We start from the raw sequence: 57,671 nt of genomic DNA, 5'->3' as shown, positions 1-57,671 counted from the left end.
ATAGCATAACATATGAAAGTAAAAAACGATAAAAAAGATATAGAAGAGAGTAAAGGAAAGACCTTTACTACTAATATGATATTAATTTTAAATTATTTCTGCGACCTTGAATATCACAATTCCTGCAAAAGCTAACAGCAAGGGGAATATGCTCATATTAAGAGAAGCACATAATGATTTTTTCCAGTACTTTGAAGCAGATAAAATCTCTTTTGCAGACAATAGGAATATAAGAGCGATAACTGCAAGTACACCATATTCTGGTAATCCTATACCGGTTGTCATTGATACTGCGGCAGATGATGCAGCGCTTGAAGCCGCGGATGATACAGCGCTAGTAGTTGAAATTATGCTAGTCAGCATTTTACACACATTCTCCATTTATTATTTTAAGCAATGTTAGTCTAATATAAAAACGTTATTAATTACACATTTACTTTTCGAAGTATGACCATCAATCAAAGCAGAACTGATATTGAAAATCGGTCAAAGGAAATATTTTCCTTTGACTTATTTATTCCTCCTCAGTTCAGCAATTCCGATCAAACCTATCGATAAGATCAAAAAGATCAAAGCAAGAATCACTTTGCCTGTTATTTTACCATCTGTAGATAAAGCCTGATCATCCAATTCCGGTGCACCCTCATGAATTATTTCCACAGGTCGATCATCAGAGAGGGTTTCAGAAATAACTTCAACCTCATCTTCAAACGTTTCAACCTCATCAGAAACACCCACAATTGCGAAAGGTGAGAAACTGGAAGTTTTTGCAATGAAGTAAACAAAATCGTCATCTTCACTTACCTGATTTGTTTCAAGTTCCACCCATTCTGTTGTATAGTGTAATAACCTTACATCAGCAACATCTACATTGTTACTTTCAAGCCATTCTTTTTCTACAGCAAACCCCACAGTTGCATCCTTGACCGTTCTTTCATTGGCCCAACCAGAACCCACTGCAATATTGACATTCTTATAAACAAGACCAAATGGTTCATCGGCTGCCAAACTAGAAGTTTCCTTTAGAACTTCCACTACATATTTCATAGAACCTGCATTCAATAATGGTGTAAATCTTACGAACTTGATCGGATTTTGATCGTCGATAAAGGAACATTCTACATTCGTATCCTTGTACATATACATTGAAAGAACATTCTTCAAGATGATATTCTCATAGCTCTCACCACTGGAAACAGAACCACCGCCTCCACCGCCACTGCTCTTTTTCTTAGCAGGTGGCTTAACAGCCTAAGTTGCCAACTGGAACTGACCATTGGAAACAGAACCTTTCTTTTCATCAAAAGCCACCATATCGTGATCTGACATAGCACCTGTGAAGAGGATGTAATCACCTGATGAAAGATCAGATGTATCAAGCAACAATGATGCATTGCTAAATGGCACTGTACTATATACGATAGATATATTGTCGGAACCATAGATATCTGTCAGCAGATCGCTAACATTGCTCTTATGCATATCATTCAATTCCATACCGATGAGATCAAACCCATCAACCACCAGATGACCATTTACAGAGCTGTTAAAACCATCCTTTGTACCATCAAACTCTACCCGAACGTCAGCCTTGTATTCACTTTCTTTCACAAGGATCGCACCGTAAGTGTAAGTGGTAGCAGGTGCATTTTCCAACTGAACATCCAGTGTAACATTTTCGGATTCACTTGAAACGACCACATCCGAATTATAATCAAGTACTTCAAATGCAGTCGCGGAAAGTAATACATTTTCATCGGGAAGAATTATTAGTACGCAGTATGAACCAGCATCTAGAGTACCATAATCCATGGACATATCACCATTACTGTCAAGAGCAACACCTTCAGACAATTGCATTACAGAATTGAACATTCCATTTAGACTTGATGTATCACCCTCCAATAAGTCTAACATCGTTTGCTTGACATCTGAAATTGTGGAATTGAATAAGTATACATCTACTTTTTCTTCAGCAAAGTAATCAGAACCACTAAACTCAATTTCAACATTATTTAAGCCACTTACATTAGTATACATCTGGTGAGTAGCATACGGATAAGTTATCACATAGTCAGTGAAATTATCAACGTTAAGAGAAACATTGATATTTCTTTCATTAATGGTCGTTTCTGTATAGTTTACACCATTATATGTGAATGTAAGTGGGGAAGGAAGGCTAAAGGAAGAACCTCCACTAAGGCTTATCCAATTCCCTTCTGTGGCAGAATCGGAATGATCAGCAATGTTGATATTTTGTTCGTCAATATTAATTTCCATGATGTATTCATCGTTCAGAGAACACGCAGATGCTGCTGTAACGAATAAGAACGTCATCAGTAATGATACAAGTAAAGTAAATGTGACCTTATTTAGATTCATCAATTCCACCTTTTGCTCTCCCGCAACTAACCAAATAATCAAGTATTTACAGTAAATACAGTATCAATTAATATAACCCTATCTAAAACTTGGTTATTTCTTTATTATCAATGTTTTCTATTAAAACACTTAAAAATATAAATCATTCCCCCAAAAGTTCAACTACAGTTGAAGTCTCCAGAATGATTATGAATCTTAACTTACATTAAACAGAGGGCAGAATTAAGACAAGGGAGATAAAATGAGCATAACTAAAAAAATATATCTTGCAGCGCCACTGTTCTCTGAAGCTGAACAGGGATTCAACAAAAAGCTGGAAACTGCACTGGAAGAGCTTGGGTTCTCGGTCTTTGTACCCCAGGAGGATTCGAACGATACAGAAGCAGCAAGAGAGGACATGGATTCCAGTAATATCTTCCAATTAAATGTTGAAGCCATCGATGCCTGTGATATACTGGTCGCTGTTCTTGATGGTGGCACTGATGTGGACTCCGGGACCGCATGGGAGATCGGATATGCCTATGCAAAGAACAAGACGATAATAGGCATTAAAACAGATTTCAGGACACTGGGACCTGAGGGTCTTGTAAACCTTATGATAGGGGAATCTGCTAATGAGCTTGAGACCAGTGTCAAAGCCCTTCTGAAAAAGATGGAAAAATACAGATAAGAGGAATCCACACCCTCTTCACTTACAACATGAATTGAACTTTTCTTCTTCAATGTCGCCCCGCGGGCTTATCTCTTTGAATATCTGTCCTTCAAACCAATACATTTGTGCACCTGTCAGCCAGGCATCGTGCGGCAGACCAGCCTTTAAGCAGGTGTGGGTCAAAAAATCAATAGCATCAAAATCATTCTCAGGTGCCACCTGCGGAAGCAACAAACCCTGGTATGGACCGTCTTTAGCAATAAGACCGTGTCGACCTATCTCAATAACGTCCGGTAGCTTTTGAGGAGGCACATCGATAAGCTCCGGTTGTGTCAGTATAGTGACCTCCACAATAATATCATCCATCTCTGAGATCTCCACTGCAGGGAAACGAGGATCCCTTGTTGCTGCCGAGATAGCAGAATCAATGATTGCATCACTCAAAGGAGAATCGGGATATGGATGACCGATACAGCCCCTCAGGTCACCTTCGATGGTCAATGTCACAAAGACCCCGCGTAATTCATCGAAAACTTCCGGCAATCCGGATGCCTGCATTTTCTTACCACTTCCAAGGAACAGTTCGATCGTATCCCTTGCAAGATTTACAGCCTTTTCACCTTCGGAACCACTGAGCATATTCAACCCCCCATATCACATTCATTCCGTGTCAAGATATTTCTTTGCAGCCACTTTCAAGGCCTCTATACCGGGTAGTGCATCCCCTGCAAGATAATCGATACATGCCCCGCCGCCGGTGCTGATATGTGAGAACTTGTCCTCATAGCCCATATTGCGCACCTCGGCAGTGATATGACCGCCACCGGCAATCGAATATTCGGCATTAGCTGCAGCTTTTATGATCTCAAATGTCCCGATCTCAAATCCATCGATCTCCGAAACGCCTGCAGGACCGTTCAGGACAACGGTCTTTGCGTTCTCGATCTCACTGCCATATGCAACAATTGTCTCAAGACCAATGTCATTTATCGGAAGGTTCCTTGAACCAACCTCTTCAATGTTGACATCGATTCTGTTGCCCTTATCGTTCAGTGCAGCATCGCGAGGCAGGCCGATCTTCCCATCGAACCTGTCAAGGACCTGTTTTGCCTTATCGATCTGGTCCAGATATCCCTGGGATTCTATGAACTTCATATTGGGCTCACCAATATCAACACCTGATGCAGCAAGCATGACATTTGCCACAACACCTGTGACCAGCACTCTGTCAGCACCGCCACTGGAGAGAACGTTCTCTGCAACTTTGATGGAATCATCCGCTTTTGCACCCCCAAGTACGAATATACACGGGCACTCATTCCCTTTCAGGCTCTTGTCAAGAGCTGTGATCTCCCGCTCCATCAAACGCCCTGCACCACATGGAAGCAGTCCGGTAAAGCCAACGATGGATAGTTGTGACCTATGGGACACTGCAAAAGCATCATTAAGGAAAATATCAAATAGCGGAGCCAGTTGTCGTACCATGTGAGTACCCTGCTGTTCGCTTACAGGTCTTTTCAGGGATTCTTCCGAATAGAAACGCACATTCTCAAGAAGTATAACATCTCCGTTCTCCATTGCAGATATACTTGACCTTGCATACGTGCCAAAGATATCATCAATATAGGTCACCTTGCGACCAAGGTGTCCGGACATTATCCGCGCATGTGCCTCCATGGTGGAAAAATCGTTCTTCCCGGGCCGGCTCTGGTGGGCAAGAAGTACGACTTTTGCATCCTCAAGGTCCCTCAGGGTGGGAATATGGCTATTGATCCTCATGTCGTCAAGAATGCCGCCCTCCGGATCCATTGGGGAGTTAAGGTCCACCCTCACAAGAATTGTTCTATCCTCAATGTCAAAATCGTCGATCGTGAGAAAATCTTTAGCAGTCAAGGTATTCATCACCAGTATCAATATTTGGATTTGTAAGATAATTTTGTTTTTAATCGAAACGAATGCGATGCACGACACTATATAGCAATTCTATATTTATCTATATCCATCTGAAATTTACTAAAGCTCATAAACCTATAATTGATAACAAACCATCAACGTCCACATTGTTCTCGATAAGCTCGACCATGCGATCAAGTTTATGCTCTTTCCTGAACCTTGCATGTCCGATCAGGCCTTCCATCCTGCCTATGGTTGACATGGTATCACCGCGAACAAGTACTACAGGAATTCCTGCCTCATCCGCACTTCCCAATACCGCACCACTTGGCTGGAGATTGCCGGTAAGTACAAGACACTTTACACGCGCTTCAATGGCAGCCATCTGAATATCTGCCCTGTCACCGCCGGTGATGACAACTGAGCCAGGGTTGCGTCGGAAATACTTGATAGCCGAGTTGACCTCCATTGCACCTACAAGATAGTGCTCTACAAGCTCTTCAAGGTGCTCTGAACCGGCAAGGACCTCCGCATGAAGGTCTTCCACGATCTCGGAGATAGGAACTGAACGAAGTGTTGAGTCCTTTGGCAGAACACCAACGACCTTGATGCCCTTATCCTTCAGGAAAGGGACCACCAGTTCACAAACATACGTCATCTGGCTTTCGTCGACCTCGTTGAGTATAATGCCTGCAAGCATATCAGGATCGTGTATCAACTCAATATCACAGAGGATACGATCCACAGCATAGACAGAATCATAGCGTGTCACCAGAAGCATCTTTGTTCCAAGTATAGAACTGACCTGGGGATCGGAAAGACCATACATCGCACCCCCCCCGATGCCACCGGTCCCTTCAATGAGAACGACATCCTTGTCTTTCGAAACTTCAGAGAATGCATCAGCAAGGGTCTTATCAAAATGTTTCTCAACACCTGCAAGAGCATCTTCCGCGAGGTTGTCGGTCAGCAATATAGGAGTGATATGATTTCTATCGTCCTTCAGATCGAAGACCCTGCGCATCTGTTCCGCATCCTCATCGGAGAGGACACCGTTAACATCCACCAGCATGTTACCTATCGGTTTCATGTAACCGACAGAATAACCCTTGTTCTGGAGAATGATACCAATTCCCGTACAAAGGGAGCTTTTACCCGAGTATTTTTCAGAGGAACTTATCAATATAGATGCCACAATAACCACCTTTGTTGTTCTATTATCTCAAATGTCAATGTTAGCATGTTCATTCGCTCCCGAGGGTCAGCCTGATGTCCATTGCAACGCAGCCCTGACCTTCAGGCAGCACCATAAGCGGGTTGATCTCAAATTCAAGGATCTCGGAGAAATCCATTACGAGCTGTGACACCTTGCAAAGGGTATCAACTATTGAATTAATATCAGAAGGGCTCTCACCACGCACACCCGTCAATATCGGATAGGTCTTGATTGAAGAGAGCATCTTTCGGGAGATATCCTTCCCTATGGGAGCAACACTAAAAGATACGTCCTTAAGAACTTCCACATAGGTACCCCCAAGGCCGAACATTAGCAGGGGACCGAACTGGACATCCCTGTTCATGCCAATGATCACTTCTTTCCCACCTGTGACCATCTTCTGTATCTGCACACCGGATATGACAGCATTTGGAATGTATCGCCTTACATCCGACATCATGGTATGGTATGCTCTTTCAACATCATCCCGGTCCTTAAGACCAATGCGAACACCTCCGACATCGGTCTTGTGGGAAATATCAGAAGAAAGTACTTTCATTACCACAGGATATCCCATCTCCTCAGAGGCATCAATTGCTTCCTGCAAGGTCTTCACGTTGGAAGTTCCCACTGTGGGGATCCCATATGCCTTCAGGATATCAAAGGATTCCAGTCCAAGTGTGTGCCTTTTCTCAGAACGTGCTTTTTTCAATATGGAAGATACAGATTCCTTATCCGCATTGATGTTCTCAGGTTCCAGATGAACGCGTTTCCTTATCACACCATAATTGCACAGCGCTGCCATGCTTGAAACTGCCCTTTCCGGAAAAGCAAAGTTCGGGATGTGATTCTGATCAAGTATGTCCTCGCCTTCCTCGATCCTGGTACCGCCAACAAAACTGCATAGGATAGGTTTTCGGGAGGCAACGGCCTTCTCTGCAACCACTTCAGCGATGCTCTTAACGTCCGTCATTGCCTGTGGAGATGTAAGTACGATTATGCCATCAACATTTGGGTCATCAAGGATCGTTTCAAGTGCATACCCGTAGATATCCGAATGTGCATCACCAAGCACATCCACCGGATTGTAGAAATTCGCCGCAGGAGATAACATCTCCCGAAGGCGATCTATCGTGGATTCATCAAACGATGACAGTGAAAGACCTGCATAATGACAGGCATCGGCTGTCAGTATGCCCAGACCGCCCGCATTGGTAACTATGGCAATGTTCTTTCCATCCGGCACTGGCTGGCTGGAGAATGCACGTATGTAGTCGAGCATCTGCTCAACGGAATCTGCCCGCATCACACCGCTCTGCGCAAATGCTGCATTGTAGGCCTCATCTGAACCCGCCAGAGTACCGGTGTGAGAAGATACTGCTCTTGAACCTACTGCCGTTCTACCGGATTTCACCACAACGATAGGCTTCTTGTGTGATACCTCGCGGGCAATCTCCATGAACTTTGGACCGTCCTTCACACCTTCAAGATAAGCAGCTATCACCGAAGTGCTGTCATCATCAGCCATCTCCAGCAGGAAATCGTTCTCTGAAAGGTCTGCCTTGTTCCCGAGACTGATGAACTTCGAAAACCCGACCCCTCTGGCATCTGCCCAGTCAAGCGTAGCAGTACATATCGCACCGGACTGAGACATCATTGCAATATTGCCTTTCTTTGCCATGGATGCAGCAAAGGAAGCATTCAGACCGGATCCGGTGTCAATGATACCAAGACAATTGGGGCCGACCATTCGCATCCCGTACTTCCTGACGATATCAGCACATCTTCGTTCCAGTTTCGCCCCTTCGATACCCGACTCCTTGAAGCCTGCAGAGATAACAACAACGTTGCTTACATCTGCAAGGCCACATTTTTCCAGTGCATCAGGAACCATTGCTGCAGGCAGGACAACGACTGCAAGCTCTGCTGCATTGGGAGCATCCAGAATGGTCGGATAGCAGCGCAGGCCAAGGATCTCATCAGCCTTCGGGTTTATAGGAATTATCTCGCCCTTGTAGCTCTCGATAAGATTATCAAGTACCGCCCGCCCCACTTTCCCTTTCGTACGGGAGGCACCAATTACCGCCACAGAGGTTGGTTCAAATAATTTTTCAAGCATTGTTATACCTGTAATTTTCTACCTAATATTGAAGATAAAGGTAGATAATGGTTTTTATTAGATATTGCTTAAAATGTTCAATGAAGATAGCTTATCGATTCAGGAACCATCAACTACTCTGTAATGCACTTGTACCATGCCTTTTAGATAGCTGCTTATATCCAACAGTTCCAGTTTAGTTTCACCTGACCCCTCCTGGAAAAGAGGAATACCATCGCCTAATAGGACAGGCATAATTCCAATAATGATCTCATCGATCAAGCCGGAAGTTAAAAATTCACTGACCACTACCCCTCCGCCCAGTATCCAGATATCCTTTTCTGTCCTGGAACTTATCTCATCAACGAGTTCATCGACCGGGGAGTTAGTAAAGCTGACAATATCAGTATCATTAAATTCATCACTGCTGGTCAGAACGAAACAGGGAATTGATCCATATGGCCAGTCGATATCAAAGGAAAGTATCTTTTCATATGTTTTTCTTCCCATTATTATAGATCCGATGTTCTCAATGAACCTTTCATAAAGATCATAACCCGGATCTTCTACCAGCCAGTCAATATCCCCTGACCTGGTTGCAATGTACCCATCCAGGCTCATGCCAATATACAGGATCTTTTTCAGTCCCGCCTTTTCGCTCACAATAGAAGTCGTTCCGTTAATTGCAATTCACCCCATTTCATCCCACAATATAACAATAATAGAGCATGACCTTTAAGGTTAAGTAATAAACCGGATCCTCCAAAAGGACTTCTGTAAAAACTGTTCATCAACAGGTTTAAGAAGTTACAGCCCGGAAACGGTACCCAAATACTAATAATACCGCACTGACTATGCGTATCGGTGATCATATGAAGATACTTGGAATATCCGGAAGCCCTACAAAAGAAGGCAACAATGAGAAGATCATAAGCGTAGTTCTTGAGATCGCAGGAACAAAAGGTTTTGAAACAGAAAGCATACTGCTCTCCGAAAAGAAGGTCAACCCATGCATCGCATGCGGGACCTGTGCACGCGGCGAGAAATGTCCTATCAATGATGACATGCAGGAGATATACACCAAACTCGCAGAAGCAGATGCTATCGTGATCTCATCCCCGGTCTACTTCGGCGGAATGACAGCACAGCTCAAAGCACTATTAGACAGGAGTGTCCTTCTCAGAAGGCAGGGATTCCAGCTCAAAGGCAAGTTCGGTGCAGCCATGGCAGTGGGAGGATCACGCAACGGTGGGCAGGAAAAGACCATCCAGGGAATCCATGACAGCATGCTCGTCCACGGTATGATGCCTGTGGGAGACGGTGCACACTTTGGAGGTATTGCACAGAAACCGGTGGACGATGACGAGATCGGAATGAAAACGGTCATTGACACCATCGAGAACCTTTGTGAGACGCTGGAAAGGATAGAAGCCTAAAAAACTAAGTCTACATTAAAAGTTCGTGCAAAAGAGCAGGCAGACCCTGTTCTTTTTAATTTGTTCTTAATGGCTCTTCCAAGAACCATTTCGTGTTTCTAAGAGGCGCTTCTTGACCAACAGGTTCACCAAATGGAACATAAGGAATGCAATATTCAGAAGACTGCATTCAGAACCAGGAATATCAAATAATCTGGCAGTACTGATAGGTATCTTCACAGGACTTACTATCGTTGCATATGATATTTGCCTGAAATATGCAGAAGGCGTGTTCTGGAATGGAGGGGTTTCGGGCCAATATTATGTGATATTTATCCCTGCAATCGGAGGACTGTTCGTCGGGCTCGTTACCCACCTCTACAAAGATCTGAAACGATGCAATGTAGCTGAAGTTATCGAAGGCACTGCATTACACGGAGGAAGGATTCGGATACGTGAGGCTTTCCGGGAAGTATTTCTATCCATAATATCGATCTCAACAGGCGGTTCCGTAGGAAAAGAAGCACCCGGGATCCTTGCCGGAGCAGGTATCGGAACTATTTTTGCCAAAACCATCAATGCACCTGACAACCGTTACAGGATATTTCTTGGCTGTGGTGCTTCCGGAGGCATAGCTGCCGCATTCAACGCTCCTCTTGCAGGAGTTGTCTTTGTCGTAGAAGTGATATTTGGAGAACTTGAAACAAGGACGTTCATACCCATCGTACTGTCATCGGTCTTTGCGACACTTGTTGCAAACCTTATTTTCGAAGTACATCCAATAGAGGTTTCCTATTACGGGTTTGTAGACCCCATCAGGGAATCCGGCCTGTATCTTGTATTGGGCATCCTTTGCGGCATCGCATCTGTTATACTGATACGAACCCTCTACATCACCCATGATGCCTTCCGGACAATACCGGTGCATCCGGCATTCAAACCGGCCATTGGCGGACTTTTTGTTGGCATCATTGGATACTTCTACCCACAGGTAAGAGGCATAGGATATGATGTGATCACAGAAGTTCTGGCTAACAACTTCACACTTCAGTTGCTGCTGATACTTCTTGTCCTTAAGATCCTTGCCTTTTCGTTCACCATCGGATCAGGAAATGCAGGAGGTTCCATCGTTCCTTCTATGTTCGTAGGCGCTATGCTGGGTGGTGCATACGGAACTATCGTGCATCAGCTTTTTCCCGCAACTACCGCCGTTTCCGGAGCTTATGCACTTGTAGGGATGGCAGCGACCCTTGCCGGAACTGCGAGAGCACCTCTTACATCCATGCTGATCCTCTTTGAGCTCACAAAGGACTATAATCTAATTCTCCCACTGATGTTCGCCTGCGTTGTAAGTAATTCGATATCAAATAGCCTTCATGAAGAATCCATATTCACAGAAGTTCTCAAAAGACGCGGATTCACCATTCGCCGGGGAAAAGAGATCAACGTAATGGAATCCATGCTTGTAAGAGGCAATATGAGAAACGATGTCCATACGATCTCAATGAACGATACTGCAAAGGACCTGCTTGACCTTATGCAGTCAAGCCGTCATGCAGGATTCCCTGTCCTTGACGAAAACAAAAAGCTACGCGGCATTGTGACCCTGGAAGACATGAGAGAAAAGGTGAAGTATGGAGAACTTGACACAAATATCCGTGACATCGCAACCCTTGAGCCAGTGGTGACATATCCTGATGAATCACTGGACGTTGTACTCAAAAGACTTGCAATGAAGGATATAGGAAGACTGCCTGTGGTTTCCAGGACCGATGAGACCGAACTACTGGGAATAATCACAAGAAGTGATGTTGTCAAATCCTACAACAAAGAAATAGTCAAGAGTGTTCGTGAAAAGGAAGCAAAAAAATAAAGGATAAATCATTCAGTTAATAGTTATTCAATCAATCAATCAATCAATCGCAAGTCAATCGATCAATCTTGCAAGGAAATATCCTGAAGTGGTATCGTAGATCTCAACATTGCATGAACTGCCAGGCTGAATAGAACCTTCTGGGATCACCACAGGTTTGTAAGAAGCTGTGCGTGCCATCACTCCTTTGACCTTGGCATCCATGGATACGAACACCTCACCTTTCCAGCCGACCATTTTTTTCTTCGACCCTAACTTGATATCATCACAAAGATGATGAAGCTTATTGGACCTGTTCACAACGATCCGGCTGTCGATATTACGATATTCAAGTGCTTTCGTGAGAGGGCGTGGAGTGTAGCGGGATATGTTCACCTTATCCGGCCTGATATCCTTCACCCATTCAAGTGTCCTGTCGAAATCATCATCCGTCTCACCGGGAAAACCGACAATAATATCGGTAAATATCGTCAATTCCGGGAAGACTTCCTTAAAGCGTGCGAGGATGTTATTGGTTTCTTCTATGGTGTGGAAACGGTTCATTCTTTTCAGGACAGCATCCGATGCAGACTGTATCGGCAGGTGAAGTATCTTGTATATCTTATCAGACTTGAAAATCTCAATGAGATCATCAAGTATAGGCGTCACTGAAAAAGGGTTCATCATGCCCACACGGACCTTGAAATCACCTGGAATCGCCACGATGCGTCTCAAAAGTTCCGGCAGCAGCACATCCCTGTCAGTGCCATACTGCCCGTTATCCTGCGAGGTCAGCCAGATCTCACGGCATCCTTCAGAAACTGCCATACGAACATCCTCAACTATCGAATCCGCATCAAAGGACCTTAGTTTACCTCTTGCGATCGTCACGATGCAGTAAGCACAGCTGTAATTGCAACCCTGTGATATCTGGCAGATATGAATATTGGGATTGAACCTTGAATGAGCAGTCTTGAGGAACCCTTCCGGTTCGGTACCTAGCAATTGTACCCTTTCACGTGAACCGCCATTACGGGAATCTTCGATGACATTCAGGACCTTGCCGACCTTTGCAATGGAATTCACGCCAAGGATATGTGCATCAGGGTTCTTCTCAAGTATAGCTTCCAGTTGAACCTGTGGCATGCATCCGGTGACAACCACATCTACGCCTTTGTGTCCGAGATTCTCGATCTTGAAGAGGATCTTCTGTTCGGTGGCATACTTCACAGTACATGTGTTGATCACAACAACATCGGCATCCTTTTCATCAACAAGCTCATGTCCAAGATCCCTGACCGATGCGATCATGATCTCGGACGATGCCTGGTTTGCCGAGCATCCGTATGTTAGGACATGCACTTTCATTTTTTACAAAAATTACAGACGAAGCGGAGTATCCTCTTTGTCTCCGATGTAGATCGAATCAGTGAACTTCACAACACCGGAACTTCCCATGGAGATGCTGTTCACCCTTGCATCGCCGCCACCAAAGAGGTTGACCTGATGCAGGAACTGACCCGGTGTGATACCTGATGCTGCAAAGATAACATCTTTACCAGGCACAAGTTTGTCCGTGTCGAGTATATCATTTATGTTCTCCTCGGTGATACCCATGGTCCTGAGCCTTGGCATCTTCTCTGCCTTTTCCTTTTCGATCTCCTCATCAGACATTCCGTTAGCAACCGATGGGAGGACAAGCCTTGCAAGGACCTTGCCACCGAGTATCTTTATGGCAGAAGCCGTCAGGACTGCCTCACCTGAACCGCCTGAACCCATGACAACATGCACACCGGAACCCCTGATAGCCGTTGAAACACCTGGCATCAGGTCACCGTCAGTAACAAGGCTCACACGAGCACCGGTTGCACGGATCTCCTCGATCTTGTTCTTGTGACGTTCCCTGTCAAGGATAACTACGACCAGTTCCTCGATGTCCCTGTTAAGTGCCTTTGCAACGATCTCAAGGTTCTTTGCAACAGGAGCATCGAGATCGATCATCTCATCAAGGTGTTCCTTCTCGTACTTTACGACCTGGGAACCTACCACGATCTTGTCCATATAGACATCAGGACCATGGAACAATCCACCGGGTTCTGCCATTGTCATGACTGAGATCGAACCGGGTGTTCCATCCGCAGTAAGGTTCGTACCCTCGAGCGGGTCTACAGCGATATCCACTACAATGTCGCCTTCTCCTGTACCCACTTCCTCGCCAATGTACAGCATAGGGGCCTCATCGCGCTCTCCCTCACCGATCTTGATAACACCTTTGATATCAAGACAGTTCAGCATCCTGCGCATGGCTTCCACAGAAACGTGATCGGCATAGTTCTTATTTCCTCTTCCCATTTGATAGGAAGCGGCAATAGCTGCAGCCTCTGTAATGTGAATGAGGCTAGGTAACAAGGCAGTCTCAATAGGGCCTGCACTTTTCATCATGTTCTCTGCTGTCTTTGGGTGAGGCAAAATATCATCTCCAATAAATGTATGTAGCTGACTAATGTTCCAAAGTTATTAATATTTTCCACCGGCTCCACTTTTCTTCCGGAGTACACTTATTTCAGGACATCCACAAGAGCAACGCGTTCCAGTACCAGCTCAGGGATCTTTTCATCCCCCACAGCTTCAAGCTCATCCCCGGTGATGCAGAACTGTGAAACGATAGCATCCTTTTTTGAATCCGAGTAATCCAGTACAGATGCTGGTTTTATTGATCCGGAAAGACTTTCCATAATGCCTTCTACTGAAACAGTTTCCCCGATGACGATGAATAACACATTCATCTGGCCTTCCGTAAGGCCTATGGAAAAAGCTTCCCCGATCTGTCTCTTCCCGGAAGCGTAGCGCATGATCTCGACACCCAGGTCCTTGGCCACATTTGTACCATTGTCCATTGAACGCATGGCTTTTCTGATGGCACTGTCCACATGGTCCTTACCTGCAACCTTGTCTGCATTGATCCCCTGTATGATGACATCATGTTCTGATGCCATTGTGGAGAGTCTTCCCAGGTATGAGCGCAGATCATCAATGAAAAGTGAACCTTCTACAAGCCGGATATCCATAGGTGTAAAGGATGCTATTTTCATTCAATAAGTATAACGGTCGGGATCATGAAATGAAAAGAACATTTCCCAAAGCTGAACGTTCATTCCGCTTCTTTTATTTAGGTTGTCATTTATTAAACACATTATAATCAGACACTGTAATGAGACCATTGATGCCCTTATTTTGAGGAGACCTTTGATGTACCATCTGGAATGCATAGAATGCGGTCAAAAGTATACAAAGTCAGAAGTCATCTATACCTGCAAATGTGGCGGGTTGCTCGATGTAATCTATGACTATTCTACTATTGAGCTCGATATGCAAAAGCTCCGAACAGAAGCACCATCTGTCTGGAAATACAGTGCATTGTTGCCTATTGAGGCAAACCATGTCAGCATTCATGAAGGTGGCACACCACTCTACCGTTGCGATCGCCTTGCTGAGAAGATCGGGATCAAGGAGCTGTACGTCAAACATGAAGGGCTGAATCCAAGCGGCTCTTTCAAGGACCGTGGAATGACTGTCGGAGTTTCAAAGGCAATCGAGCTGGGGATGAAAACATTGGCATGTGCATCCACAGGGAACACATCTGCATCCCTTTCCACCTATGGTGCTAAAGCAGGTCTGCCTGTTATAGTATTGCTTCCGGAAGGAAAGGTAGCTCTTGGAAAGGTAGCACAGGCATTGATACATGGTGCAAAGATCTTAAGCATCAGAGGAAATTTCGACGAGGCGGTGGTCCTTGTACGTCAGCTTTGTGATGAAGAGAAGATCTACCTGCTCAATTCTATTAATCCATACAGACTTGAAGGCCAGAAGACCATTGGACATGAGATCATTGACCAGCTTGGTTTCAATGTTCCTGACAGGGTCGTTGTTCCGGTAGGTAATGCAGGAAATGTTGCTGCTATCTACAAGGGCTTCAAGGAGTTCATGAAACTTGGGGTCACTGAAAGCATCCCGAAAATGACTGGAATCCAGGCCGAAGGAGCCTGCCCGGTCACAAAAGCATTCAAAAAAGGCGCTGAAGAGATTGTTCCTGAAAAGAACCCGGAGACCATTGCAACGGCAATACGCATAGGCAACCCGGTCAATGCAAAAAAGGCCTTAAGGGCGATCTATGAGTCAGGCGGTAATTCTGAAGCAGTGTCCGACGAAGAACTTGTACAGGCACAAAAGGATCTTGCACAGCTTGAGGGGATTGGCGTCGAACCTGCGAGTGCAACTTCTGTGGCAGGACTTAAAAAACTTGTAGATTCAGGCATCATTGGTCGTGATGAAACGGTTGTTTGTGTTACAACAGGTCACCTGCTAAAGGACCCTGAAGAAGTTATTAATATATCTGCAGAACCAATTACAGTGGATGCTAATATTGAAGCTGTCCGCAAAGCGGTTTTCTCCAAATGATAAAAAATTGTTGGAACGGTGTTATTCATGCAACAAGATTATATTTCACGTGATATCGAACAGAAATGGCAGCAAAAATGGAAGGAAAGCGGTGTATTTGAAGCTGAACCAGATGAACGCGAAAAGTTCTTCATAACCATCCCATACCCTTACCTGAACGGGAACCTGCATGCAGGACATACAAGAACATTCACCATCGGAGATGTTGTTGCAAGGCACAAGAGGATGCATGGATATAATGTCCTGTACCCAATGGGATTCCATGTAACAGGAACACCTATAGTCGGGCTTGCTGAACTTATACAGAACCAGGACCCTCAGACCATGAAGGTCTATTCCCAGTTCCACGGCATACCAATGGAAACATTAACGGGACTTGACACCCCTGAGAAGATCGTGGAATACTTCAGCGTGGAAGCTGAGAGATCCATGCGTTCCATAGGTTATTCTGTTGACTGGAGACGCAAGTTCACGACCACCGATCCAACTTACAAGAAGTTCATTGAATGGCAGTTCAACCTCTTATACGAAAAGGACCTGATCGTAAAGGGTTCCCACCCTGTAAAATGGTGTCCAAATGACAACAACCCTGTGGAAGATCATGACATTCTCCACGGTGAAGAAGCAACAATTGTCGATTATACCCTTATCAAGTTCAAGTACGACGATATTGTACTGCCCTGTGCCACCCTCAGGCCTGAAACAACCTTCGGTGTAACGAATCTCTGGATCAATCCTGATCTGGAACATGTCAAGATCAAGGTCACATTCGAAGGCAGGGAAGAGTTCTGGGTCGTCAGCAAGGAAGCATACCACAAGCTCACATTTACTGACAGGGAAGTCGAGTTCATTGAAGATGTGGATGCAAAGTCACTTATCGGCATCAAAGTGAAGAACCCGCTGACAGGAGCAGAGATCATCACCCTTCCGGCATCCTTTGTTAAGGGTGAGAACGGAAGCGGTATCGTCATGAGTGTACCATCACATGCACCTTACGATTATCTCGCTGTACGTGACCTTTACGACAAGGACCTCAGCGAATATGGCATTACAGAAGACCTTCGTGACATTAAGTTCATTTCACTTATCAAGGTCCCCGAGTTCGGGGAACTTCCAGCTATAGAAGCTGTGGAACAGTTCAATGTCAAGGACCAAAAAGACCCTAAAGCAGAGGAAGCAACAAAGGTAGTCTATCGCCGTGAGTTCCACGGTGGTATCCTCAAAGAGAACACCGGAAAGTATGCGGGAATGGCAGTCTCCAAGATCAAGGATGTACTTACAAGAGACCTGATCGAGCAGGGACTTGGGGAAGTGTTCTATGAGTTCAGCGAGCCTGTTGTCTGTCGCTGTGGAACTCCCTGTGTTGTCAACATGGTCAAAGGACAGTGGTTCCTGAACTATTCCAGTCCGGAGTGGAAGGATAAGGTATACCGTTGCATCGAGAACATGGACATCATCCCTGAGGAACTAAGGGTCGAGTTCAATAATAAGGTCGACTGGCTCAAGGACAAAGCATGCGCCAGGAAGAAAGGCCTTGGTACACTTTTGCCATTTGACAAGGACTGGCTTATCGAATCCCTCGGAGATTCCACCATCTACATGTCCTACTACATTGTTGCCAAGTTCATAGCAGAAGGCATTGGAACGGAACAGTTGGTTCCTGCACTCTTCGACTATGTTCTTCTTGGAAAAGGAACTGTTGAGGATGCTGAGGCACAGAGTGGTGTCAGTTCAGATATCCTTGAGCAGATCCGCAATGATTTCGAATACTGGTATCCTGTTGACCTGAGATCATCAGGTAAAGACCTGATACCAAACCACCTTCTGTTCTTCCTGTTCCACCATGTTGCGATCTTCGACGAGGATAAATGGCCCCGTGCAATCGCGATCAACGGCTTTGTATCACTGGAAGGGAAGAAGATGAGCAAGTCCAAGGGACCTTTGCTTACCCTTAATGACGCGATAACCAACTATGGTGCAGACATATCCAGGATGTACATCCTGTCCAGTGCTGAACAGATGCAGGATGCTGACTGGAAGAACAGCGGTATAGAATCCGCAAGAAAGCAGATCGACAGGTACTACAAACTTGCAAAGGACATCATTGGGTCCGGTGCAACCTCAGGCATTGGCAGTGACATGAAAGGTATCGACAGGTGGATGCTGAGCAGACTGCAACAGCGCATCCTTGAGACGAACGAAGCCCTGGATACCATAAGGACAAGACATGCATTGCAGAACTCGTTCTTCCTGCTGCTCAATGATCTGAAGTGGTATCAGAAGCGTGGTGGAAGCATACTTCTCTACGATGTGCTTGAGACATGGGTACGCCTTATGGCACCGTTCACACCTCACGTCTGTGAAGAAATATGGGAAGCAATGGGCAAGGACAACATGGTTTCTCTTGCAGCATATCCGGTATATGATGAAACACTTGTCGACAACCGTGCTGAGTTTGCAGAAGAACTCATCGGCAGCACACTATCAGATGTTGACGAGATCATAAGGGTTACAAAGCTCACCCCGCAGAAAGCTATCCTTTACACAGCACCTGAATGGAAAACAAACGCCTTCAAGACAGCACTCTCAATGCAGAAGGAAGGCTCACTTAACCCCGGTGCATTGATAAAAGGATTAATGAGCGATCCGGAAATGAGACGCTATGGAAAAGAAGTGTCTAAATTTGCACAGAAACTTGTTGCAGACATCACATCCATGAGTGAGGATACGTTCAACACACTGATAAACTTTGATCTTGATGAGAAGATCGCTCTTGAAGAGAACATCGATTTCTTTGAAAAGGAGATAGGATGCCCGGTAGAAGTATATTCAGCTGACAATGCAGAATATGATCCCGAGAACAAAGCAAGGTTCGCTTTCCCATTAAGGCCAGCGATCTATCTGGAATAAGGTGAAAGGGGCATCCTTTCACCACTATTAATTTTTACAGAACGACTCACAGAGAAGATCCACTTAGATAAGAGTTACCTGTTTGGTCTTAGGTATAAGGCCGCTCAGATCGGACATGTCCTTTGTCAGTGCAATGAGAACAGAACCTTTCAGTGCAATGAACTCGTCTGTGGCTGAATCTTTGTCCGCTTCATATGCAGGATCCGGATCAGGGACCCGTATCCTTGTAATAGACCTTCGAAGATCACGAATGTCCTTCCCGGTTGTTTCTTTGACAATTAACAGAGAACGACGATAATTCCTTATATGCGAATCATTGATCCCCATCATCTTTAGCTCTTCCTTAAAGACAGGTCTCTCAAATATGGAGGATAAGATGCAAACTGCTGCCGGAAAACGAGCATCCGGATCAAGTGCATGAAGATGTTTGGCCATCAGGGAATAAATATCATTATCCAATGTTTCAGACCCTTCTACACACACATATATCTTTGATGGAGGTATTTCCACCTCATTGAGCTTGTGCATATCCCTCAGTGCACGAAGATAACCTGTCAGAATAAGGCGATGCTCATCAAAACCCTCTGCTTTCAGCTCCCTGCTGATCCCACTGATGGACAATTGCTTCTTTTCAAGTATTCTGCATATCTTCGCGTAGAGGTCTTCAGACATAATATCTAACCAATATTGATAACAAAGTTGGATAAATGTATCGGTCAATTAAAATGATGTGGAATTACCAACAAAAGCATCCTATAACAACAAAAGATCCGGCCTGTAAACAACCTTGCCACAACACATTTATTTAGTTAGAGTTGCATATGTACCAAAGCTAAGTTAACAATCGAACTGGATTCATATCTATCATATTGTATTATCCCCCCTACGTACCCTAATAAGAGGTATTAATGATGCCCAAAAGGACTCGAATTATAAATGATCCCTCAGAACTAGTTCCCCTTCTCCAAACCTTTCAGTCAGGACAACATAAACAGGTCTTCAATCTTCTTTTGGTTGAATGGATGACAAAAGGAGACCTGGAAGAAAAAATGGGTTGTGATGTTTCTGAAAGTATCACAATATTGAAAGAATGTGGCTTGCTCGAAAGCCAGTGGCATATGCCAGAACCGGGTAAAAAACCTGAAAAGGAGTACCATTCATCCTATTCCAAAGTGCAGACAAATTTCCAGTGTTCTTTTGAAGATCTAAGCGAAATTATAATGCTCACATTCCATCCTTATGAAGAAATAAAAGACATGATCGAGGAACTGGAAGAACTTGTGGAAAAGGGCAATCACTCAATGAGCAGCTTGACACGTGCAATGAACAAAAGTCCAATATATGTTCGTTCTTTAGCAAGAAGGTCACCTAAACTCACTGTTATGGGACAAAGACTCAAGATCAATGAGGAAACTGAATGATAGATATTCTCCAAAGCAAAAGCGGCATCACTAAATTCCAGATCCTGACAGAAGTTGCTGCTCATCAGCCTAACGTTCGTCAAAAAGAAATTGCTGAAAAGATCGGTGTGACACCACAAGCTGTATCTGAATATATCAAAGACCTTACAGCCGAAGGTTTCATTTATTCAGATGGAAGGGTAAGGTATCGGATCACGAAAAAGGGTGTGGAATGGGTACTGGAAAATGCCGCTGATATGAAACGTTATGCTAATTTTGTCATGAGTGACATCATCAGTCATGTTTCTACATGGACAGCTATCGCGGATGAAGATATTGAAAAAGGGGAAAATGTATATCTTCAGATGAGAAGCGGATTGCTTTATGTGAGCAAAAGTATTGAAACCGGTGCAACGGGCATGACCATATCTGCTGCTGAGAAAGGCGATGATGTGGGCGTCACCAACCTTTTAGGCATGATCGATCTTGAAAATGCCAGTATTACGGTCTGCAAGGTTCCACGTAGTGAACGTGGAGGATCACGCAATGTTGACCTGGAGAGGTTACAAAAACTTGCCAGTTCAAAATCCTATATAGCAGCGATAGGCGTCGAATCCCTTGTTGCGTTGAAGAAGATCGACATTGTCCCTGATGTCATGTACGGAGCTAAAGAATCCGTTGTTGAAGCAGCTTTCCACGGATTATCATCTCTTGTGCTTGCTATTGATGAAGAAGTACCCCAGATCATGAGCAGATTGGAAATGGAAAATCTGGATTACGAATTGGTTGACCTTAACCTGCAGTGAACTGGCAACAGCAGGTTATGAATAGATAAGGGATCGATATGAAGATAATTGCTCTTTCTGATACCCACCTTACGAGAGGGAAGATCCCCCCCACATTCAAAGCCCTTCTTGATGACTGTGATATAATAGCCCATGCAGGCGATTTTACAACTATGGAATGTTACCAGGCCTTTGCCGATACTGGCAAGCTCAAAGCAGTCCATGGGAATTCTGATGATAGCGAACTAAAAGAGCTATTGCCTGAAAAATTGGTATTTAATGCTGATGGTGTCAAAATAGGTCTTGTACATGAAGGAGCCCTATCAATTATGGATACCACCCCATTACGCTATCTTGCACTCGAGATGGGAGTGGATGTTTTGATATTTGGCCATATCCACAGGCCACTGGTGGAAACAAGCGATGTGATACTTATCTGCCCGGGATCACCTACGAATCCCCGTATGTCTGACCCTTCCATAGTAGAGATAAACGTTGATAATGGTAAGATCTCTGCAGAGATAGTGGAGATAGAGGGACATTCATGCGGATTTATTGATTTCTCCCGTAAGCTTGAAGGTATGAAGTAAAAAGAAGATGGGAAATTCCTGTTTATTCATCCGCCCCATTAATAGTTTCGATCTTGAACATTTACCTGTATCATGAAGATTTAAGTGGACCTTGTCCCCAAACCTCAATATCTCATCAAGATCAACGTTGTTGCTCCGATCATAGACATAATCATATGCCCCCTGAATTGGTTTGAAACCCATTGACATCGATCTTCTATTGACATCTGAAGGACTGGTACCATTACTGCTGAACCATATCAATAGGTATGTCTTCATTATTACCCAATCAATAACAAAGATAGACTTCCTTATCATTTTTGTGGTTAAAAAAAGATAGCTACTGCACGTAATGTGCAGTAATACATATCAAAATACAGATCAAATATCTTCTTTCAATGATCTCAGGGCTTCCTTTACCATTGAAGAATATTGTGTATTATCAGCACCATAGTGCTCTTTTGCCTTGATAACATTTGGATCCATACTATCAAGGTCTTTGATACGTTCAAGTGTTCTTTTTGCAGTGTCTGCAACCCATAGATCACGTGTAGCACCATCTACCAGGGAAATGGATTCAGGTCTGACAGATGTCAGGACCGTGCCTTCTGCTGTCGTATATGTACTTGGTTTTCCCACAATGGCTACAAAGGCAGGTGTTTCACATTCCGCAAGGAACTGTGCTGCCTCGGGTTGATACTGTCCGGCATATATCATGAAGGATCCTGTGGGATCTGACACTCGCCCTCTCCAATATTCGGAATCGGTGCCGATATCTTCTTTTTCAATAAGTGTTCCCACAATAAAGAGACGATTTACTTTTGCACCTGTGGGTGTTAACAGATACTGTGGAGAATATTGATCATCGCCATCCTTGAATGTCAAATTGGATTCCCTGAACTCCTGTGCAAAAATTCGGCGTGAAACTTCTCTTACATATCCAGCCATTTACAACACCTCCGCCTCTGAAATAAGTTCATCGATCGTTTCCGGGCTCAACTCCGCCTGCTGCTCGATAGAATCAACCAGAATATAGCGATCCATCCTGGAACCTGTGACAATGAAATATTTTCCGAGAAGCTTGAGTTTCATCTGATCAAGAACAACACCCTGATCAAGAGCATCTGCTGCCATGGAGATCGCATCGTCGAGGGTCATATCAGATATCTGTTCCGCAAGCTCCCTCTTTAGAAGTGCTTCCTGGGCAATGTTCCCGTCATCAAGAACCGCTTTGATACGAAGATCATAAACGCCATCTACTTTGCCATGTTCCATACATGCCCCTTTGGTCAATGCCCTGTTGCATGTAGGACAGCGTTTTATCAGACCTGATCCGGACTGAACATCCACCATTACACCACTAAAAGTAACAGAAGATGTGCCGATATCCACTTCCTCATCAAGCTCCTCTATTGTACTGTTCTTGTTAAGGGTAACTTCAAATCGGTCATTCCATTCCTGAGCAACCACGTTGTTGAAAAGATAGCTTTTCTCTTCCTCGATATCCGGAAGACCAGCACTTGTCCACTTTATGAATTTGATGGTACCGGTTCCATCTCCTATCAGACCGACCTGAGATATGGATTCATGAGTATTGTCCCAGAGCTGTGACACCCTTACCTTCAGGGAGATCCACTTACCATCTTCGGTAATATCAGCAACACTTACCATAGGTGCAGGCTGGCCATCTCCCGGAGAAGACAGTGCAGTGGATGCCACATCGATATCCTCAGATATCTCTTCGATAACAGTGTTCTTGTTAAGCGTTATCTCGAACCTTCCGTTCCACTCATTGATGACAACATTGTTGAACTGGTAGTTTTTACCTTCCTGGACATCAGGGACATCGTCGCGTGCCCACTTAATGAATTTGGTCGTTCCGGTATCATCGCCTATAAGGCCTACCTGAGATACGGATTCATGGGTGCTGTCCCAGAGCTGCACGACCTTCCCCCTGATGTTCACCCATTTACCACCCTCGTTGACCTCATTGATCTTTACAAGAGGTGTTGATGCCTGACCTGTGAAAAAATCATTCCTGTCAATATTGTATTCTTTTAAGAAATATGCTATAACACTCCTGCGGGCTTCGTCCACAGGAACCTTGAACTTTGTGACAAGTTTGTCAAGTCTCTCAGTAATGTTCTCAATGGGTATTTCTACACCAAGTTCCAAAAATCTGTTCTTGATATTCTCTGCTGTCTTATCCATATTAATTCCTCAAGCCTCTTGTTTGTATCTGATTAGAGAGGCAAGTCAAGTTATACCTCATAACTATATAAAAGTAAAGTTAGCAAGGTGAAAGTATTCACCTTACTTATCTGCCCAACAGGTCTGCAACGATCTTTGCAGCATCCCCTTCGCCTATGACCGTGACCATATCATCGAACTCCAGTACAAGGTTTCCGTTTGCGATGAATGACTCATCACCTCTTCTTACCATCAACAAAAGGCTATCCTCAGGAAGTGATAGCTCTTTGATGGCCTTACCGGCAATCTTTGGGTTCGTGACCTTGACCTCAAGGATGTCACCGCCTTCCCCTACCTCACACATCGAGAACATATGTGGTCTTCCAACCATATTGTCAAGGAAAAGAGCGGTACTCATGGCCGGACTCATGGCACGGATCTCAAGATCCCAGAACGCATGAAGGTTCTCCATGTTGTTGACCCTTGCAATGATCTGACCTTCCTTGAAACCGAACTTGGTCTTGGCTATCTGGCAGACCAGAAGGTTAGTATTGTCCTGATCAGTACTTGCAATGAAATACTTTGCATTTTCGATACCTGCTTTCTTAAGCACATTAACATCTTCGGCATCCCCATGAACCACGCGTATTCCGGATCTCATCAAACGCTGGCAGTTCTCTTCAGAGGATTCAATAACAACAACATTTTCACCCCTCTTTTCAAACCTTTCAGAGAGGATCCTTCCGACCTCCCCTCCACCTACTACAAGAATTTCCATAGGTATCACTCCTAAAAATCTAGCCACATGTTTTGACAGGAAACCTGTCATGAACACAGTAATAATTACAGTTAAGAATACCAGACCAACAAGTTCCTGACCACCTGTTATATTCAGGCCATTGAGCTTAATTGCGAAATAGGTTGCGATCGATGCAGGAACAACACCTCGTGGCCCTACAAATGAAATGAACAGTTTTTCCTTTGTCCTGAAAGTTGTCCTTGCAGTACTGGCAAACACGGAAAGCGGCCTGACAAAGAATATCAGCAGCAATACAACAATGATCCCGACAGCTCCAATCCTAAAGATGTCCTCGAACTTCAGCATTGCAGCCAGGAGAATGAATATCAATGATAGCATCATGGCCACAAGGTCTGATTTGAATTCCTTCAGCACGGGTTTGTGAGGAATGTTAGAAGTACCTACAATAATACCGAACAGCGCTACTGCAAGAATTCCTGATTCAGCACCTAATGATTCAGCTATGACAAAAGTTGCGATCACGGATGTAAATGTCACAATACGGACCACTTGCTCAGAAAGGACGGAACTTGACAAAAAGCGAGTTAGCAAAAAGCCACTTGCCACACCCATAGTAAGCCCTATCATAGCCCTGTAGAGCAAAAAGCCCACAACTTCAAAGCCTGAAAGCTGGGAAATAATTACCTCGAACACAAGTGCAGCCAGGATAACACTCACGGCATCATTAAGCACTCCTTCAAGTTCAAGCGCTTTGCTGACCCTGTGGTTTACACGCACCTGCCTCACAACAGGAGTTATCACAGTTGGTCCCGTTGCAGTGACCAATGCTCCGAATACAGCAGATATCTCCAGTGGAAGGCCAACTATATAGTAGGTGAAAAATGTTGCACAGATGAATGTGATCATCACACCCACCGTAACAAGACTAAGCACACCCTGATGGATAGACCTTATAGACTTCACATCGATGTGGAGTCCACCATCAAATACGATCACTGCCACAGATAATGAAACGATCGCTGTCAGACCTTCACCAAGAAGTGCCGGGTCCAGTATACCAAGAACTTCAGGCCCTATGATAATACCTTCAACCAGCAGGAAGATAAGAACAGGCATCTTGAACAATTTGCTCAGGCTTTGGGCCAGCAGACTCATTACCAGAACAGCAAGTACGATCTGCAACAAATATATAGATTCCACGATCAATCTCCAGAATGTACGTTATTATACGCATACCAAAATAACATTGTGGAGATAACGCAATTAAAATATAAATTGTTTTTCAAAACCTGACCCTAATTGAGGTCACATTATAAAATTGACAGACCTATAGAATGGTCTTAATATACTTAGTAAAAAAAGAAATACAGACCGGGTAAACCCCGGGTCTGTTTATTGAATTTATGCGATGGTTTCCCTGAACTTGTCACAGCAGTTGATGTTGATACCGAGAAGTTTCTCGATGTTCATCTTAGCTGCAATACCTTTTGCGCATCCAGGAACTGATGTGATTACACCAATGTCGAGCTCTTCTCTGATCTCCCTCATGACGTACTCGTCGGAAAGGTCTGCGTTTGAGACACCGAGCTTCTTTGATACGAAGTCCTTTGCGTCACCAATTCTCATGCTCTTGGAGAACTGCATCCTTGCAACAAGGTCACCAGCTGCTCTCATTCCGGTCATACCTGATGCCATGATGTGTGCAATTGGCATACCGAGTGGGTCACCGACACCGATCTATATACCATCGACGCCTGCGATCTCGACCATTGCCTTGCTTGCCCTGGTTACTGCATCTATTGGTGGGGTCTCAAGCATTGGGATACCGCCGACACCCATTCCCATATCTACGTGACATGGTATTGGAGATGCCTCAACAGCTGACTTCATGAAGGTAACTGAGCGACCAAGGTTCCATGCGGAGGTCTTGCTGGTGTTGGTGTTACATACAGGACCGAAGATGTTTGCCCCTGCCTTTGCAGCAAGTCCTACCTGCTGGTGTGGCCAGAGACCTGCCAGTACTGTGCCGTCATACTCAAGTTCACCGTGCATACCGAGAACGAGTTCTCCTGCCATACCTGCATTGATGTACATGTTCGGGAATTCTTTCCTCAGTGCTTCGATAGAATTAAGTGATGCATACATGTCACCGTCACCGGCTGCACCGATAGTATCGAAGTTGACACCGTCACAACCGACGTGCTGGAGTCTCTGCATGATCCAGACCATGTCACGAATACCGTGGTCACCAGCGCTCTTGATGGATTCCTGAGCTTCAGAGATCTTGAATGCTTTCATCAGGTCACCTGGGTTCTCGAATGGACCATCAGGTGTGTAGTACAGACCCATGTTTGGCATTGCACCGTAGAGCATAGGAATGACCATGTTCTGCTGGCAAACTTCCATTGTCTGCTGTTCCTGGGAGATGACTGGTTTGACAGGCTTGTAACTGTAGTCGATGTGACCGAGTTCCATTGTGTCTGCACCGAATGCGCGCTCGTGGATCATGGAACCGACGAGTCTGCTTGCAGGAATACCTACACCACTGTTACCCTGGTCACCGTCGATCCTGATCGCACCGATGTCGTGTGTTACCGGAACTTCCATTCCTGGCTCCACACCAACGATCCTGCCAGGAGATGTGATGATATCGAGCATCTTCTCCATTTCATCTTCTGAAAGGGATGGGATGTCACCAAGGTCTGCTGCGTCAGCACAACCTGCTTCGATGTCGGCCATGATGTCTTCCTTGCTCATGAAGATCTTTGCGCCGTCACCCATTCTTAAGAAATATTCTGTTGCCATGTTTACACCTTAATTATAGGAACTTATAAGAGGAGTTCTTTTGCTTTTACTACAGCTTCACTTGCATTTTCTGCATAGCAGTCTGCACCGATCTTCTTTGCCCATGCGTCTGTTGCTGGAGCACCGCCGACCATGACCTTGACATCATCTCTCATACCGTTCTCCTTGAGAAGCTCAATGACTTCTTTCTGGCCCTGGAGTGTGGTTGTCATAAGTGCGGAGAGACCGACCATATCAGCATTGGTTTCCTTGATCTTGTCGATGAAGTTCTGGAGTGGAACGTCCCTGCCAATATCGTGGACTTCAAAGCCTGCTGCCTGAAGCATGGTTGATACGATTGCCTTACCGATGTCGTGAACGTCACCCTCGACGGTACCGTTTACAATAACACCGAGCTTAGCGGATCCTTCACCAGATGCAAGCTCATCCTGAAGCAGTTCAACACCAGCGGACATTGCATCAGCTGCCATCATAACGTGTGGAAGGAAGAGTTTTCCTCTCTCGAAGAGTACACCAACTTGGTTCATACCTGCTGCGAGACCGTTGTCGATAAGTTCTACTGCTGGAGCCTGGCCCTTTGCCTTGTTTACTGCAGCTACTACATCATCTTTCTTGCAACTTACTACCGCATCGGATAGTTCTTTGAATAATTCTTCTGTTGTCGTTTTAAAACCTCCTTTGAAAACAATTCTATGATAATCCCACAGGGATTTTATAGAAAATGTAAATGTAGTTGGCGGATATGCACCGGGAATATTGCCCGGTGCTTACCCAAAAGCCCAACTACATATATATATTTTGTGTTTTGCGTCCTTAGAATTGGGACACAAATGTCCTTGCCTGCCACAACGCGACCAAAGCAATAACGATGATCGCGATCATCCAGGTGTATTCTGCTGCTGGTACAGGGGCCATGGTCATATCAAAGCCTTCGCCATAGTAACCTACCATATAGTCGTTCATTACTCCCATATTCAAACCTCCTTATACGTACTCCAGGCATGCATCGGATGCACGAACCTTTCCGAAATCAGTGATGACATACTTGTGCAAAAGGAAACCTTTCTTGTATACACCATCCTCATCGACCTTTGACTCTACAGATTTGAGCATACCACCTGAAGCAAGCTCGAGGATATCGAAGTTGAGCGAATCCCTGCCGAAGTTGCTGTTCATGTTGTATTCTTTCTGCATCTGTGTGACGATCTCGTTGTTCCAGTGCTCCTTCTCATCAGAGAATAGCTCAAGCAACCTGAATTTTATTGGGCGTTGTCCAGCCATATTACTCACCTCTCAGAGATTCCAGTTCACCTGTTTCTTCAGAGATCATTACAAAACTACCGAGGACACAAAGTGCACCACCGACAAGTACTGTCCATGCTGGCACCTGTGCAAGGAACAGGTACATGAAGATCACAGCACAAAGACCGTAAAGGTTTCCGATACCCTGACCTCTTCCAACACCAACAAGTGGGAATGATTTATACCAGCAAACATAGCAGTAACCAAATGTGATACCTGCAAATCCAAGTACCATTATTGACAGTGGGTTGAATGCTGCGATTGCATACTCGAAGATTGGATATCCAGCCAGTGCGACTGCAGGTACGAGGATTATCCACCAGATAAGGTTCTCACCAAGGAACCTGAGTGTAATACCTACATCAGGTTCTGCGATGTCAAGACCTTTTCCGGCAATTGCGCCTTCAATACCCCATCCTAATGCTGCCATCAGACCGCCAATGTATCCGATCCATGCGATGTCACCGGCCTGTATCTCAGCGATTGCACCACCGACGAAGATAGTAAGACCACCAGCAATGATTACAAAGATACCAAGAGCTGCGCGCTTGCTTATCTTCTCACCATACCAGTAGTAAGCAAGGATTGAACCGATCACAGGGTATAACAAAGCAGCTACTGCTGCGAATCCTGCTCCAACAAATCCTATAGCGATAAATGAACCAAGGATAGCGATAGGTCCACCAAAGATAGATGCAAGGAAGAACCATTTACTGCATGGGTGGAACTCTTTCAATGTCCTCTTCATCTCACCGAACTTACCAAGTACACCATTCCATACCAAAAGTGCAATAATAACGGTCAGAGCATTGAATGCGGATATCAACACAGCAACCACAAGCGTTGCAGCTGTTGCATTTTCGTATAATTCTGCACCAGTTGGATCTGCGATCGTGATCCACATTGCATCAAATGGAGGTACTGCCCAGATAATAGTACCTGGAATATACCATATACCCCATAAGATTGCACAGAAAAGGGCCCACATATAACCCTTGTTCATTTTCCTTTTATTTTCTAATTTCTTCAACTCTCTTATGTCCAAAATAACTCCTCCTCCAACTCTTTTATAATGATGATAATTGACACAAGTTATAATATATACAGATAGATCAGCTTAAAGAATTACAGTGAAGAGTTCTTACGAACACTCCACTGCTCTTCCAAAGCAAATTTACTCAGCAGCTGCGTTACATTTTACGACTGCGTCTGTTGCGTTCTCAGCATAGATGTCTGAGCCGATCTTGTCTGCCCAGTCCTGTGTGACAGGTGCGCCACCGACCATGGTCAGGACAGTGTCACGGATGCCAGCTTCCTTGAGCTGTTCTTCGATCTGCATCTGAAGGACCATTGTGGTGGTCATGAGTGCAGAAGAACCGATCACAAGTGGCTTGTGTTCCTTGACTGCATCGACGTATGTAGCGATTGCAACATCTCTGCCGAGGTCAACGACCTGGAATCCAGCGATCTTGAGCATTGTTGCAACAATGTCCTTACCGATGGAGTGGATGTCACCCTCAATGGTACCGATGACGATCTTTCCTTTGGATTTTACAGCTCCGCCCTGTGCCTCGAGGACAGGGGTAAGTACTGCGACACCAGCGCTCATTGCTTCGGATGCTGCAATGACGTGTGGAAGGAAAAGAGTGCCCTGCTCGAACTGGTCGCCCACTTCGTTCATACCTGCGGTAAGACCGTCCTGAATAAGGGATACTACATCGACCTTTGCTTCGATTGCTTCTTCACATATTTCTTCTACTGCTTCGTCATCGAAATCCATGACTGCAGCTTTTGCTCTTGCGTTAATTTCATCCTGTGATACCATTTTTAAAACTCCTTTAATTTTGTAAATTATTATTGTACAATTTACATGTTGGCTCTGAAGTCAACATCTGCCTTGTCCACTACAGCCTGCATGTCTGCTAAGAGGTCAGCGTCGATTGCCTTTACCTCGTGGTTCTTCATGATGTCAACAACCTTCTCGTGTGCGACGGTTGCAATATCCTTGGAACCTGCTGCTTCCCAGTCTCCGAACATGTCCCTGTCAAAGAGATCTGGAGCAGATACGAGATTGAGGTTGTTCCTGGTTTCCTTGTGTGCAAGGAAGTTGTTACCGATTCCGACCTTCTGGATGGATGGTACAGCGAGTGTCTCGTCTGATACTGGGACACCGCGCATTGCGGACCTTGTCATCTTGATGATGTCGTTATCGATCACGAACTGCTCAAGGGAGAATGTCATACCGAGCTCGAGCATACCTCCACCGTAGATGGTGTTACATCCGGCGAATGCTGGGAGCAGGGTGGTCATTGTCTTCTCGTGGCCTGACTGTGTGTCTGGGACCTTGGCATCTGCCTAGGTACCTGCAACATAGGTTGGGAGGCCATAGAACTGACCCATCTTACCGACTGCAGCGCTGATAAGACCGAGTTCTGGTGCACCGACTGGAGCTGTTCCTTTCCTCAGGTCGAAGGTTGTGGTTGAGCTACCGTAGAATACTGATGCGCCTGGCTGAACGAGCTGTGCAAGTACGATACCTGCGAGGATCTCTGCGTTGTGTGTAACGAGTGTACCTGCTCTGAATACTGGGGAGGATCCACCGGACATTGCCATACTCAGGACGTTCACTGGCATACCGAAGTTTGCACCTTTCATTATGACCTGACATGCGTTCACACTGAGCTCGAGTGGGCTGGTTGGGCAGAGAAGCATGGACATGATTGGCCTCTTGCGAGCTTCCTCAGTGTCGCCACCATAGTATGCGTCGACAATTCCCTTGTAGTACTCGACGTTCTCACCGACAGGGTCGATGTGGTGGAAGTGTTTGGTAGTGCCTGCGAGAGGTGTGAGGGTCTCGTGGACATCCTGTGCTCCCTTTCCTGCCCAGTCCCTTGCGGAAACGGTAAGTGAGAAGTAGCTGAATCCATCGAGGTAGTCACAGACCTTTGCGGTATCTGTAATGTCCTGCTCAACAGAGTCGACTGTCTCGTACTTGCCTGGTGAGACGTAGTTGCACATCTTGACACCGGTACCGAAAGGTATGTAGTGGACCTTACCTTTGTGTACCATGTCGACGGTCTTCTTCTTGTCACGACCATAAAGCAGGAACCTTGATGGTGCGTCAATGAGTGCCCTGTTCACAAGGAACTCCGGGATCTTTACGATCTGGGTCTTCTCGTCGACTTCACAACCAGCTTCCTTGAAGATTGCCCTTGCTTCTGGGTCAGATACCTGGATACCAGGGTTAAGGAATACTTCCATTGAAGCGTAGTGGATAGCTCTCATATCATCATCGGAGAACAACTCTAACTGTACACCCTGAAGTGGGAATCTAGCTGGGTAAAAACCTTCTACCATTTTCTTTACAACTCCTTTATTTGTTTTTTTTAGTAAGGTCAGGTCATCCGAATCGAATGATACTGACCATAATACTGACAGATCGCATCCAAAAGCAGACCATGAAGGTCATATCGCCACACAGACGAAACGATGAATGCAGTCATGCCAACATTAAATGTTTCGAAATGAAACCCTGCAAAATGTTTCATGCATGCAGCATAATGCCAATCCCGCAGGAATACATGCAGATCCATAATACAGCATTTCATATGGCGTATTGCAACATCCCGTGGAAACCCATCATTGCATCCCAGGCAAATATCTACAAGAGATCCATGCCAAAAGGATGTTTATCTGAGTCGTTCCACCATCCGTTGTCAGACACACCTTCGATTTAACTGATAGTACCTTGTTTTCAACACGCGTATATATATTTACTGGTCTGGTTATCAAAAAATATATCATATACAATGTCCGGATGAGGATAATTTTCGGGAATATGAAGCCTGCTTTTTTTTTATAATACTGACAAATCAAGCATATTTGCCCGCCAATTATATAGCACACAAATAGCCGGATTGAATTAAAAAACACAAACATGAAAGCCCGATAATAAATAAATGAAGAATATGGAAAAAATAACACAAGAAAAGTTGCCCCTATAACTGGAATATACACATGTGCCAATTTACAGTACAATAATATTAAAGATGATCGTTGGCGTATAACACCATCTTTCAAAAGACATGTATTAGGTAAAAAAGAAAACCATTTATGCAAAAGGCTTAAATAGCAAAAAGAAACGCCGCCCTGACCCCGGGCGACAGAAAATAGTGCATCACAATAGAAAGACACAGATCATTCCTTAATAGAAATGTTCTTGTAATGGATCGCAGACACCGGACAGATCGAGACACATCGCCTGCAACTGGTGCCAAGACACCTTTCACTATTATAGTTTGCAAAAAGCTTACCATCACGTTCAATCATGGTGATAGCATCCTCAGGGCATTCTTCCTCACACTTGTGGCAAAGAATACACCCCGGAGCTTCCTCTTCAATGATAATTCCAAGATCACTGACGATCTTCAACCCTTCTTTTCCAACCTCATCAATGTCCTTTGCAACCCTCTTTTCGATCCGCGGGTTCATGAACATCTCTGGAAGCTCAGGCAGATTGTACATTCCAAGCATCTGGTTATACATATCAAGAGGCATACCCTGGGTCCAGTAGGAAAGCTCACAAACATAGATATTAGAGAATTCATCACTTGTGGCCATCATCAGGTGATCTGCTTTGATCTTATGTGCGATCTCGATAACCTCGTCCAACTTGGACTCATCCATTACAAGATCCCTTGCAAGAGCAACTGAAGTATTACCAAATTGCACAATATTGTGTGCGAAATTAGGACATGAACCCAGCTTTCTTGCCTTGTCTGCATTTACATACGCACCGGTAGCACCGGACATATACATATTCTCAAGGTCCTTGTACTCAGTACCAGCTGCTAGCATAAGGGTCAGATGTGCAGCCCTGATAGCACCAATTGCCTTTCCTGCCTCTTCAATATCCTTCTCAGTAATTTCAATTCTATCCCCAAGTATAAGTTTACCATTTGGTATCTCAGGGATCTTTGTAATAATACCAGTTTCAATAGCCAGAGAAAGTGCAGCAATAGCACCTGTACCGGTCACACCTTTTGCAACAATTTCTGAAGATTCCTTGATCACGCCGGTAAGCGGATCTATCAAATGCCCTTTGCGCTCGTTCATAAGCCCATCGAGGATCGTGACCCTCCAGTAGTCACCTTCAACATTAACATCAGAGATAGCACCGGGACTTGCCAGCATACCACAGCTCATGCCCTGGCCTTCTATTGCCGGTCCGGCAGCAGCACTTCCGGTTATGATCTTGTCACCTACTTTAATGGCCATTTCTGCATTTGTACCATAATCAGTTACCATCGAAGGGACTTCCATGTCCATGAAATCGGTCTTGATCATCATAGCCAGCGCATCTGCGCCGATCTCATGTTTGATAGCAGGAGGCACTATCAAAGTACAATTGGGAAGATCCACGATGCCCTCGAACAATTCGCTTGCAGGAAATACCCTTGCATCACGAGAAACATTCTCAACACCAAGTTTCTTTTGTTTGTTCTCACCGGCATAGGCAAGGTCCCTGATCTCTATATTCTGGAATAAAGACAACTGAATAGGATTACCACATACAGCAAGCCTCTTGATAAGACTGGTGTCCACATCCAGTTCATCAAATATCCTGCTGACAGTATCCAGTATGATCTCGTGTGCAAGATCAGCACCCACCTGGATAGCAAAGTCCAGATGATCCATTACATTTCCACCAGGAAGCGGATGCCTCATGGTAATAGCAGTCTTTAAGACCTCCTTAGCTTCCAGATCGATCAATTGAGCACGAAAACCACTTGTTCCCAGATCCAATGCAATACCATACATTTTGATTACCTCTGACTTGTAATAGTTTATTTCAGTAATAGATAGACATATGCATTAAAAAAAACAAGTTAATGATATATAAGGGCTTTGTATAAACCATGCAAAACCCCTTAACGTGCGTTAACATTCGACAACAAGAGAGAAAGAATAATACATAAAAGAAAATAAAAAAGTAAAAAAAGCAAAATTCTAAAAGAATTTAAGAGGGAATTAATTACTCACATTCGCACTCAATGTCGAACCCAAGAAGAAAGCTCCCGGTACCATGTTCGCTTTCAAGACCCATTCTTTCCTTCAGATACTCATCCGTTGGCGGAGAAGGTGATGCCAGGGTCGCATTGCAAACATGAGGTAACTCTTCGATCTCGTTACAGGGCTTGGGCGGTAATACCACAACAAGAGGTTCGGACTTACTATTCAGAGATGTCAGTACCGATTTATCATATATTACAATATTCCCGATCACAAGGGAATCACTGCTTTGTTCCAGTGACTTTATTTTATCCGCATCATCAATGTCCTCACCAACAACCTTTTCATCATGCATAAGGACCACGTTAGGACCACACGGCCACTTATAATCCATTGTTGTCTGGAAAGGTATAATGACATCACGCTGAAGAACGGTCTTTACACCTTTATTGTCACCCCTGCCAAGTCCCATCAAGGTCATTTGGTCTGCTTTTTCCTCAAGTTGAGCTATGGTCTTACGGTCCTCCTCATTAAGTACCAGTGTTTTACCAACACCGACCATACATTCTAATCCGTCTCGTACCGTTTTGATAATCTCATCTTTTTCCATGACAATCCCTATACCTGCTTGTAGGTTCAAATTAACATGATCACAGAGGCAATTTGAAGAGATACAATAGCGAAATTACCTATTCCACTTTGCTTATATAAGTATATCGAATACACTTTAAAAAATCAAAGTGATTAGAAGTAACAAAAATTAAGTGAAGAAAAATAATTGAAAACACAAAGCATAAAAAGATTTCAAATCGATCGAGATGTCCCGGTTTTGCATATGCTTCACAAAACCCTTATATACAAAGTTTACCATAATAGATAATAGCCCGTCGAAATGACGATAAATATTGCTTTTAATTGCTTTCATTACCCATATAGAGGATCAACATGACAGACATCACAGTGAATTCAAGAATTTGTGGTTTTACACACAAAATACACGGAACCAAGGACGGAAAGAACGTTAAAATAAAGATAGAAACCCAATGTCCAAAGGTCAGGAACATTTCCGAGCTTGAAGTACCAATGATGCAGCTCTTTGGGATCAAAGAGAATATTGTCACCGCTAAAGCACAGGAAGGAAACTGTTGCGCAACATGCCTGGTACCATGCGGAATCCTCCATGTTTGCAACCTTGAACTGGGACTTATCTCCGAAAAACTTGCAAAAGATGTCGGCAATCTTAGCATCGAGTTTAAGTGAACTGGAACATATCGATATAATACGCTCCGACCGACATGGCCAGAATAAAAATGATGTTATGAGATCGGCTTAATGATGCCGATCTTTGGTTCATAACATTGTCCTTTTGCAAGCAAAGACCGGACTGCTGAATCCACTGCTTTTTCATTTATATTGCGGGAATTTGCAACTGAAAGGAGATCCATATATTCCACACCTTTTCCTTTATCAAGCTCTTCCAGCAATTCCATTACGACAACATCCAGGTATTTATCGCCATCTGCAGAAGATGCAAGATCAATGGAAACGATACACTTTTTAACTACGGACCTCAGCTCATTCAGATAATCAGCATCAGTACCATAATTATCAATGGCCAGGCAGATGCCCTCTGATAAGTTCGATGGAATAACCATATTTTCCATGCAATTACACGAATTAGGGTCATTTTCGCATAAGGACAGCATTTTTGAAAAAGCATCAACCCTGTCAAGAGTCAGTTCTGCAGTATCAGTTACCCAGCAGTTGCGCATACCTTCATCGGCCAGATGGATCTCTTCGGGCCTCAGGGATATGATCGGACTTCCGGGATCCGGCTTATATACACGCACCTTCCCCACTACGGAAACGAATGCAGGAGTTTCAACAGACGAGAGGAATATAGCTGCTTGTGGTTGATACTGGCCGGCATATATTGTAAAAGCACCTGAAGGATCAACCACACGGGCTTTCCATGTATCCGTGTCAGTGCCTACATTATCAACCTCCGTGATAACACCAACAATGAAAACACGATTGACCATTGTTCCCACTGGAGTAAGAAGGTAATTTGGAGTATGGCCCTCTGAATTTATCGCCTCGTCGATAGTAGAATGTATTGTAGAACTTGAATCGTTCAACTCTTTTGCAAATATCCTGTGTGCAATTTCACGCTCCACCATAAAGATCACTCCACCCCTTCAAGTCGCTCCAGAAGAGCTGATACCCGCTTATCAAGATCTTCAGACGGAACCCACACTGATTTTGCTACGAATGTAACACCATACTCGATCTTCGAAGTATTCCCACGCACACCGAGATAATGCCCTGTAAGGATACTTTTCATATCGTCATAAACAACATTTGCAGACATTGCCTTACCCATAAGAGACTCAGACTCCTGAAGTGTCTTACCATAAACGATCTCGGAAAGTTCCCGATTAAGCATAACAAGAAGCGAACCCGTCCCATCATCGAGGATGAGCTTGATACGCATGTCCTGGATCCCTTCCACCACACCATGTGAGCGACAGGTGTTCTTCATGATGACACGATTACATTCCGGACAGCGGGCGATCACACCGGAACCCGGACGTATGGAAACAATGTTCCCTTCTACCGATACATCGAACATACCTTCGTTTTGTAAAACTTCCCCTATAGGCAATGGTTTTGGTGGCAGGTTCACTGATGCAAAAGTGAAAGGCAGGTGTTCATCAGGCTCTACAATATGAACCGAGGTCGATTCATTCAGATGTATGGAAGGTACACCCCTATACATGCTAACCGATGCATCCTCGAAACGCAATATGGTGCCGATATCAACACCATCGAGAAGAGACCACGAAACAAAAGGCAAGCGACTGGTCTCATCAGCCATTACACCTTCTATAATAGTAAGATCTTTTCCTTTTACATTAACATCCCTGTGATATAGTTCAATGACTGCCGCCACTGAACTTATGAACATATCCGAATAGCCAACTTCATCCAGTTTTTTAACAGGAGTTACTGAAAGCTCTGAGATATCAGGAAGATATGTTTCCTCAAGAAGTTCCACTTCCGAGCGATCCCCTATACTAACTTCCGCCCTGTTATGCCAGGCCCTTACAGTGGCATTCCGGATCCTAATAGCATCCCCGGGATTCAGTGAGATCGGTTTCCATGATGTGAAAGAGCATAATCCGGTCTCATCAGCAAGTGCACCGGAAAAGATAGTAGCAGTATCACCGCGTAAATTGACATTCTTTTCATTGATATTAAGAATACGAACCTCAAGAGCTATCCCTTTGTCACCGATGGCAAGATCGTTTACCTTTTTTGATACCAGAGAATCGTTTTGGAATTTCTTAAGAATTGATCTCTTTGCTTCATCTATAGGTACACGGTACTTTAGCAACAGTTCCAGTTCATCTTCTATAGTTGATCTGCTTATATTTTCTAGCGCCTTTGTTAGCTCTTCAATATGAGGCGCGAATTTCTTGTCCATGCTGTCTTCCCTCACGTGTGAGATGTTTACATAATCTAAGCCATACATACATAAATAAGGCATACCTGAATCATTAAAAGGAAAAAAAAGGAAGAAATTCCAAAAAACATATTTTTGTGGCTTTTTAAGATAATAAAAACATATTTATAGATTTTTAACTAAATTAAGGATACAAATACAATTAATTAGACATAATAGAGATAAAAAGAGGTTATAAAAAATGCCCATACTACCATTGGCTTCTGTAGAACGTTTAATTCGCAGTGCAGGCTCAGAAAGGGTCAGCGAATCTGCAGCATCTGCCCTTTTAGAGATACTGGAAGATTACGGTATAAAAATATCAAAGGAAGCTATAATCTATGCAAACCATGCAGGAAGAAAAACTGTAAAAGCTGAAGATATAAAGCTGGCATATGACATGCTCACAAAGCCCCGTGACTAATGCCATATTCCTTTTTTTAATTTAACAGGTCAATAGCACCCATTCCTGCAAGGGTCAGCAACGTTACCACAATACCTGAGATCATAACACCTGCTGCGATCGCCATCATTGCATGCCTGAACTTTATACCAAACACAAAAGCAGCTGCACAGCCAGTCCATGCCCCTGTAACCGGTAATGGGATTGCCACGAACAGCGTAAGTGCGAGTGTGCCATAACGTTCCATATTCTGAGAATGCTTTTGACGGGTCCTTGTAAAAAGCCAGGTGAAGAAAGAATTCCCTATCCTGAACTGTCTGAGGAAAGAAGACACAGGATCCAAAAAAAGTAAAAGAGGGATCACAGGGAGCATATTCCCTACAATTGCAAGCAAATAGGCATCTATCGGATCAATTCCATAGACCCCGATAGCAATAGGGATAGCACCACGAAGCTCTGAGACCGGCAATGCACTGAGAACTACCGTTGCCAACCATGAGGGAACGCTTGCGAGTGCATCCAGCAAATGCTCTTCGAACGGCATTGCCTTATTGCTCCTTTGTCAACGCAAAATGTGCCAGCAAAGCATCAAGCTGTATTCTTTCGTTAGCACCTTCGGTAAGCCTGAAATCAACTTCCCCGATCATGTCCATAAGATCAACCATACGCTGGCCGGATACGTCCATGTCAAAGATAGCGCGATATATCTGCCCGACGACATCTTCTCCTGAAAGACCTTTTTCCAGCATCAAAGTATCAAGTTTCTTGCGTGCCAGTACAAAATTACCGGATAGTGCAGTCTTGAGGAGTTCCATGATCTCTTCCGGGTGAGCTGTTGCAGTTATCCTGTATATAGCATCCCTGTGGATAGTCTTATCAAAAAGAGCTGCTGCCTGAAGTGCATTTATTGCTTTTCTCATGTCACCCTGGGCAACATACTTCAATGCTTCCATACCATCATCAGCAATTGAAAGACCTTCCTTTTCTGCAATATGCCTGCACCTTTCAGCTACAGAATCTTCAGTAAGGTGGCGGAATCGGTAAACAGCACATCTTGACTGGATAGGTTCGATGATCTTTGAAGAGTAATTGCAGGACAGGATAAAGCGACAGTTACTGGTATAGCGCTCCATTGTACGGCGCAGTGCTGACTGCGCATCGGATGTCAAAGCATCTGCTTCATCAAGGAAAATTATCTTGAAATCGGCACCCCCAATTGGAGATGTCTTCGCGAAGTTCTTTATCTTCGTTCTCACAACATCGATACCGCGCTCATCTGACGCATTGAGTTCCGTGAAGTTCTCGCGCCAGCCATCCCCGAACAATTCCCTTGCAATGGACACAGCAGTTGCGGTCTTTCCAACCCCAGGAGGACCTGAGAACAACAAGTGAGGAAGATTACCGCTCTTTACATATGATATCAGCCTTTCTGTGGTTTCCTTTTGACCCACAATGTCTTCAAGCTTAAAAGGCCTGTATTTCTCGATCCATATCTCTTCTTTTATTTCGAACCCTCCAGTCATAACTGATAATCTATGATATCGATGCAGGAAGAATAAGGTTGATTTTACTTTTTAATCTTTCGTGACGTGACAGGAAAAAGAAACTAGAATATAAGGATCATGTTTCCCGGATACATGATCCCTTAACGATGAGAACGGAATTGTCCGAACTCACTTATATACATAGTTGTAAGCGATCTTGCCGATCACCGGAACCTTGACCTTTGAACCTCTCCAGGCAATGAACATGAAAGAAAGCCAGACGAAGAGAGAAAAGAATCCTCCGAAATCAGCAAGCAGCCAGCCGACGTATGGGATCCATGCGACCAGGAAGACGATCGATGTCAGGATCATAAAGACCATTGCTGACTGGATCGCGTGGAAACGGACAAACTTGTTCTCCTTCTCAATAAAGAGGAAAAGAACACCAGTCATCCAGAATCCCAGATAGCACAATATCCCTACAATGTTCTCATTCAGTCCAATGGAAGTCTTGTATGTCATATAATCACTCCACTCCTTACTTTATTTCAATGCATTTCTGCGGGCATTTCTCAACACAGATCCCACAGGCAGTACATTTATCCTGGTCGATCTCTGCAAGGAACTTCGTTACCGTGATAGCTTCTTCCGGACAGTTCTTCTCACATATCTTACAGCCGATACATCCGATTTCACAAACTGCCTTTACAGCCTTACCTTTGTCATGAGAATTACACTGGACATGAACCTTCTCGGAATCCTTTGCAAACATGAGCACCTCGTTGGGACATGCCTCAATACAAAGACCACAGCTTTTACAGAGGTTCTTGTTCACAATAGGAAGACGGTCCTCACCGATCGTAATAGCATCGAACGGGCATGCACGCACACATGTTCCGCGACCCATACATCCGTAATTACAGCCTTTCTCACCGTCAGAGAGCATGATCACAGCAGTACAATCCTCGATACCTACATAATCGAACCTGTCAACACAGTGGATGCCACCATTACACCTGAGGTATGGATACTCTTTCTCTGCCTCTGAAACTTCCTGTCCGAGAATTCCACCGATCTCCTTTACAGTCTCAAACCCTCCTACAGGACAGCCGTCAAGAGGAGCATTCTCATTCACAACACGTTCTGCAAAGTCTGCACATCCTGCAAACCCACAGGCACCACAGTTAGCACCTGGAAGAACCTCTACGACCTCTTCAACAAGAGGATTGGTCTCCACTTTGAACAACTTTGATGCTGCGATCAGCATGATACCGATCACAAGACCAAGCCCACCAAGTGTTGCCATTGCCTGGATAAGTAAAGTGGTAAGGGTCATAATGGGATCACTCCGAAGTAGTTAACAAATGCCATTGAGAGCATTGTTGCGATGAAGAAAGCCTGAGGAAGACCACGAACCGAAGACGGAACACTAACAAGAGTACTACGCTCCCTGATACCGGACATCATTAACATGACTATGGTGTAACCGATACCTGCTGCAACTCCGAACACAACACTCTGTATGAAAGAGTATTCGTTCAGGACATTGAGCAACACAACACCAAGAACTGCACAGTTGGTTGTGATAAGCGGGAGATAGATACCAAGTGAACGGTATAGTGAAGGAATGTTCTTCCTGACAACGAACTCCACAAGCTGTACAAGAGCTGCGATCACTACAATGAAACTGATCAGGCTAAGGAATTCGAGTTTCAACGGTATCAATACGAAAGAATATATGAGGTATGATACGGTTGCTGCCAGTGCCATTACAAAGATAACAGCACCTGACATTCCTGCAGCACTCTTTGTATCCTTGGTAACGCCCACAAATGAACACAGGCCAAGGAACTGGATGATGAGGAAGTTCTTTATGAACACACCATCCATGAATATCTGGAAAAGACTTACGTCAGCAGCCATTTTAGCCACCTCTTGCGAGCTTCTTTGCTTTTCTATAATTGACTATTGCCATCAAAACACCTATTGTAAGGAAAGCCCCCGGTGATAGGATCATGTAAGTGATCGGATTAATAGGGAGCTGGATGATCTGCACACCAAAGGTCACGATCTGACCAGTTCCAAGAAGTTCCCTGATACCTCCAATAAGAACAAGAACAAGAAGGAAACCAGTCGATGAACCCAATGCATCAATGAGCGAATAGAACATGTTGTTCTTATTAGCATATGCCTCTGCACGTCCGATGATGATACAGTTTACAACAATAAGGGGAATGAACACACCCAATGCTGCATACATTGGCGGGAAATAAGCCTTCATTACCATCTCTACGATCGAAACGAACGTTGCTATTATCAAAATAAATATTGGCAATCTCACTGAAGGGGGGATCTGCTTTCTCAGAGCCGATATCAGCAGGTTGGAACAGATCAGTACAAAAGCTGTTCCTGCTGACATACCAATAGCATTTTCAATAGACGTGGTAACTGCCAATGTAGGACAAAGACCCAATACCAGACCAAATATAGGGTTATCTTTTGTAATTCCACGAATAAATTCACTTAAAGCATTCATAACATCACCTCTTAACCCTCTGCTACCTGTATAACTTCAACCTGGGCATTCAGGGCATCTATTACTGCCTGAGATGATATCGTGGCACCGGTAATTGAATCAATTGCACCACCAGACTTTGACAAACTCAGGTCTGCTACTTTTACGTTTTTGAACTGATCCCTGAAGGCAGGTTCAGTTATCTTGGAACCCAATCCGGGAGTTTCGGTGTGGCTCATGACACTCATTCCGGTAACCTCATTGAATGAAACATCAACCCCACCGGCAACTTCCAACAAACCCTGTGCACCAGGATGTTGTCTGAAGAAAGCATATCCGATCAGATTACCGGAGCTATCTTTCGCACGGTAGTATAATATTTCCCTGTCACCTTCATCGTTAATGATCTCATCACCATATACTGCCTCAAATTCTGCTGCCTGGGGCATTAGCTCAGCAAGTGTTGCAGTCCTCGCTTCTGCATAGTTCTTCTTCAGTTGTTCACTTGTAGGCACATATGTTATGGCCAGAAGTGCTGAAGCAACTACTGAGATCAGCACCAATTTTCCTATGATAATCACGATGTCTCTATTTGATTCAGTCATCTAATAACACCTCCAGACGATCCTTGAAAGGGACCTTTGAAAGGATACGTTTGTACTTACGCTGCAGGTAAGTCTCTGAACCGTACGACCCCGGAAGCGTGTTGTTATCGATCAGGGCTGAAACACAGTTTGCAAGGAACAGGCCATAGAAGGTCGCATCAACATAATTTGCAAAATGGCCATATACTACAACCAGAACACCACAAACGATCCCATAGATCACACGACCGTTCTTTGTTACAGGAGAAGTTGAAGTGTCAGTTGCCAGGAACAGTACTCCAAACAGGACAACACCAAGAATAACGTATGATAAACTGTCACCCAACAACACTGCAAGCAAAATTGTGGTCACGAAGAAGGAAACTGGAATTCTCCATTCCACATATCGAAGTAATATGAGTATGCAACCTGCCAGCAACAATGCGAGCGGAGATACTCCTGCCATTACACCTGCACCGGTTTCCAGTACCAGATCGGACAAAGCCGTCGTCTGCGGATAGGATGCCGGAGCCATTATTGAACCCCATGCAAGACTAAGGAATACCCATGCAGCAAGGACCGGGTTGAACACATAGGACCCGATTCCACCAAAAGCATGCTTTCCTATTCCGATCGCAAAGACAGAACCGATCATCGGTATCCACAATGGGACTTCCGGCGGGACCACCATCGCGATCATTAAACCGATCAGAACGGCGCTTCCGTCTGCAATTGTTATCTTCTGATCAAATGCTTTCTGTATTGCGACCTCTGTCACAACTGCTGCCAGAATGCCCGCAATGACTATTCCTAGTGCAGGAAGACCAAATAGATATACAGATAGCAGGACCACAGGCATAAGAGCAATTATCTTAGCCAGGGTCAGCTTGTTAAAAGTAATAGATTCTTTCTTGTGAGGGGGAGCTGAAATCGTAAATGTCATCTTATTCGCCTCCACAGCATCCTAACTTAAGGTTAGTAGATGATTGTTTTGGAGCAAAATCCTCATATGCTTTTTCAATAGAGCTCTTTGCATACCTTATAAGCTGCAACACGTGTATCTTTGAAGGACAGACAGCTGCACATCTGCCACATTCCACACAGTTCATAATATGCATCTGACGGCACTCGTCAAAACGACCCTGGTCAGCAAGTGCTGTTAACCTGCTTGGCACGAGGTTCACAGGGCATACATCAACACATCTTGCACAGTGAATACATGCAACCGATTCACCCCTTACGACCTCATCGACCGACTGGACGAATATAGATGTCGTTGTCTTGCTCACCGGTACATCATCAGTGTACTGTGCCACACCTGTGATCGCACCATTTGCAATGAGCTTGCCAGCTTCACCTATGTAGCCACCACATGCTTCAATTACATCTTTGAAAGGCGTGCCTATCCTTACAAGGATCTTCTGCGGATCTTTAACTTTTCCGGAAACTGAAACTACGGTCTCGATATATGGTTTTCCCGCATTCACTGCATCGTAAAGTGCTTTTGCAGATTTTACACTGCAGATAGCAACACCGACATCAGTAGGATCACAACCGAAAGAAACCTTCCTTCCGGTCACATTATAAGTGAAAAGGTCAAGGATCTTTCTTCCATATATGTGGTCCTGTGATACGACCACAATATCTGACGCCATATCTTTAAAGTAGTATTTGACCTTCCTCTTGCCGACCAATGGAGCAACAGTGATGTTCTTTCCATCAAAGTTCAATCCATCAAACGCGCTAATGGATTCAAGGTCATCATTCCTGAGAACGATCGCACCCCTGGAAGCACCTGCTGCTTTCATCAATAATTTCAATGCATCAAGCACCTGTGATGAATACTGTGAAGGTGTATCGTAATGCCCGCCTATCCATTCTGAAGAAGTAGCATTTACCAGAACGGTATCGATATTTTTACCCTCGGGTTTTAGGACCATATGGGTAGGGGTTCCATAATGCTCAACGATACCAGCGTCCTTTATCAGATTCGCAAGTTCAGAAACCGGAACATCCTTTGGTTTAAAATCAACGCATTCTGCATCTTCGGATGGCTGGATCACAACACTGTTCACCTTATTGCCACTTGGATGGGGAGCTTCCTCAATGGAAACGACTTCCCCGGATACACTTGAATGGACAGATGCGGAATCATACGATCCGCATTCACCTATCTTCTGCCCTTCACAGACCATATCCCCTTTCTTCACAAGTGGTTCACAGATACTACCATCATGCTGTTTTAAAGGAATAATTACCTTCTCAGGCATATTTTTCATAATATTGACCTTTGTCACAAACACCAACTCCTTAGAACGCAGGCTCCCTGTCAACTTCAGGAGGTTTTGCTCCTGGTATGGTCACATCGATCGTCTTTAATGTGAAATCTGTTGGCGGATCGGTCTGTGCCGGATCGGAATCATAACCGACCAGTTCCCAGTCAATTGCTGTTGCAGTTGAACCATGGCAATCAGCACATTCAAATAGATCTGCCATTCCTACATCTGAACCTGCGATGTTGTGGCTCAGCCTGTAATAAAGCTCAACGGTCCTGAGTACAGCATTCGGATAATCAGCTTCACCGTCATTATCTCCGTCATAGCTTCTCATCTCATCGACCGTAACAGCACCATCCTGATCTGAATCAGCAGCTTCCACATATGACACAGCTATCGGGTCACCGATCTCCTTGCTTGTGTCAGGTGACTCTGCAACCTCAGGGTTCAAGCCTTCATCCCACCAGATACCAGTTACGATATTGAAAGGTGCAAGTTTAACCTCGGAATCATCCTTAACATCAGGGATGTTCAGTTCATCCTCACCCACACCATTGGACCATGCAAGCACTGGAATAATAGTTTCCATCTTGTAAGAGTTGACACGTTCACCGTTTGACCAGTCGAAGGATCCAAGGGTAGTTCCACCTGGAAGTTCCCCTCCCGGAAGCGCAGGAATGTGACATGACTCGCATTCTACGGTCTCAAGGTGAGCATCAACGATAGGTCCATGTGAGATGCCTGCATGACAGTCTGCATCATCACAGCTGCGGACCTCGGCTTCTAATTCATGGATATCTTCAACATCTGTTTTTAACAGAAGACTTGAATGTGATATCTCATGACACTCAACACAATTGACCTCAGCGTGTACATCATAGTCTGCATAATCAGGTGAAGACCACATTACAGCCGTTGTAGGTATATTTGCCACATGGCAATTGTCTGAACATGATTCTTTTACAGGAGCTCCATTTACAGTGTCGTGGAACAACAACAACAATGGAAGCGGAGTAACAGCATTGGAGAAATAAGTGAACTTTCTGATAGCATCGGTCTGCACTGCAACATTTGCATCCACCATTGCTGCTGCATTTGCATTTTCAAAATCCCCTTCAGTGAACTTCATAGCACGTGCTTCGATATCATACATACCATATTGCTCATGGCAGATCATACAATCCACATCTACGCCATACTCTTCCAGTGCTCCGCCACCAGGATGATAAGCACCATAGAGTTTGACCCATTCGTCTTCGCCCTCTACCTCAATATCAAAGTTTGTCAGTGGATCCCATTCATCGATATCTCTTTGAATATGGGTGTTGGTCTCCACATGATCAGATACCGTGAAGTGACAACCTCCACAACTTGAGTCCGACCATTCTCCTTCGGTCATATAGTGATGAGCGATCGCTTCATTACCACTATAACCCATGCTTGCGAAAACGCCTGCAAATGCGAAGATGAAAATGGCGGCTGCCAATAATATTACCTCTAATTTTGCCATATGATCCCCTCTTAATCCTCTGCCACGTCCTCCAATTCCTTGAGGACAACACCGATAATCGTAGTCATATGCTGCTCTTCCAGAACAGTCATATCATCAGAAACGTATTTGTGCAGCTCAAAGCTCTTGGGGATCTCTCTTACATTAAAATCAAAGATCTTATCAAAAAGACCTTTCTTTGGCGTTATGCCTAAAAAGTTTACATCAAGACGATTTCCAACCTTGTGTGCCTTCACTTCTACCTTGTCCAATGGAGAACCGGACTTCACGTAGATCATGTGATGATCGCCACCAAAGTGTTTTTCTATCCCCTTCCAACCATATTCTTCTATGATCTGATGAATTGCAACAGCGAGATACTTGTCTTTACCGGCATTCCCACCCGATGCAATTCCTGCACTAGAATTACTCATACAAACACGTCCTATCATGAATAATAATTAACATCCGTCGACTAATATAATTGCCAGAATCATTGATTGTGAATATTTATAGGTTTCGAAATAAGCTTAATATTAAGCATATCTATCCATACAGCATGGACAAAAAAACAGTTCTATTGCTAGTATTAATCGTTATAGTTTCCATTTCATTCACAGTATTATATGAGGAGCAGGAGGACAATTTAACTACCAAAAATGAAATATTTTATACTGATTCGCGCAGTATAATGGACACAACAGTTACAATCGCTATCTATGATTTTAATGAAGAACATGCGGTACAGACTGTTGACAAAGCTTTTGGAAGAGTAGAGGATGTCGATGACGTCATGAGCAGTTACAAAAATGATAGCCAGACCAGTATCCTGAATCAAGGATCAAGACTGGAGGGCGCCTCACCAGACCTTATCTACGTTATTGAACGGTCTATGTATTATTCCACTATAAGCGACGGTGCATTTGACATCACAATAATGCCAGTACTTGACCTCTGGGCAAGCAAGTTCAGTCCCGGCGGAACATACCAGCCACCTACACAGGAAGAAATAGACACCACTCTCGAACTTGTTGATTACAGCATGATAACCATCGAAGATGGGAACATCTCCATGGAACCAGGCATGAAGATCGCACTTGGAGGAATAGCAAAAGGATATGCTGTAGACCAGGCCATAGGATCATTGGCATCAGAAGGCATAACCAGCTGTTTTGTTGATGCCGGCGGAGACGGACGGTACATTGGAACAAAGCCCGATGGGACAATGTGGACAGTAGGACTCCAGAACCCCGACAAACAGGGAGATTTCATCACTTTGATGCAACTGGACGATATGGCTGTCGCAACAAGCGGTAACTACGAGCGTTACTTCAGTGATGCTGCAAAGGTTTCCCACATATCCGACCCAAGGACCGGATACTCAGTGAACGAATTGATCAGCGCAACGGTTATTGCGGAAACAGCTATGGATGCCGATGCCCTGGCAACCACGGTGTTCGTACTTGGAGAAAATGAAGGAATGGAGCTCATAGAAACCCTTGACGGGGTCGAATGCCTGATAATCACATCGGACAAAAGGATACTTCGATCAACTGGCTTTGCGGAATATGAAACAACCCTGGAATAATTGAGATTAACAGGAACAGTGGCCAAAAGCCATTTTCCTGTTAATATTATAGTATATTATTTTGTAGTGTAGTATTATTACCCTAACATGACCTCATGAAGTGTTTCGTAGATGGGACCCTGTGGTGTCAGAGTACTTTTCTTCAAACTGATCCTGTCAACTACCATGTTCCCAAGTTCTATATCATTAAGCTCATCAAGTAATCCCAGGAATTCATCCATCTGACCTGCAGGCATAAATTTTACCCTTGCCAGAGTGGCATGTGCGGTGAATTTCTTTTTATCCTTCTTGAACCTGAACTTTGAAAGCTTTGATTCCATCTCATCATGAAGAAGCTCAAAGTTCCCTTCTGCACCCAACCAAACAACCCTTGGAGCTTTAGGCTTTGGGAAAACCCCAATACCGCCGACAAGAGCATCGAAAGGTTTGCATTCAATGGACTCCAGCGCTTCTGCAACCTCCTGAACCATTGATTCCTTAACCTCACCAATGAACTTCATGGTAATATGCACAAGATCAGGGTCAACCAATTTCAACTTCAGCCCGGAAAAACGTGTTTGTATGACCCGGACCTCATCACGGAACTCCTCTGGCAGATCGACTGCAACAAATATTCTGGCCATATAAACAAAATAGACGGTATGTCTGTTAAATGGTACCGTTGGACCCAGACGGAAATGTTTTATAGATAATATATATAATCGATAATTACCATAATTAATAATACAGAATATCTGAGGGAATGGATGGATACTATCAATACAGCAACCGTACTGGCAGGACATGCAGTTCAGATCGCCAAAGAACTGGGAGCGCCAGCCATAATAGTATCCGGGGACATTGACCTTGAGAGTATTGAAACAGACATTCCTATATATTATGTGACCCGGCGGCAAAAAAGCATTATTGATAACCTGATATCCGACACCCCCGATGAAGGCCAAAAGCTGAAAAAGATCATTGAACCCATTAACAGGGAAACGTCCGGAAATGTCCGGTATATCGAAGAAGCAGCTGCAATCGAACATATAATCGGTGAACTCAGGGAAGGCACTATCGTCGGGGTGATCCAGACAAAGGAATCCAGCGCAATAGTGATCCACGAGATCTCACAAAGCCCCCTTATCAGAACACTTCAGGAATGTGAAGAAAGAATAGAACCGGAGGTCATGCGTGCAGCGCTCACCATAGCATTTGATATTGCTGCAAGCGGAAGAGAAGGACACAAAATAGGAACTGCTTTTATCCTGGGCGATACTGAAGAGGTCATGCAGCGTTCCCATCAGATGATACTCAATCCCTATGCAGGCCATAAGGACGAACATAGGAACATACTGGACAGGATGAACTGGGAATCCGTCAAGGAATTTGCTCTTCTTGACGGTATTTTTGTGATATCAGAAGCTGGCATTGTCAATGCTGCAGGCAGATATCTCGATGTTGATGCAAAGGACATTGGCATTGAAAAGGGGCTTGGAGGAAGACATGTATCAGCAGCTGCGATCACAAGGGACACTTTTGCAATAGCGGTCACAATATCCGAATCCGGAGGTACTGTCAGAGTCTACATGGATGGCAAGGAGTTACTTTGCCTTGATTACATCGAACGACCTTCATTACGTAGTGGCAAACCACAGCGTTGAGGATCACATTTCGATCATATCTTAAATCTCAACAAAGCTGCTATACCACCAAGAGAGTGCAATTTCTGCCCCGGCTCGAACTCTGTACTGAATACCACCATGTTACCCTGTGCATGCTCGACTTCCTGTATCATAGCATCGATGTTACCTGCTTCCCGCTCCAGACGAAGCAGCTCATCAGCGACCAGGAGCGTTTCGACCGCACCATAATCTATCGCTGTTTTCACTTCATCCATACCATACGCAACCTTGCCACCAAGAGCCATCTCTCTTAATAGTTCATCCATAAGTGAAGACTCCCTGGCAATCCTGGACTCTTCCATTATCCTGTCAACTGCACCCCTTCTAAGCACTTCCTGAAAACCGGACATGCCTATAGAAGATGTATCCTCAACAAGGATACCTGCTGCCAGCTCGGAATTGTTTGCAGAGATGTACTTCATAAGATCATCCTTGGTAAAACCCGGTCCTGCAACAACGACCGACTCCGTCCCGCACATGGCATGACTTAACTGCTCCAGGATGGTGCTGAAGAACACTTCACGAAGCGTGCCTTCACCTTTCCCGGATGACTGCCGGATATGGGAATAAAGCTCTATGCCATAGTGGCGCACAAAACCAATGTCTGCATCGCCTTCTTCAATGGCCACGATAATGACCTTTGGCCTTTTGGATGCAGCTTCTGCCTCGTTCACACGCTCGACCTGGTCCTTTTTCCAGTGCTTTATTATAGAGAGGGCAGTTCCCTCCTCAATATTGAGAGTATGGTGATAACCGGCATCCATCCCATGTTCAATAAGACCGTGGACCCTTAGACGATTGGAGAACTTATGGAACTCAAGGTCATCTACCCTGATACCAAGTCTCACGTTCTTTTTCTCGACCTTCTCCGGCCTGAGCTTATCGCTGGCAGCATCAGCTTTCCTTTTAGTGAGAGCAAATACAAGATCGCCTTTCTCGATGATGTATTTCAAATGCCATAGATCATCCAGTGTCTCCGGAGTAAGGGCTATCTCACCTTCCTTATTTCCTCTAAGGTCTCTTTTTGTTACTCTCATGATAATACCCAGCAATTTAGACAGTCATATATCCATACTCATCAAAAGGTCACTTTTTGATATCCGATTCCCCTGGCGGAAGCATCCTTGCAATACTATCAGGAGATGCTACCTGTTTGACAAATGAAGGATCCTTTAATTCATCTACATAAATGCGATAGACCTTCTTTGCAATATCGTTCTGGTTGAACTTACCGGGAAGCAGCTCGACCACATATTTGCCGGAGCGTTCGATAGCCGACACCGGACCTCCTATGACGCGGGTTTCCGCACCAAGCTCCAGGCCAACAGCAACACCTACAGGAACATCCTTGTAATAATTACGTTCACCGCGGATAACGAAGGAACCTTTCCTCAGGTATTCACCGGATTCCGGGGTCTTGGAGACCTGCTCAGGTTTTATCCAGTAACAGTCACCGCTGAACTGTCCTGCTTTCCAGATGCTGGAATAGGAAACCACGAATCTTGCAGCTTCCTCAAGGGTCGTTTCCGGAACATCCTTACCCTCGGTCTTGATAATTGTAATAGGTGCGCCGGGTACCTGCGTGTGGAACACGATGTCGCGTTTTTCCATGTACTTTTTCACAAGCTCCTCATTGGTATCGGCATCCCTTCCACCAACAACAAGGAAACCGTCGGACGAGAAGAACCACCTGAACCGGTCATACCAGTGCTTCTTGAAGAAAGCCTTTCTTCTTTTGGATACTTTCTTCTCCCTTTTCTGCATTGCAACCTTCGTATCCTCGATCGCACGCAAAGCACCATCACGTTTTTTGCTTAACTTTTTAGCTCTATCATAATAGATCTGAGCATTTTGCGGAACTGTCTTACGAATATTGATACTCGCATTGATACCGTCAAGATCAACTACGACAAATCCTTCCGCTGAATCGATACTTATGATCAAGCGTGCTGCAGGCAGGTCATCTTTTGCCTTTTTGAGTATAGAACGGATCTCAGCCCAGGAATAGCCTTTATTGCGTGCATTCTCCAGAACAGCAAGCACTTGTTCAATGCTCTGGTAATGTTCATAGACCTTCTCTGCAATGGCAGTGTACTTTTCGGAGTCCTTCTCGAACTTCCTGATAGCTTCCTGCTGTTTACGAAGCCTTCTTTCAAAGACGTCAACCTTTTCCTTCTTTTTAGCAACTACTTCCTCAATTACTTCTTCAGATGCTTTTTTTCCGAAGAATTCATCAAGGGCCTGATTGAAAGATGGGAAATATTCTTTCTCATCGGCAGAATACTGCTCAAGCTCCATAGGGGCGACATCAATTGCCTCTAACTCGCCATTCACCTTCTTTTTGACTATACAGGGCTTCAGACTATGTTCCTCAATTGGGGAAAACACGATCTTTACAGCTTTACAAAGTGCTTTTACATCATCGGAAGTGGCATCCTTTGCTGCTGTTTTCTTATCAACGCCTGCCCTCAGGCAGACTTCCTCTGCAAGAACACCGCCGAGATTGTAACTGGTTGCTATCGTCCTGACAACATCTGAAGTGGAAGATGCAAACAGATCTGCCATTCCGGCCTCTTCAACATCAAGCGGACTTAGCTGTGCTTCAGGGTATTCATATATTTCACCACTGCGAACCCTGCGCCCTCTGAAGGTCACGGGATTCATCGGTAGAATGATCTTACGGTCACTGTCAAGAAGAACGATATTACCTCTTGAGAACAGTTCACATACAAGTATTGTCTCAATACCACCACGGATCACACCGATCTCAATGATCCTGTCAAAGTCATACTGATCTACAGAAGTTATTCTGCCACCCGTTATATGCTTCCTCAACAGCATAGGGAATGCATGGGGTAGTTTTGGGCTTGGGCGCAAATACTTGCTCATGTGTGCCCTCTTGCCGGCCTGTATCACCAGATTGTCACGTCCTTTTCCGAATATGAAAAGATTTATCCTGATCTCACCCGGAACTGGCTGGTACACCTTACCGATCTTTGCATCGATGAGAGAGCCTTCAACATCGACGTTACCAAGTTCGGACACAAGAGCAGCCACATCTGCACTCGTCATCTCCTGCTTCATAGATGCTTATAGAGTTCGACCTGACTTAAGGTTTATCCATATTGACGCATCTGACAACAACAGGTTGAAGTAATAAAGAAATAGGATAAACACATCAATTGGTTGGAGTCTTGAGCAGCAGACAATATCAGCAGGAAACAAGCAATGAACTTTAAGACAAAGTATTTCCTCAAATCGAAGTTCCAGGAATATTACAAGACAGCGGAGATACATATCCCGTCCAGACTGGAAGCTCGCGAGTGGGGATTCATCTCTTTTGATGAGATGCCGGAAACCGTAATGAGAAGACATAAGTCATTTGGATCACGCGGAGAGGTCGAGGAATATCTTGCAGGTATGGCACCTGCACATGCATACCATTCTGTTGCATACTATACTTATCCCAGTGCACCTACCATGAAAGAGAAACAATGGCAGGAAGCAGACCTTATCTTTGACCTTGATGCAGACCACATCCCCGGTGCACCCAACTCATATTCAGAAATGCTTGATCATGTCAAGAAGGAGACATTAAAGCTCTATGACCTACTGATAAATGATTTCGGTTTTAATGAAGAAGACATCAGGGCGGTCTTTTCAGGTGGCAGAGGTTACCATTTCCACATAAGTGACCCGCGTGTTCGCTCCCTTGAAAGCGCAGAAAGAAGGGAGATCGTGGATTATATCAGTGGAAGGGGACTCAATATTGAGAAGATATTCTACAAGAAAGCGATCAGTGGTGATGCAGGTAGTGAGAACGTAAGGATGAACATGCTTTCACCGGAGAGCGAGGGTGGCTGGGGAGGAAGGATCAACCGATACCTTGTATCCTATCTAACGGATCTTGCAAGTAAGGAAGATGCAGAAGAGCTCTTCACCGGTTTCAAGGGTATCGGCAAAAAGACCGCACAAAAGATGATCGACATATTAAGGGACGAAACGCAGGTCGAGTTGCTACGCAAAGGAAATATGGAAGCCCTTTCAAAGGTCAATAAGGATATTATACAGACCCTCGCATTGCAGGCAGTGAATGACATGTCAGCAAGTGTGGATGAACCTGTTACCGGCGACATTAAAAGACTTATACGCCTGGGCGGGTCCCTTCATGGAAAATCGGGAATGCGTGTTACAACACTCTCCATTTCAGAGCTTGAGGCTTTTGAACCATTGACCGATGCTGTCGTGTTCTCAGACAAGCCGGTAAAATTAAAAGTGATAAGACCTTTTGCAGTACAAATGAAAGGTAATGACCTCTATGTAGAGGAAGGTACACAGGAATTACCTGAATACGCAGCCGTGTATCTTATGTGCAGAGGTGCAGCAGAATATGGATCGTAATGAGCTCAAAAGCATACTCAGGGAAGAGAACAGTTCGGCTTTAAGGTCGTTGCCAAATGGGTTCTACCGTCTTGTGGATGAGTATATCCATGAGCTTGAAGAAGAGATCAGAAAGATCAACAATCCACGCTCTGCCGAATCGAAGATACTGGAGGATGAACTCCAGAGTGCCATCAATGATGTGGAAACGATATTCATTCGCCGGGTACGAAAGGTCACTTCAAGAGCCACCTCCAATGCATTCTCAAGCAGCTCACCAAGACAGGACCTTGACAAACTTCTTCCTGCAGAACAGGCGGTATATGAAGCAACGCTTTCGGCAATACAGGTAGCAAGAAACGGATTGCTCGAACCGATACTGGACCCATCGTCATCCGCAGCCCCTGCAAAGGCTCAGGAAATATCCTCACAAAAAGTCACAGGTGAACCAACTGCCACAGGATTAGTACAAGAAGCATCAGCACCGGCAATTGTCACCAATGATGAGGTAAGGGACAAGACAGAGATAGCCAAAAGGAATATAAATGAAGAATACTTTGTTGTCCGAATATTGAAAGACCTACCGACATTTAATGCCGTAGATAAGCGAAATTATACTACCCATGCAGAAGATGTCGTTGTTTTGCCCGCAATGAACGCAAATGTTCTGGTAAAACGAGGTGCTGCTCATCTTATCACAAAATAAAAGATTCAAATTGATAAAAGGTGTAAATAATGAAAATTCCAAAGAGGTTCAGAACATATTGCCCATCCTGCAAAAAACATACTGAACACATTGCAGAGAGAGTGAAGAAAGGCAAAGCATCGGCTATGACACGCATTGCAAGACAGAAGAAGAGGCAAACAGGCATCGGAAACAGTGGAAAGTTCTCAAAGGTTCCTGGAGGAGACAAACCAACCAAGAGAGTACAGCTCAAATACCGCTGCGCCGAGTGCAACAAGTCACACCAGAGGCCATGCTTCAGAGCAAAGAAATTCGAGTTTAAGGAATGATAACAATGACACAACCAAAAAGCAGATTCTTACGCGTAAAATGCAACGACTGCTCCAACGAGCAGGTCATCTTCGGCAGTGCAAGCCGCAAGGTCACATGCCTCGTATGCGGAAGAACACTTGCAGAATCCACCGGCGGAAAGTCAACAATTACAACACATATCCTGGAAGTCCTTGAATAAAGTGGTGTAGAATGGATAATAATAACTGGCCAGAAAGCGGCGACTTTGTAGTTTGTACTGTAAAGAACGTAGTCGACTTTGGGGCCTATACCACCCTTGAGGAATACGGGGGTAAAGAGGGATTTATCCATATCTCCGAGATCAAGGCCGGATGGGTCAAGTATGTCCGTGATTACGTCAGGGAAGGTCAGAAGATCGTCTGCAAAGTGCTGGACGTAGACCCGAACCGACGTCACATCGACCTGTCCTTAAAGGATGTCAACGAACACCAGAAGCGTGCGAAGATCCAGGACTGGAAGAACGAACAGAAAGCTGAGAAGTGGCTCCAGTTCGTAGCTGAGGACACAAAGACCAGCCCGGAAAAGATGGAAGAAGTAAAGTCCCTTTTCATGGAAGAGTTCGGAAGCTGCTACACTGGCTTTGAAGAAGCTGCCATCAACGGAAAGGAAGCTTTCGAAGGCATGGCTATCAGCAAGAAACTGGCCGCAAAGATAGCAGACATCGCTCAAGAAAATATTAAACTTCCATTCGTAGACATCGCAGGATACGTGGACCTTACCTCCAATAGCCCTGATGGGATCGATATTATCAAGAAATCCCTCAAATCAGCTACCAAGATCAAGAAAGATGATGATGTCAGGATAGACGTCACATACACAGGCGCACCAAGATACCGGATAAAGGTCATCGCACCTGACTACAAGACCGCGGAAGCTGTTTTGAAGAAAGCTTCTGAGAAAGCTATTGACTATATCGAAAAGAAGGACGGAAAAGGAATTTTCCACCGACATATCGAAACAGCAAAGGCGTGATGTTCCATTGGGAAACAAGATCAGAAAGTGTGCTCAATGCAATGTTTACACATTGAAAGAGAGCTGTCCGGAGTGTGGAGAACCTTCTGGAAATCCACTTCCGGCACGATTTTCCCCGCTTGACCCCTATGGCAAATACCGCCGAATATCTAAAAGGAGGGAGATGGAACATGCGTGAAACAACTGTGATCCGCCTTAAGGATGATATCCAGCTAAACGACCCCATACTACTTGTTGGCCTTCCGGGAGTCGGGCATGTTGGAAAGCTTGTTGTCGATCACCTGATCGAAAAGCTTGAAGCAGAAAAAGTATTTGAGATATATTCCCCTCATTTTCCACCACAGGTCATGGTGAGCGAGGAAAGTACCGTTAAGCTTGTCAATAACGAAGTGCACATTTGCAAGACTGACGAAAGGGACCTTGTACTTCTGGGTGGAGACCATCAGAGCACAACTACAGATGGTCATTATGAACTTGGAGGCATCTATATCGAACTTGCCGCCGAACTGGGCGTGTCAAAGATATACACTCTTGGAGGATACCCTACAGGCAAGCTGGAGCACACCGACGAGGTTATGGGTGCTGCCAACGATACAGAACTTATCGAGGAACTGAAGGAACTTGGAGTTACATTCAAACCTAACGAACCCGGAGGAGGTATCGTAGGTGCATCAGGTCTTTTGCTTGGACTTAGTAAGTTCAAGGACATAAAAGCTGCATGCTTGATGGGATTGACCTCAGGATACCTGGTTGACCCGAAAAGTGCACAATCCCTTCTAGCAATCTTAAGCAAGCTCCTGAACATAGAGGTCGAGGTAAGTGAACTCGAAGAGCGTGCAAAGGACATGGAGAAGATCGTTGCTAACCTCATTGAAGCAAAACAGCAGCAACAGGGCGTATTGAGAGATACGGCCGTTGAAGAAGACCTAAGATACATTGGTTAAGGTGGGAACATGCAGATCAATGCTGATCTCCACCTCCATTCTAAATATTCCATGGCGTGCTCCAATAAGATGGAGCTGCCAACAATTGCCGTAGAGGCAAAGAAGAAAGGCATCGACCTTGTGGCTACAGGC

The 57,671-nt window shown here is 44.6% G+C and carries 59 protein-coding genes and 3 pseudogenes (2 of these 62 running past the window's edge); 22 read left to right on the top strand and 40 right to left on the bottom strand.

The window, feature by feature from the left end; genetic code table 11:
* A protein-coding gene (locus BMX02_RS01220) for a CPBP family intramembrane glutamic endopeptidase (RefSeq protein ID WP_244625113.1) crosses the window boundary here: on the top strand, positions 1-9 show its end. It extends 822 nt beyond the left edge of the window; the window shows 9 of its 831 coding nt (coding positions 823-831); the start codon falls outside the window, past its left edge; it ends in the stop codon at positions 7-9.
* A 78-nt stretch (positions 10-87) separates the two neighbouring features.
* Here BMX02_RS01220 and BMX02_RS01215 read toward each other — a convergent pair whose 3' ends face one another.
* The 3 genes and pseudogenes from BMX02_RS01215 to BMX02_RS01205 form a co-directional block, all read right to left on the bottom strand.
* On the bottom strand, positions 88-381 hold the full coding sequence (locus BMX02_RS01215) for a hypothetical protein (protein WP_394328871.1): 294 nt from the start codon (positions 379-381) through the stop codon (positions 88-90).
* Positions 382-510: 129 nt separating this feature from the next.
* Positions 511-1,173, bottom strand: a pseudogene (locus BMX02_RS01210) (PGF-pre-PGF domain-containing protein); the annotation flags it as partial.
* 78 nt (positions 1,174-1,251) lie between these two features.
* Positions 1,252-2,382, bottom strand: a complete 1,131-nt coding sequence (locus tag BMX02_RS01205; protein ID WP_091688334.1) for a TIGR04279 domain-containing protein — start codon at positions 2,380-2,382, stop codon at positions 1,252-1,254.
* Positions 2,383-2,623: 241 nt separating this feature from the next.
* Here BMX02_RS01205 and BMX02_RS01200 point away from each other — a divergent pair, with 241 nt between their 5' ends.
* Complete coding sequence (locus tag BMX02_RS01200; protein WP_091688332.1) at positions 2,624-3,052, top strand: nucleoside 2-deoxyribosyltransferase; 429 nt, start codon at positions 2,624-2,626, stop codon at positions 3,050-3,052.
* Between the two features lie 18 nt (positions 3,053-3,070).
* On the opposite strand, the gene BMX02_RS01195 is transcribed toward BMX02_RS01200, so the two are convergent.
* From BMX02_RS01195 to BMX02_RS01175, 5 genes are all read right to left on the bottom strand, one after another.
* Positions 3,071-3,673, bottom strand: a complete 603-nt coding sequence (locus BMX02_RS01195) for a TIGR00296 family protein (protein ID WP_091688330.1) — start codon at positions 3,671-3,673, stop codon at positions 3,071-3,073.
* Positions 3,674-3,694: 21 nt separating this feature from the next.
* Positions 3,695-4,939 (bottom strand): phosphoglycerate kinase, encoded by a 1,245-nt coding sequence (locus BMX02_RS01190; RefSeq protein ID WP_091689056.1) that lies wholly within the window; start codon positions 4,937-4,939, stop codon positions 3,695-3,697.
* Positions 4,940-5,054: 115 nt separating this feature from the next.
* Complete coding sequence (locus BMX02_RS01185; RefSeq protein WP_091688328.1) at positions 5,055-6,122, bottom strand: phosphotransacetylase family protein; 1,068 nt, start codon at positions 6,120-6,122, stop codon at positions 5,055-5,057.
* Between the two features lie 49 nt (positions 6,123-6,171).
* Entirely contained in the window at positions 6,172-8,262 is a 2,091-nt protein-coding gene (gene acs, locus BMX02_RS01180; RefSeq protein ID WP_091688326.1) for an acetate--CoA ligase alpha subunit, read from the bottom strand.
* Positions 8,263-8,361: 99 nt separating this feature from the next.
* On the bottom strand, positions 8,362-8,904 hold the full coding sequence (locus tag BMX02_RS01175) for a dihydrofolate reductase family protein (protein WP_244625112.1): 543 nt from the start codon (positions 8,902-8,904) through the stop codon (positions 8,362-8,364).
* 209 nt (positions 8,905-9,113) lie between these two features.
* Between BMX02_RS01175 and BMX02_RS01170 the strand changes: the two genes are divergently transcribed.
* On the top strand, positions 9,114-9,677 hold the full coding sequence (locus tag BMX02_RS01170; protein ID WP_091689052.1) for a flavodoxin family protein: 564 nt from the start codon (positions 9,114-9,116) through the stop codon (positions 9,675-9,677).
* Positions 9,678-9,789: 112 nt separating this feature from the next.
* Positions 9,790-11,529: a chloride channel protein gene (locus BMX02_RS01165; protein ID WP_091688325.1), complete on the top strand. Its 1,740-nt coding sequence runs from the start codon at positions 9,790-9,792 to the stop codon at positions 11,527-11,529.
* A gap of 54 nt (positions 11,530-11,583) precedes the next feature.
* On the opposite strand, the gene BMX02_RS01160 is transcribed toward BMX02_RS01165, so the two are convergent.
* The 3 genes from BMX02_RS01160 to cgi121 form a co-directional block, all read right to left on the bottom strand.
* Entirely contained in the window at positions 11,584-12,876 is a 1,293-nt protein-coding gene (locus tag BMX02_RS01160; RefSeq protein ID WP_091688323.1) for a tRNA (N(6)-L-threonylcarbamoyladenosine(37)-C(2))-methylthiotransferase, read from the bottom strand.
* A 12-nt stretch (positions 12,877-12,888) separates the two neighbouring features.
* A complete protein-coding gene (glpX, locus tag BMX02_RS01155) occupies positions 12,889-13,977 on the bottom strand; it encodes a class II fructose-bisphosphatase (RefSeq protein ID WP_091688321.1) in 1,089 nt (362 codons plus the stop codon).
* An 89-nt stretch (positions 13,978-14,066) separates the two neighbouring features.
* Positions 14,067-14,600, bottom strand: coding sequence for a KEOPS complex subunit Cgi121 (cgi121, locus tag BMX02_RS01150; protein ID WP_244625111.1), 534 nt, complete (start codon positions 14,598-14,600; stop codon positions 14,067-14,069).
* 157 nt (positions 14,601-14,757) lie between these two features.
* Here cgi121 and thrC point away from each other — a divergent pair, with 157 nt between their 5' ends.
* Together thrC and leuS are read left to right on the top strand one after the other, a co-directional pair.
* Positions 14,758-15,966 (top strand): threonine synthase, encoded by a 1,209-nt coding sequence (gene thrC / locus BMX02_RS01145; protein ID WP_091688317.1) that lies wholly within the window; start codon positions 14,758-14,760, stop codon positions 15,964-15,966.
* A 27-nt stretch (positions 15,967-15,993) separates the two neighbouring features.
* The gene (gene leuS / locus BMX02_RS01140) at positions 15,994-18,876 is read left to right on the top strand and encodes a leucine--tRNA ligase (RefSeq protein ID WP_091688315.1); all 2,883 of its coding nucleotides are present in this window, start codon (positions 15,994-15,996) and stop codon (positions 18,874-18,876) included.
* A gap of 63 nt (positions 18,877-18,939) precedes the next feature.
* Here leuS and BMX02_RS01135 read toward each other — a convergent pair whose 3' ends face one another.
* On the bottom strand, positions 18,940-19,548 hold the full coding sequence (locus BMX02_RS01135; protein ID WP_091688313.1) for a hypothetical protein: 609 nt from the start codon (positions 19,546-19,548) through the stop codon (positions 18,940-18,942).
* A 239-nt stretch (positions 19,549-19,787) separates the two neighbouring features.
* Here BMX02_RS01135 and BMX02_RS01130 point away from each other — a divergent pair, with 239 nt between their 5' ends.
* Genes BMX02_RS01130 through BMX02_RS01120 form a run of 3 tightly spaced genes read left to right on the top strand, consistent with a single transcriptional unit; the run spans position 19,788 to position 21,651 of the window.
* Positions 19,788-20,297 (top strand): ArsR family transcriptional regulator, encoded by a 510-nt coding sequence (locus BMX02_RS01130; protein ID WP_048195433.1) that lies wholly within the window; start codon positions 19,788-19,790, stop codon positions 20,295-20,297.
* Complete coding sequence (locus BMX02_RS01125; protein ID WP_091688311.1) at positions 20,294-21,082, top strand: DUF7839 domain-containing protein; 789 nt, start codon at positions 20,294-20,296, stop codon at positions 21,080-21,082. The genes BMX02_RS01130 and BMX02_RS01125 overlap by 4 nt, the downstream gene beginning before the upstream one ends.
* A gap of 38 nt (positions 21,083-21,120) precedes the next feature.
* Positions 21,121-21,651 (top strand): metallophosphoesterase family protein, encoded by a 531-nt coding sequence (locus BMX02_RS01120; protein WP_091688309.1) that lies wholly within the window; start codon positions 21,121-21,123, stop codon positions 21,649-21,651.
* A 360-nt stretch (positions 21,652-22,011) separates the two neighbouring features.
* Here BMX02_RS01120 and BMX02_RS01110 read toward each other — a convergent pair whose 3' ends face one another.
* From BMX02_RS01110 to mttB, 10 genes and pseudogenes are all read right to left on the bottom strand, one after another.
* Positions 22,012-22,578 carry an RPA family protein gene (locus tag BMX02_RS01110; protein ID WP_091688307.1) on the bottom strand — a complete coding sequence of 189 codons (567 nt, stop codon included), beginning with the start codon at positions 22,576-22,578 and terminating at the stop codon, positions 22,012-22,014.
* A complete protein-coding gene (locus tag BMX02_RS01105; RefSeq protein ID WP_091688305.1) occupies positions 22,579-23,841 on the bottom strand; it encodes a replication protein A in 1,263 nt (420 codons plus the stop codon).
* Between the two features lie 106 nt (positions 23,842-23,947).
* On the bottom strand, positions 23,948-25,780 hold the full coding sequence (locus BMX02_RS01100) for a cation:proton antiporter domain-containing protein (protein WP_091688303.1): 1,833 nt from the start codon (positions 25,778-25,780) through the stop codon (positions 23,948-23,950).
* 201 nt (positions 25,781-25,981) lie between these two features.
* Positions 25,982-27,385: pseudogene (gene mtbB, locus BMX02_RS01095) on the bottom strand ([dimethylamine--corrinoid protein] Co-methyltransferase).
* Positions 27,386-27,408: 23 nt separating this feature from the next.
* Positions 27,409-28,074 (bottom strand): dimethylamine corrinoid protein MtbC, encoded by a 666-nt coding sequence (mtbC, locus tag BMX02_RS01090; protein ID WP_091688301.1) that lies wholly within the window; start codon positions 28,072-28,074, stop codon positions 27,409-27,411.
* A gap of 124 nt (positions 28,075-28,198) precedes the next feature.
* A complete protein-coding gene (locus BMX02_RS11735) occupies positions 28,199-28,357 on the bottom strand; it encodes a hypothetical protein (RefSeq protein ID WP_167879257.1) in 159 nt (52 codons plus the stop codon).
* A 12-nt stretch (positions 28,358-28,369) separates the two neighbouring features.
* A complete protein-coding gene (locus tag BMX02_RS01085; protein WP_091688299.1) occupies positions 28,370-28,666 on the bottom strand; it encodes a hypothetical protein in 297 nt (98 codons plus the stop codon).
* A 1-nt stretch (position 28,667) separates the two neighbouring features.
* Positions 28,668-29,732, bottom strand: coding sequence for a DMT family transporter (locus tag BMX02_RS01080; RefSeq protein ID WP_091688297.1), 1,065 nt, complete (start codon positions 29,730-29,732; stop codon positions 28,668-28,670).
* 129 nt (positions 29,733-29,861) lie between these two features.
* Positions 29,862-30,512 (bottom strand): corrinoid protein, encoded by a 651-nt coding sequence (locus BMX02_RS01075; RefSeq protein WP_091688295.1) that lies wholly within the window; start codon positions 30,510-30,512, stop codon positions 29,862-29,864.
* 41 nt (positions 30,513-30,553) lie between these two features.
* A pseudogene (gene mttB / locus BMX02_RS01070) lies at positions 30,554-32,044 on the bottom strand ([trimethylamine--corrinoid protein] Co-methyltransferase).
* Between the two features lie 20 nt (positions 32,045-32,064).
* On the opposite strand from mttB, the gene BMX02_RS11550 reads away from it, so the two are divergent.
* On the top strand, positions 32,065-32,424 hold the full coding sequence (locus BMX02_RS11550) for a hypothetical protein (RefSeq protein WP_218138492.1): 360 nt from the start codon (positions 32,065-32,067) through the stop codon (positions 32,422-32,424).
* A 460-nt stretch (positions 32,425-32,884) separates the two neighbouring features.
* On the opposite strand, the gene BMX02_RS01065 is transcribed toward BMX02_RS11550, so the two are convergent.
* Together BMX02_RS01065 and BMX02_RS01060 are read right to left on the bottom strand one after the other, a co-directional pair.
* A complete protein-coding gene (locus tag BMX02_RS01065) occupies positions 32,885-34,507 on the bottom strand; it encodes a methylamine methyltransferase corrinoid protein reductive activase (RefSeq protein WP_091688293.1) in 1,623 nt (540 codons plus the stop codon).
* 214 nt (positions 34,508-34,721) lie between these two features.
* Positions 34,722-35,309: a hypothetical protein gene (locus BMX02_RS01060; RefSeq protein ID WP_091688291.1), complete on the bottom strand. Its 588-nt coding sequence runs from the start codon at positions 35,307-35,309 to the stop codon at positions 34,722-34,724.
* A gap of 335 nt (positions 35,310-35,644) precedes the next feature.
* Between BMX02_RS01060 and BMX02_RS01055 the strand changes: the two genes are divergently transcribed.
* Positions 35,645-35,959: a DUF6951 family protein gene (locus tag BMX02_RS01055; protein WP_091688289.1), complete on the top strand. Its 315-nt coding sequence runs from the start codon at positions 35,645-35,647 to the stop codon at positions 35,957-35,959.
* Between the two features lie 56 nt (positions 35,960-36,015).
* Here BMX02_RS01055 and BMX02_RS01050 read toward each other — a convergent pair whose 3' ends face one another.
* Together BMX02_RS01050 and BMX02_RS01045 are read right to left on the bottom strand one after the other, a co-directional pair.
* Complete coding sequence (locus BMX02_RS01050) at positions 36,016-36,879, bottom strand: RPA family protein (protein ID WP_091688287.1); 864 nt, start codon at positions 36,877-36,879, stop codon at positions 36,016-36,018.
* A 5-nt stretch (positions 36,880-36,884) separates the two neighbouring features.
* A complete protein-coding gene (locus BMX02_RS01045) occupies positions 36,885-38,186 on the bottom strand; it encodes a Single-stranded DNA binding protein (protein ID WP_091689051.1) in 1,302 nt (433 codons plus the stop codon).
* Between the two features lie 220 nt (positions 38,187-38,406).
* On the opposite strand from BMX02_RS01045, the gene BMX02_RS01040 reads away from it, so the two are divergent.
* Positions 38,407-38,628: a histone family protein gene (locus BMX02_RS01040; protein WP_091688285.1), complete on the top strand. Its 222-nt coding sequence runs from the start codon at positions 38,407-38,409 to the stop codon at positions 38,626-38,628.
* A 16-nt stretch (positions 38,629-38,644) separates the two neighbouring features.
* Here the strand turns inward: BMX02_RS01040 and BMX02_RS01035 are convergent, their stop codons facing one another.
* The 11 genes from BMX02_RS01035 to BMX02_RS00985 form a co-directional block, all read right to left on the bottom strand.
* On the bottom strand, positions 38,645-39,151 hold the full coding sequence (locus BMX02_RS01035) for a COG2426 family protein (protein ID WP_091688283.1): 507 nt from the start codon (positions 39,149-39,151) through the stop codon (positions 38,645-38,647).
* A 4-nt stretch (positions 39,152-39,155) separates the two neighbouring features.
* Positions 39,156-40,130 carry a replication factor C small subunit gene (locus tag BMX02_RS01030; protein ID WP_091688281.1) on the bottom strand — a complete coding sequence of 325 codons (975 nt, stop codon included), beginning with the start codon at positions 40,128-40,130 and terminating at the stop codon, positions 39,156-39,158.
* 150 nt (positions 40,131-40,280) lie between these two features.
* On the bottom strand, positions 40,281-40,613 hold the full coding sequence (locus tag BMX02_RS01025) for a DUF4870 domain-containing protein (protein ID WP_091688279.1): 333 nt from the start codon (positions 40,611-40,613) through the stop codon (positions 40,281-40,283).
* Positions 40,614-40,629: 16 nt separating this feature from the next.
* On the bottom strand, positions 40,630-41,427 hold the full coding sequence (gene rnfB / locus BMX02_RS01020; RefSeq protein WP_091688277.1) for an Rnf electron transport complex subunit RnfB: 798 nt from the start codon (positions 41,425-41,427) through the stop codon (positions 40,630-40,632).
* Positions 41,424-42,014 (bottom strand): Rnf electron transport complex subunit RnfA, encoded by a 591-nt coding sequence (gene rnfA, locus BMX02_RS01015; protein WP_091688275.1) that lies wholly within the window; start codon positions 42,012-42,014, stop codon positions 41,424-41,426. Before rnfA ends, rnfB begins: the two co-directional genes overlap by 4 nt.
* Before the next feature lies 1 nt (position 42,015).
* A complete protein-coding gene (gene rnfE, locus BMX02_RS01010) occupies positions 42,016-42,627 on the bottom strand; it encodes an Rnf electron transport complex subunit RnfE (protein ID WP_091688273.1) in 612 nt (203 codons plus the stop codon).
* Positions 42,628-42,638: 11 nt separating this feature from the next.
* Positions 42,639-43,211: an Rnf electron transport complex subunit RnfG gene (gene rnfG / locus BMX02_RS01005; RefSeq protein WP_091688271.1), complete on the bottom strand. Its 573-nt coding sequence runs from the start codon at positions 43,209-43,211 to the stop codon at positions 42,639-42,641.
* Positions 43,204-44,133, bottom strand: coding sequence for an Rnf electron transport complex subunit RnfD (gene rnfD, locus BMX02_RS01000; RefSeq protein ID WP_091688269.1), 930 nt, complete (start codon positions 44,131-44,133; stop codon positions 43,204-43,206). The genes rnfG and rnfD overlap by 8 nt, the downstream gene beginning before the upstream one ends.
* A 1-nt stretch (position 44,134) precedes the next feature.
* Positions 44,135-45,487, bottom strand: a complete 1,353-nt coding sequence (gene rnfC, locus BMX02_RS00995) for an Rnf electron transport complex subunit RnfC (protein WP_091688268.1) — start codon at positions 45,485-45,487, stop codon at positions 44,135-44,137.
* Between the two features lie 13 nt (positions 45,488-45,500).
* Complete coding sequence (gene mmcA, locus BMX02_RS00990) at positions 45,501-46,976, bottom strand: methanogenesis multiheme c-type cytochrome (RefSeq protein WP_091688266.1); 1,476 nt, start codon at positions 46,974-46,976, stop codon at positions 45,501-45,503.
* An 11-nt stretch (positions 46,977-46,987) separates the two neighbouring features.
* Positions 46,988-47,389: a hypothetical protein gene (locus BMX02_RS00985; RefSeq protein ID WP_091688264.1), complete on the bottom strand. Its 402-nt coding sequence runs from the start codon at positions 47,387-47,389 to the stop codon at positions 46,988-46,990.
* A gap of 257 nt (positions 47,390-47,646) precedes the next feature.
* Between BMX02_RS00985 and BMX02_RS00980 the strand changes: the two genes are divergently transcribed.
* Positions 47,647-48,543: an FAD:protein FMN transferase gene (locus tag BMX02_RS00980; RefSeq protein ID WP_342210525.1), complete on the top strand. Its 897-nt coding sequence runs from the start codon at positions 47,647-47,649 to the stop codon at positions 48,541-48,543.
* A gap of 77 nt (positions 48,544-48,620) precedes the next feature.
* Here BMX02_RS00980 and thpR read toward each other — a convergent pair whose 3' ends face one another.
* Complete coding sequence (gene thpR / locus BMX02_RS00975) at positions 48,621-49,166, bottom strand: RNA 2',3'-cyclic phosphodiesterase (protein WP_091688262.1); 546 nt, start codon at positions 49,164-49,166, stop codon at positions 48,621-48,623.
* 123 nt (positions 49,167-49,289) lie between these two features.
* Here thpR and BMX02_RS00970 point away from each other — a divergent pair, with 123 nt between their 5' ends.
* On the top strand, positions 49,290-50,186 hold the full coding sequence (locus BMX02_RS00970) for a DNA integrity scanning protein DisA nucleotide-binding domain protein (protein ID WP_091688261.1): 897 nt from the start codon (positions 49,290-49,292) through the stop codon (positions 50,184-50,186).
* Positions 50,187-50,200: 14 nt separating this feature from the next.
* On the opposite strand, the gene BMX02_RS00965 is transcribed toward BMX02_RS00970, so the two are convergent.
* Positions 50,201-51,244: an mRNA surveillance protein pelota gene (locus BMX02_RS00965; protein WP_091688259.1), complete on the bottom strand. Its 1,044-nt coding sequence runs from the start codon at positions 51,242-51,244 to the stop codon at positions 50,201-50,203.
* Positions 51,245-51,293: 49 nt separating this feature from the next.
* Positions 51,294-53,291 (bottom strand): ribosome rescue protein RqcH, encoded by a 1,998-nt coding sequence (rqcH, locus tag BMX02_RS00960; protein WP_091688257.1) that lies wholly within the window; start codon positions 53,289-53,291, stop codon positions 51,294-51,296.
* Positions 53,292-53,435: 144 nt separating this feature from the next.
* Here rqcH and priS point away from each other — a divergent pair, with 144 nt between their 5' ends.
* The 8 genes in view from priS to BMX02_RS00920 are tightly spaced (at most 29 nt apart) and all read left to right on the top strand, a layout consistent with a single transcriptional unit that may run on beyond the window.
* Positions 53,436-54,608 (top strand): DNA primase catalytic subunit PriS, encoded by a 1,173-nt coding sequence (gene priS / locus BMX02_RS00955; protein ID WP_091688255.1) that lies wholly within the window; start codon positions 53,436-53,438, stop codon positions 54,606-54,608.
* Complete coding sequence (locus BMX02_RS00950) at positions 54,598-55,293, top strand: hypothetical protein (RefSeq protein WP_091688253.1); 696 nt, start codon at positions 54,598-54,600, stop codon at positions 55,291-55,293. The genes priS and BMX02_RS00950 overlap by 11 nt, the downstream gene beginning before the upstream one ends.
* Positions 55,294-55,322: 29 nt before the next feature.
* On the top strand, positions 55,323-55,601 hold the full coding sequence (locus BMX02_RS00945) for a 50S ribosomal protein L44e (protein ID WP_091688251.1): 279 nt from the start codon (positions 55,323-55,325) through the stop codon (positions 55,599-55,601).
* Positions 55,598-55,783, top strand: a complete 186-nt coding sequence (locus BMX02_RS00940; protein ID WP_048195503.1) for a 30S ribosomal protein S27e — start codon at positions 55,598-55,600, stop codon at positions 55,781-55,783. Before BMX02_RS00945 ends, BMX02_RS00940 begins: the two co-directional genes overlap by 4 nt.
* A gap of 11 nt (positions 55,784-55,794) precedes the next feature.
* Positions 55,795-56,595 (top strand): translation initiation factor IF-2 subunit alpha, encoded by an 801-nt coding sequence (locus BMX02_RS00935; RefSeq protein WP_091688249.1) that lies wholly within the window; start codon positions 55,795-55,797, stop codon positions 56,593-56,595.
* Positions 56,528-56,773, top strand: a complete 246-nt coding sequence (locus BMX02_RS00930; RefSeq protein ID WP_342210524.1) for an RNA-protein complex protein Nop10 — start codon at positions 56,528-56,530, stop codon at positions 56,771-56,773. Before BMX02_RS00935 ends, BMX02_RS00930 begins: the two co-directional genes overlap by 68 nt.
* Positions 56,766-57,539: a proteasome assembly chaperone family protein gene (locus BMX02_RS00925; protein WP_091688245.1), complete on the top strand. Its 774-nt coding sequence runs from the start codon at positions 56,766-56,768 to the stop codon at positions 57,537-57,539. The genes BMX02_RS00930 and BMX02_RS00925 overlap by 8 nt, the downstream gene beginning before the upstream one ends.
* Positions 57,540-57,548: 9 nt before the next feature.
* Positions 57,549-57,671: the 5' end (the start) of a TIGR00375 family protein gene (locus BMX02_RS00920; protein WP_091688243.1), read on the top strand. Its footprint extends 1,101 nt past the window's final position; the window shows 123 of its 1,224 coding nt (coding positions 1-123); it begins with the start codon at positions 57,549-57,551; its stop codon lies off the right edge, out of view.

The organism is Methanococcoides vulcani (assembly GCF_900111645.1).
GTDB classification, from domain to species: domain Archaea; phylum Halobacteriota; class Methanosarcinia; order Methanosarcinales; family Methanosarcinaceae; genus Methanococcoides; species Methanococcoides vulcani.
This window is presented reverse-complemented; position numbering and strand designations above follow the sequence as displayed.

Coding starts and splice junctions, on each gene's coding strand:
- BMX02_RS00940 (WP_048195503.1), top strand. CDS start 55,598: ATGATAACAATGACACAACCAAAAAGCAGATTCTTACGCGTAAAATGC.
- BMX02_RS01105 (WP_091688305.1), bottom strand. CDS start 23,841: ATGGATAAGACAGCAGAGAATATCAAGAACAGATTTTTGGAACTTGGT.
- BMX02_RS01125 (WP_091688311.1), top strand. CDS start 20,294: ATGATAGATATTCTCCAAAGCAAAAGCGGCATCACTAAATTCCAGATC.
- BMX02_RS01035 (WP_091688283.1), bottom strand. CDS start 39,151: ATGCCGTTCGAAGAGCATTTGCTGGATGCACTCGCAAGCGTTCCCTCA.
- BMX02_RS00925 (WP_091688245.1), top strand. CDS start 56,766: ATGCGTGAAACAACTGTGATCCGCCTTAAGGATGATATCCAGCTAAAC.
- BMX02_RS01060 (WP_091688291.1), bottom strand. CDS start 35,309: ATGGAAAAAGATGAGATTATCAAAACGGTACGAGACGGATTAGAATGT.
- leuS (WP_091688315.1), top strand. CDS start 15,994: ATGCAACAAGATTATATTTCACGTGATATCGAACAGAAATGGCAGCAA.
- BMX02_RS01200 (WP_091688332.1), top strand. CDS start 2,624: ATGAGCATAACTAAAAAAATATATCTTGCAGCGCCACTGTTCTCTGAA.
- BMX02_RS00970 (WP_091688261.1), top strand. CDS start 49,290: ATGGATACTATCAATACAGCAACCGTACTGGCAGGACATGCAGTTCAG.
- BMX02_RS00945 (WP_091688251.1), top strand. CDS start 55,323: ATGAAAATTCCAAAGAGGTTCAGAACATATTGCCCATCCTGCAAAAAA.
- acs (WP_091688326.1), bottom strand. CDS start 8,262: ATGCTTGAAAAATTATTTGAACCAACCTCTGTGGCGGTAATTGGTGCC.
- rnfB (WP_091688277.1), bottom strand. CDS start 41,427: ATGACCCTTACCACTTTACTTATCCAGGCAATGGCAACACTTGGTGGG.
- BMX02_RS00935 (WP_091688249.1), top strand. CDS start 55,795: ATGGATAATAATAACTGGCCAGAAAGCGGCGACTTTGTAGTTTGTACT.
- BMX02_RS01045 (WP_091689051.1), bottom strand. CDS start 38,186: ATGGACAAGAAATTCGCGCCTCATATTGAAGAGCTAACAAAGGCGCTA.
- rnfD (WP_091688269.1), bottom strand. CDS start 44,133: ATGACATTTACGATTTCAGCTCCCCCTCACAAGAAAGAATCTATTACT.
- BMX02_RS01065 (WP_091688293.1), bottom strand. CDS start 34,507: ATGTATGGTATTGCATTGGATCTGGGAACAAGTGGTTTTCGTGCTCAA.
- thpR (WP_091688262.1), bottom strand. CDS start 49,166: ATGGCCAGAATATTTGTTGCAGTCGATCTGCCAGAGGAGTTCCGTGAT.
- BMX02_RS01135 (WP_091688313.1), bottom strand. CDS start 19,548: ATGTCTGAAGACCTCTACGCGAAGATATGCAGAATACTTGAAAAGAAG.
- BMX02_RS00950 (WP_091688253.1), top strand. CDS start 54,598: ATGGATCGTAATGAGCTCAAAAGCATACTCAGGGAAGAGAACAGTTCG.
- BMX02_RS01160 (WP_091688323.1), bottom strand. CDS start 12,876: ATGAAAGTGCATGTCCTAACATACGGATGCTCGGCAAACCAGGCATCG.
- rnfG (WP_091688271.1), bottom strand. CDS start 43,211: ATGACTGAATCAAATAGAGACATCGTGATTATCATAGGAAAATTGGTG.
- BMX02_RS00965 (WP_091688259.1), bottom strand. CDS start 51,244: ATGAGAGTAACAAAAAGAGACCTTAGAGGAAATAAGGAAGGTGAGATA.
- BMX02_RS00985 (WP_091688264.1), bottom strand. CDS start 47,389: ATGAGTAATTCTAGTGCAGGAATTGCATCGGGTGGGAATGCCGGTAAA.
- BMX02_RS01055 (WP_091688289.1), top strand. CDS start 35,645: ATGACAGACATCACAGTGAATTCAAGAATTTGTGGTTTTACACACAAA.
- rnfE (WP_091688273.1), bottom strand. CDS start 42,627: ATGAATGCTTTAAGTGAATTTATTCGTGGAATTACAAAAGATAACCCT.
- cgi121 (WP_244625111.1), bottom strand. CDS start 14,600: ATGAAAATAGCATCCTTTACACCTATGGATATCCGGCTTGTAGAAGGT.
- BMX02_RS01050 (WP_091688287.1), bottom strand. CDS start 36,879: ATGGTGGAGCGTGAAATTGCACACAGGATATTTGCAAAAGAGTTGAAC.
- BMX02_RS01120 (WP_091688309.1), top strand. CDS start 21,121: ATGAAGATAATTGCTCTTTCTGATACCCACCTTACGAGAGGGAAGATC.
- BMX02_RS01040 (WP_091688285.1), top strand. CDS start 38,407: ATGCCCATACTACCATTGGCTTCTGTAGAACGTTTAATTCGCAGTGCA.
- BMX02_RS00980 (WP_342210525.1), top strand. CDS start 47,647: ATGGACACAACAGTTACAATCGCTATCTATGATTTTAATGAAGAACAT.
- BMX02_RS01215 (WP_394328871.1), bottom strand. CDS start 381: ATGGAGAATGTGTGTAAAATGCTGACTAGCATAATTTCAACTACTAGC.
- BMX02_RS01205 (WP_091688334.1), bottom strand. CDS start 2,382: ATGAATCTAAATAAGGTCACATTTACTTTACTTGTATCATTACTGATG.
- rqcH (WP_091688257.1), bottom strand. CDS start 53,291: ATGAAGCAGGAGATGACGAGTGCAGATGTGGCTGCTCTTGTGTCCGAA.
- thrC (WP_091688317.1), top strand. CDS start 14,758: ATGTACCATCTGGAATGCATAGAATGCGGTCAAAAGTATACAAAGTCA.
- BMX02_RS01170 (WP_091689052.1), top strand. CDS start 9,114: ATGAAGATACTTGGAATATCCGGAAGCCCTACAAAAGAAGGCAACAAT.
- BMX02_RS11735 (WP_167879257.1), bottom strand. CDS start 28,357: ATGGGAGTAATGAACGACTATATGGTAGGTTACTATGGCGAAGGCTTT.
- mmcA (WP_091688266.1), bottom strand. CDS start 46,976: ATGGCAAAATTAGAGGTAATATTATTGGCAGCCGCCATTTTCATCTTC.
- BMX02_RS01195 (WP_091688330.1), bottom strand. CDS start 3,673: ATGCTCAGTGGTTCCGAAGGTGAAAAGGCTGTAAATCTTGCAAGGGAT.
- BMX02_RS01025 (WP_091688279.1), bottom strand. CDS start 40,613: ATGACATACAAGACTTCCATTGGACTGAATGAGAACATTGTAGGGATA.
- priS (WP_091688255.1), top strand. CDS start 53,436: ATGAACTTTAAGACAAAGTATTTCCTCAAATCGAAGTTCCAGGAATAT.
- BMX02_RS01130 (WP_048195433.1), top strand. CDS start 19,788: ATGCCCAAAAGGACTCGAATTATAAATGATCCCTCAGAACTAGTTCCC.
- BMX02_RS01085 (WP_091688299.1), bottom strand. CDS start 28,666: ATGGCTGGACAACGCCCAATAAAATTCAGGTTGCTTGAGCTATTCTCT.
- BMX02_RS01030 (WP_091688281.1), bottom strand. CDS start 40,130: ATGACTGGAGGGTTCGAAATAAAAGAAGAGATATGGATCGAGAAATAC.
- BMX02_RS01110 (WP_091688307.1), bottom strand. CDS start 22,578: ATGGCTGGATATGTAAGAGAAGTTTCACGCCGAATTTTTGCACAGGAG.
- rnfA (WP_091688275.1), bottom strand. CDS start 42,014: ATGGCTGCTGACGTAAGTCTTTTCCAGATATTCATGGATGGTGTGTTC.
- BMX02_RS01075 (WP_091688295.1), bottom strand. CDS start 30,512: ATGGTATCACAGGATGAAATTAACGCAAGAGCAAAAGCTGCAGTCATG.